Here is a 56,901-nt window from a genome sequence, read left to right as displayed (position 1 = left end):
ACCTTGCCCTGTTTCTTGTCACGCACCATCGACAGATGCGGCTCCCATGTCACGGCGGCCGGCACCCGACCGGCAATGAACGCGGTAGCAGCGTCGTCGGCTGTCATGTTCTGCACGGTGATGTCGCTCATGGTCATGCCGTGTTTCTTCAGCAAATACGACAGCCAGAACTGCGAGGTCGACCCTTCGTTCACCGCCACCGCTTTGCCTTTGAGCTCCTGCAGACTCTTGACGTCCTTGCCCACCAGCACGCCGTCGCCACCATGGCTGTCATCCAGCGCGGCCACAGCCTTGAAGCAGAATTGCGGACGGTATTTCAGCACTTCGTCGATGGTCGACGCCGAGCCCGACAACTCGCCCGAGGCCTGCGCGGCCATGTACATCGAAGCCTCTTCGACGACGGGCAACTCGACGGTCAAGCCGTTTTCCTTGAAGTAGCCCAGGTCCTGAGCCAGGTAGAGGGTGCCGTAGCCGACCCAGGTGGTGTGACCGATAGAGAGGGTGCCGGCCTGGGCGCTGGTGGCGACCGTGGCGGCGATGGCGGTGATCGCCAATGGATGAGCGATGCGGGTTAGCAAGGACTTGATCATGGAGCACTCCCAAAGCTGTTGATTTAGTTTTGATGGGCAGTACGGCCAGCGGCCCTGGACATCAGCTGTCACCTCAGGTCTCTGATGGACCTTGCGGCGCGCAGCATCGGGCTGACTGGCGAAGTCGATGTTGGCCCAGTGCGGGGAGAAGGAAAATTAGGAAATATGTCGAGGCGAATGATGAAAAAGCTGTGTAGCGCGCACTGGAAAAGGGCGGTGTGGGCAGGGGCGCCCGAGGCGGGTGCAAATGCTCAGAGGTGTCTTGGATGTGCCATGGCAAATCGCGAGCAGGCTCACTCCTACAGGGGATCTGTGTCGATCACAAATCCAGTGTAGGGGCGAGCCTGCTCGCGATAAGGTCCGAAGGACCTTCCAGCTAAATCAGAGCCGGCCGTATTCCTGAGCGGTACGATCCACCGCTTTCAAGGTCTTGCCCACCAGCTCATCAATCTCCTCACGACTGGCAATCAACGCTGGCGCCATGATCATCCGCCCCAGCGTCGAACGAATAATCACCCCTTCTTCAAAGCCAATCGTGCGGCAACGCCATGCGATGTCGTTCTCGTTGGCAAAGCGCTTGCGGCTGGTTTTGTCCTCGGCCAATTGCAGCGCCGCGACCATGCCGACGCCCTGAATATCCCCCACCAACGGGTGATTGCCGAACACCTCGCGCAAGCACTGTTGCAGGTACGGGCCGATGTCATCCTTGACCCGCGTCACCACCCCTTCATCACGCAACGCCTTGAGGTTGGCAATCGCCACCGCCGCCGCTACAGGGTGCCCGGAATACGTCAGGCCGTGGGCAAACACCCCGCCCTGTTCCACCAGCACCGTGGCCATTTTCTTCGACAGGATCAGCCCGCCCATCGGGATGTAACCGGAGGTCAAACCCTTGGCAATCGACAGCGTGTCAGGCTCAAAACCGAAGTACTCGTGGGCGAACCATTCGCCGGTGCGACCGAAGCCGCCGATCACTTCATCAGCGCACAGCAGCACGTCGTACTTGCGACAAATCCGCTGAATCTCAGGCCAGTAGCTCTCTGGCGGAAAGATCATCCCGCCCGCGCCCTGGAACGGTTCGGCAATGAAGCCGGCGACCTTGTCCGCACCCAGTTCGAGAATCTTCGCTTCCAGTTGCTGCGCCGCCCGCAGGCCAAATTCCGCCGGGGTCAGGTTGCCTTCGTGGGCGAAAAAGTACGGCTCGTCGATGTGCTCGATGTCCGGAATCATGCCGCCCATTTCGTGCATGAACTTCATGCCGCCGAGCGCCGTCGCGGCCAGGGTCGAGCCGTGGTAGCCGTTCCAGCGGCCGATCATGATTTTCTTCTCGGGCTTGCCGAGGATCGTCCAGTAACGCCGCACGGTGCGGATCAGCACCTCGTTGGCTTCAGAGCCGGAGTTGGTGTAGATCGCGTGGCTGTAGTGGCCAGGCAGCAGGCTGAACAGCAACTCCGACAGCTCGATCACCTGCGGGTGAGTGGTGTGGAAAAACATGTTGTAGTACGGCAGCTGCTCCAGTTGCCAAGTCGCTGCCGCCGCCAGATCCTTGCGACCGTAACCGAGGTTGGTGCACCACAGCCCGGACATGCCATCGAGGTAGCGCCGACCGTCGTTGTCCCACAGGTGCAGGCGTTCGCCACGAACCATCACCCGGGGGCCTTCGTCATTGAGTGCCTTTTGATCGACGAATGCATGGATGTGGTGCGCAGCGTCGGCGGCCTGGTAGTCGCGGGTTTCACGTGGTGTGGTCATCGCCAGTTCTCCGTTTTGTTATTAGCGCAGCTGAAACCAGGTGGTTTTCAACTGGGTGTATTTATCGAATGAATGCAGCGACAAGTCACGACCGAAACCGGACTGTTTGCCGCCGCCGAAGGGCACGGTCACGTCGAGTGCATCGACGCTGTTGACCGAGACCGTGCCCGCTCGCAATTGCCGCGCCACACGATGGGCGCGATTGAGGTCATCGGTCCACAGCGAAGCCGCCAGACCGTAGACGCTGTCGTTGGCCAGTTGCAAGGCATGGGCCTCGTCATCGAATGCGGTAACCGCCAGCACCGGGCCGAATACTTCGTCGCGAAACAGCGGCATGTCCGGGGTCACGCCGGTGAAAATCGTCGGTTGGATAAAGTTGTCAGAGCCGTTGAAGATCGACTGCCGGCCACCGCACACTTTTGTCGCGCCCTGACGTTCGGCTTGCTGGATGAACTTCATGATGCGCGCGGTCTGGCGGCTGTCGACAATCGCCCCGGCGGCGCTCGACGGGTCCAGTGGATCGCCCGGCAGCCAGCGTTCCGCGTGCGCCATGAGGCGTTCGACGAACTCGTCATGAATCGAGCGTTGCACCAGCAATCGCGAGTTGGCCGAGCAGACTTCGCCCTGATTGAAGAAGATTCCGAATGCGGCTTTTTCAGCGGCCAGATCGAGGTCCTGACAATCGGCGAACACCAGGTTCGCGCTCTTGCCGCCGCACTCCAGCCACACCTGCTTGAGGTTCGACTGCGCAGAATATTGCATGAAGTATTTGCCGACTTCGGTAGAGCCGGTGAGCACCAGACAATCGACATCCGGGTGCAAACCGAGGGCTTTGCCGGTCTGCTCGCCGAGGCCCGGCAACACGTTCAATACACCTGCCGGCAAACCCGCTTCCAGCGCCAGTTCAGCCAGACGCAGGGCGGAAAACGGTGATTGTTCGGCGGGTTTCAGAATCACCGAGTTGCCGGCAGCCAGGGCCGGTGCGAGTTTCCACGCAGCCATGTCCAGCGGGAAGTTCCATGGCACCACGGCCGCGACCACGCCGAGGGCTTCACGGGTGATGGTCGCCAGTACGTTTTGCGCGCTGGGGGCGATCTGGTCGTAGAGTTTGTCGAGGCTTTCGGCGTACCAGCGGAACACCCCGGCGGCGCCCGGCACGTCGATGTTGTAGGCGTCCATCACCGGTTTGCCCATGTTCAGCGAATCAAGCAGAGCCAGTTCTTCGCGATTGGCCATGATCAGGTCAGCCAGGCGCAGCAGCACCTGTTTGCGCTCACCGGGCGAACGCGCCGACCAGGTGCCGGCTTCAAATACCTGCCGCGCATTGCTGACGGCAGTGTTGACCTCTTCATCGCCACACGCGGTCACGTTGGCCAGGCATTGCCCGGTGGCCGGGTTGATCGCGGCGAATGTCTGGCCGGACTGCGCCGAACGGCGTTTACCGTCGATCACGGCCTGGTCGGGAAACTGCAGCGCTGCGGCTTTGTTTTGCCAATATGCAAGCTCGAACACGTTCAGATGCTCCAAGGGCTTTTCTTGTGATTGGATGGTGGCCCAGCCCCGTGTCCACGAAAAATAGTAAAAATGTTTTCGCAGACCATGAAAAAACTGGGCAGCCAACCTCCCCCGTGGCGCGGTATGTGGTTATTGTTCAAGCACAACAACACCGTCGTCAGAACGGACGCAGTCGGCGCGAATATTGCCTGGATGTCTGGATCATCCACCCCGAGGTTTGCCGTGGCTGCCTACAACTTGCGTCAACTGAAATACTTCATCACCACCGTCGAATGCGGCAGCGTCGCCGAGGCCTCGCGCAAGCTGTACATCGCCCAGCCGGCGATTTCCACGGCGATCAAAGGCCTGGAAGACAGCTTCGGCGTGCAACTGCTGATCCGTCATCACGCCCAAGGCGTGTCCTTGACGCCGAGCGGCGCGCGCTTCTACCGCAAGGCCCAGGAGCTGTTGCGCATGGCCAAGGAGTTCGAACAGAACGCCCTGGCCGACAATGACGTGGTAGCCGGGCAAATCGATATCGGCTGTTTTGAAACGGTGGCGCCGCTGTACCTGCCGCAACTGATTGCCGGATTCTCGGCGCTGTATCCGGGGGTGAAAATCCGCATTCGCGACGGCGAGCAACAAGAGCTGGTGCAAGGCCTGACGTCGGGCACCTTCGACCTGGCGATCCTGTACGAACACGACCTCGACGCCACCATCCAGACCGAACCGTTGATGCCGGCGCAGCGACCCTATGCGTTGCTGCCCGCGGACCATCGCTTTGCCCAACTCAAGCAGGTATCGCTGCGCGACCTGTGCCTGGAGCCGATGATTCTGCTGGACGTGCAACCGAGCCGGACGTACTTCGTCAGCCTGTTCGAGGAATTGAACCTGTCGCCGAACATTGCCTTCAGCTCACCCTCGATCGAGATGGTCCGGGGCATGGTCGGGCAAGGGTTCGGCTTTTCGATCCTGGTCACGCGACCGCACTCGGAATGCACCTACGACGGGCAGAAAGTGGTGTGCGTGGACATCGTCGAAGACGTCACCGGTTCAGGGTTGGTGGCGGCGTGGTTGAAGCGCGGGCAACTGACCAAGCCGGCGCAGTTGTTTGCGGATTATTGTAGGGAGCAGCTCACAGCGAAGGCAGGGGCCAAACATTGATATAGAGTGAGTTCTGCCAATCACAGCAGACCCCACAGGGTCCTTCGTTGTTTTTGGAAGATCATTTGCGGGGTTTGATCCGCGCCGTCGCTTCGGCCACCAACGGATCATCCGGCCAGTAATGCTTCGGGTAGCGCCCTTTCAAATCCTTCTTCACCTCGGCATAGGTGCTGCGCCAAAAATTGGCCAGATCCTGCGTCACCTGCACCGGCCGTCGTGCCGGGGACAGCAGATGCAGCTTGACCACTTGCCGGCCACCGGCAATGCGCGGTGTCTCAGCGAGGCCGAACAGTTCCTGCAATCGCACCGCCAGAATCGGCGGCTGCTCGCTGTAATCCAGACGGATCGACGACCCCGACGGCACGCTCAGATGATGCGGCGCCAGCTCATCGAGCCGTTGCGGCAGCGGCCACGGCAGCAGGTTATGGACGATGCTCGACAGGTCCAGGTTGGCAAAGTGGCTGAGCCGCGAGACTTTGCCCAGATACGGCATCAGCCAATGTTCAAGGCTTTTCAGCAGCGTGGCATCGCTGACGTCCGGCCACTCACTCTCGCCCTTCCCGGCCATATCCAACTGACGCAACAAGGCCACTCGCGCCTGCCACTGACGCAGCTCCGGAGTCCACGGCAACAACTCCAGACCTTTACGCCGAACCAGATTGACCAAGGCCTGACTGCGCGCAGTTTCATCGAGACCGGTCAACGGTTCGCGGCTCAGGATCAGTTCGCCGACCTTGCGCTGGCGCTCGGCGCGCAGCACACCTTCGCGCTCATCCCAATCCAGTTGATCGACGACACGTACTTGCTCGGCGAGCACCGAATCGAACAGCGTCGGATCGAATTCCGCCGCCAGATAAATCCGTTCCTCCCGCTGCCCCTGACGACTGCCGAGATCGGCAATCACCAGCCATGCCTGTTTCATCAGGCTGTCAGCCTCGGCGAACAACGCGGCGCGGCCGTTGGCCAAGCGGTATTCCGCGCCCCCGGCACGGCGCTGCTGGGCGACGCGGTCGGGATAGGCCAGCGCCAGCAGTGCGCCGAGCCAGCGCGGATGATCCGGATCACTGACCGGCTCCGAGGCTTTACCGCGCAGATAACCACGATACTGCCGCGCCAGTTGCCGCGCCCGTTGAACGCCACCCTGAGCACCGCGCGCGGCACGTTCTTCGCCGGACAACATCGCCAAGCGACTGTGCAGATCGGCACCCGCGCCACGCAAGATATCGCGCTCACCGAGTAAAGCCGCGACATCGCAGGCCATGTCAGCCAAACCGAGCGCCTGACCGCGCAACAACAAATGCGCGATACGCGGATGCGCCGGCAGTTCGGCCATGGCCTGTCCATGACGGGTCAGCGCTTCACCGTCCAATGCGCCCAGTCGATCCAGCAAGTCCTGAGCCTGGACATAAGCGGCGGCCGGTGGGACATCCAGCCAAACCAGATGGCCCGGCGTCACGCCCCAGCGACCGAGTTGCAACGCCAGGCCGGCGAGGTCGGCCGAAAGAATTTCCGCGCTGGCATAAGCCGCCAGATGTTCGTGCTGATCCTGTGACCACAAGCGATAACACACGCCCGGTTCCAAACGCCCTGCCCGGCCCGCGCGCTGCGTGGCGCTGGCCTTGGAGATGCGTTGGGTGTCGAGGCGGGTCATGCCGCTGCCGGGGTCGAAACGCGGCACCCGCGCCAACCCCGCGTCGATCACCACGCGCACGCCGTCGATGGTCAGGCTGGTCTCGGCGATGTTGGTCGCCAGCACCACTTTGCGCTTGCCCGCCGGTGCCGAATCGATCGCCGCGCGTTGCGCCGCAAGGTCCAGCTCACCGTGCAACGGGCAGAGCAACACCTGTGTGCTCTCGCCCAGCGCATCAGCCAATTGCTGATGCACACGACGGATTTCCGCCTGCCCCGGCAGGAACACCAGAAGGCTGCCGGTTTCATCGTTCAAGGCTTCAAGGATGGTCTGCACCACTCGCGGCTCGATGAATTCACCGGGCTGGAACGGCCGCCCCCAGCGCATCGCCACCGGGTACATTCGGCCTTCACTGCGCAGGATCGGCGCATCATCGAGCAACCCGGCCAGGCGTTCGCCCTCCAGGGTTGCCGACATCAGCAGGATTTTCAGCGGCTGATCGTCGCGAAACAGCTCCCGGCCATTCAGGCTCAGGGCCAACGCCAGGTCGGCGTCGAGGCTGCGCTCGTGGAATTCATCGAAGATCAGCAGGCCAACGCCTTCCAGCGCCGGATCGTCCTGCAAACGCCGCGTCAGGATGCCTTCGGTGACCACTTCAATACGGGTCTTGGGCCCGACTTTACTGTCGAGACGAATGCGATAGCCGACCGTTTCGCCAACCTTCTCACCCAATTCACTGGCCAGCCGCTCCGCCGCCGCCCGCGCTGCCAACCGGCGCGGTTCAAGCATCAGAATGGTCTGCCCGGCCAGCCAGGCCTCGTTGAGCAGGGCCAATGGGACACGGGTGGTCTTACCGGCGCCGGGCGGTGCTTCGAGCACGGCTTCGTGGCGTGTCGCCAAGGCTTCACGCAGCGCGGGTAAAACTTCATCAATCGGCAAAGAAATCATGCTGGCTCCAAAACAGAGCGGCGAGTATAACGGCGAACTGCCCGGCGTTTATCAGGGTCCTAATTCATACCGACGCCTTTTCGTTTTGAAATTATCCAGGAGATTTCATATGCGCGTTCCCTTTCGCCTGATTGGCGGTGTGTTGGTTGCAACCCTGCTGACCCAAGTGACGGCTTGCGGCTCGATTTTTTACCCCGACCGCCGCGGGCAAATCGACGGCAAGATCGACCCGGCCATCGCCGCGCTGGATGCCGTGGGCCTGTTGTTCTACATCATCCCCGGCCTGATCGCGTTTGCGGTCGACTTCGCCACCGGGGCGATTTATTTCGAGCCAGGCAAGACCGCTCAGGTAGATCCGGAGAAGCTCAAGGAAGCGATCGGAGCGGACGGCAAGGTCGATAACCACAAGTTACAGACTATTCTCGAAACTGAACTGGGCCGCAGCTTCCCCCTCGACGACCCGCGCCTGATCCAGCACAAAGGCAGCACTCAACAACTGGCCCTGCTCGGCCTGCAACCCGCCGCGTAATCGGTGCACCAAAAGGAAAAGCTGCCCCTATGATTTCCAGCTCCGAACACGCCCGCCTGCTGCGGCTGGCGACCCGTGCCTCGGTGGCGGTGGCGTGTACGCTGATCGTCGCCAAGGCTATCGCCTGGTGGTTGAGCGGCTCGGTGAGCATGCTCGCCGGGTTGACCGACTCGACGCTCGACGGCGTCACATCGCTGCTCAACCTGCTGGCAGTGCATTACGCCTTGCGCCCGGCCGATGACGACCATCGTTACGGGCATGGCAAGGCCGAGTCGCTGGCAGGCATGGCTCAGGCGTTGTTCATTGGCGGCAGTGCGGTGTTGGTTGCAATGCAGGCGATTGACCGGCTGCAACACCCGGAGCCGGTCGGCGCGCCGTGGATCAGCATCGGGGTGATCCTGTTTTCCCTGGTGCTGACGGTGGCGTTGCTGATGTTGCAGCATCGCGTGGTCAAGGCCACCGGCTCTAACGCGGTGCGTGCGGACTCGCTGCATTACCGCTCGGACCTGCTGCTCAACGGCAGCATTCTGGTGGCGCTGGTGCTGGCCGGGGTTGGCTGGCATCAGGTCGACCCGTGGTTCGGTCTGGGAATTGCCGCGTACATTCTCTGGAGCGCGATTCAGATCGCCCGGGAAAGCTTCACGGTATTGATGGATGAAGAACTGCCACCGGATGTCAGTCAGCACATGCTGGAACTGGCGTGCAGCGTGCCGGGCGTTCTGGGGGCGCATGATTTGCGCACGCGGATTTCCGGCAACCAGTGGTTCGTGCAACTGCACCTGGAATTGCCGGGGGATTTGACACTGTCAGTCGCCCACGGCATCAGCGATCAAGCTGCCGATGCCATCCACGCCGCCTACCCGCGAGCCGAAGTGCTGGTGCACGCCGACCCGCAGGAAGTGGTGAAAGCCGCCAGGGCTCAGAACTTGACCTGATAACCGCGACTGCCCAGGCAATTGCCCTGGGCCTGACGGTAGGCTTGCACCACCGAAGGGTCAGGTTGGTAAGTGTCGGCGCGTGGGTCAAAACCGCTCTGCTGAACCGCGTATTGATAGCACTCGTAACCGTCCTGACTGACCTGTTCCGGCGACTGCCCGTTCGCCGGGTACGCTTCGACGTCATAGCCATTGCTGGACGATTGCGGCAGCGGTTGTCCCGGCGGTTCGACCACGACGTAATCCTGAGTGTTCTCTTGATAGGCGTAATACGAACCGGCGGCGAGGAACAGCAATGCCCCGCCAATCCACACTTCACGGGCGTAATCGGGCAGGTAGCTGACACGAATCCCGCGCGGCGGCTGCACCACCACGTAACGCGGGCCTTGCGGGCGATACCAGTAGCCGCCGGAATAGAAGTAATCCCGACCGCCGTAAGGCACGCGGTAATCGCGATCCGGGAAACGATCGATCACCTGACCAGGCCGATACTGCGGACCGGGGCCCCAGCCGTTGCCGTGACCATTCGGGCGGCCTGCCCAGTAATGATCATTGGGGTGTGCGCCCATACCGCCGGTTTGCCACTGCTGGTTGTATCCGTTGTTGCGCGGATTGTCCTGATAGTAACCACGCTGCGGCTGCTGGGTCTGGCGCACGGTATCGGGCCGCCCCTGAATCGGCAGGTCATTGGCGGGTAATTGCGGCGGCGGTGGCGGCGAGCGAACCGGGTTGTTGTAGTCGTGCTGCGGTCGTGGCTGGTTCTGGTTCTGCCATTGACCGTTGTTTTGGTTTTGGCCGTCTTGTTCAAACTGGCGGCTGTTTTCGCCACGAATGATCTCGTTATTCTGCGGGCGTTGCTGATTGTTGCCATGCCCCTGACCGTTGCCCTGATGGCCGTCCGGCCCATGCTGCCCGCCATCGTTTCCACGGTTTTGCTGATCATCGGCCAGCGATTGTGCAGCGACACCAACACACAGCAAACCAACACCGGCCATACGCCAGATGCGCGACTTCATGCTTTTCCTCACTGCGGGTTAGGGCCTGTACGTAAGACTGGAAAAGCACAGGCCGGTTCTGCAACAGGTTATCAGTCGCGAAACTTATTTATTGAGGGCAGAACAGAAATCGCGGGCAAAAGAAAAGGGAGACCCGTCGGCCTCCCTTTGAGAACTTCGTCCGTGCTCGACGCTTATGACGCCGGCTCACCTCACGCCGTCTTCTGGACAGTGTGCAGCTCGGGGGCCGGCACATCCCCGGTGGGGGTGGCGGCCGCGACTGGCCTGATTGGGCGAGTCGCTGTGGACTGTTTGTCCGAGCAGTGATTCTGGTGATAAGAATAGGCCTGAAGCGCCGGCAGAGGATTGCGAAGATTGCTCAAATAAACATCACTTGCGCAATTTTTAACCCTGGATAGATAATCTGCCGCAATAGTTACGACAAAGGCCTGATTGATGAGCAAACTCGACCGATACGACTTGAGCATTTTGGCGGAATTGCAGCGTGACGCGCGCATCTCCAACCAGGAACTGGCCGAACGCATTGGCCTGTCGCCTTCGCCATGCTCGCGCCGGGTCAAGCAACTGGAAGACGACGGCTACATCACCCGTCAGGTCGCCCTGCTGGACCGCAAAATGCTCGGCTTGAGCCTGACGGCCTACGTGCTGATCGGCATGGATCGACACACACCCGAGCGGTTCGAGAACTTTGAAGCGGCGATTCGTACCTTGCCGCAGGTGCTGGAATGCAGCCTGGTGACGGGGATGGATGCGGATTATCAATTGAAGGTGGTGGTGCCCGATATGGATCACTATCAGAAACTGCTGCTGGGGCACCTGACCCGGATTGAAGGGGTGACGAGTGTGCGGTCGAGTTTTGTGTTGAATCAGGTGCTCAATAGCACTGAATTACCGCTGACTCATCTGCGCAGCTGAGGACGCCATCGCGAGCAAGCTCGCGATAGGGCCGGCACAAGCGACGAATGACTGCGACACACCGACGCAGGTCAATACTTCGCCAATCCCCCGTGGCGTATACTCGCCGCGCCCTTTTAGCCGCGCCTGCGCTGGAGATGTTCGATGGATCCTGCAGTATTTGAAGAGTGGATGATGACTGGCCTTGTCAGCATCCTGATCATTTTCATGGGTTTCATCGTCTGGGATCTGGCGAAGAAGTCCAAGGCCGGGCGCTTTGGCTCGATGATTCTGTTCTTTGTGCTGGGTCTGGGCGTGGCCGCGTTCGTGATCAAAAGCGTGGTGATCGGCCTGATCGAATCCGGCACGTTATAAACGCGCCGGCACTTCCTTCCACTGGCCCTGATCGAGCCCTTCGATCGTCCAGTCGCCAATCCTGACCCGCACCAGCCGCAATGTCGGCAAGCCGACCGCCGCCGTCATGCGCCGCACCTGACGGTTTCGCCCCTCGCGAATCACCAACTCCAGCCAACTCGTGGGTACGCTTTTGCGAAAACGCACCGGCGGGTTGCGTGGCCACAGCTCCGGTTCTTCAAGCTGCCGCGCCTCGGCCGGCAGCGTCATGCCGTCATTCAGTTCAACGCCATCACGCAAACGCTGCAATTGCTCGGCACTCGGCTCGCCTTCCACCTGCACCCAATAGGTCTTGGCCAGTTTGTGCTTCGGGTCGGCGATCCGCGCCTGGAGCTGGCCATCGTTGGTCAGCAGCAGCAAGCCCTCGCTGTCGCGATCCAGCCGTCCTGCCGGGTAGATTCCGGGAATCTCGATGTAATCCTTGAGCGTCGCCCGCCCTTCGCCGTCGCTGAATTGGGTCAGCACGTCGAACGGTTTGTTGAACAGGATCAGCTTCGGCTCGGCCGGCGGCGCCTTGGCGACACGGCGCGGGGCTGAGGATGGAGTATTCGCGCCAGGACGGCGAGGAGCGGGACGTGGTGGACGGGGCATGGGGAAAGAAACATCTAACGGTCAGGGCTGCTAATGCTAGTGCTCTGACCGTTAAATGACCATGACTGTTAGCGGAACGGTGGCTCGTCGAAGCTGCGCAGTTTGCGCGAGTGCAGCGAGTTGAGTTCGGTACGCAACAGGTCCACCGCTTCGATGCCGATCTTCAAGTGCTGGCTGACCGCGCGTTCATAGAAGGCGTTGGCCGAGCCCGGCAGCTTGATTTCGCTGTGCAACGGTTTGTCCGAGACACACAGCAACGTGCCGTAAGGCACCCGCAAACGATAGCCTTGGGCGGCGATGGTGCCGCTTTCCATGTCCACTGCCACAGCGCGAGACAGGTTGATCAACGGACGTTCCTGCGCCCAGCGCAGTTCCCAGTTACGGTCGTCGTACGTCAGTACCGTGCCGGTGCGCAGGCGTTTCTTCAGCTCGTCGCCTTTTTCGCCGGTGATATTGGCCGCTGCTTGCTGCAACGCCATCTGCACTTCAGCCAGGGCCGGAATCGGAATATTCGGCGGCACGACCCGGTCGAGAATCCCGTCGCGGCGCATATAAGCGTGCGCCAGCACGTAGTCGCCAATGGTCTGCGACTGACGCAAGCCACCGCAGTGGCCGATCATCAGCCAGCAATGCGGACGCAACACCGCCAGGTGGTCGGTGATGTTCTTGGCGTTGGACGGGCCGACGCCGATGTTCACCAGCGTCACGCCGTGGCCATCGCTGGCGATCAGGTGATAGGCCGGCATCTGGTAACGATGCCAGACCACACCCGCGGCAATCGCCGAGGCTTCGCCGTGGTCCATGCTTTTTTCGATGATGACGTTGCCGGGCAAGACCATGCGTACAAAACGCGGGTCGCTGCGCAATTGCTCCAGGCCATGGACGATGAACTGGTCAACGTAGCGGTGGTAGTTGGTCAGCAGGATCCACGGCTGCACATGACGCCAGTCACTGCCGGTGTAATGCACCAGTCGACGCAGGGAAAAGTCCACCCGCGCGGCGTCGAACAGCGCCAGCGGCAGCGGGTCGGTGTTTTCCCAATCGTACAGGCCATCGGCGATGCCATCGGTGGCGGCAGACAAATCGGTGCTCGGGAACACCCGCGCCAGCACGGCAGCGGTCACGCCGGAGCCGGCCAGTTCATCGCCCTGCTCGACCACGTACGGATAAGGAATGTTCTGCTGGCTGACGCCGACTTCGACGGTCACGGTGAAGTCGTGCATCAACGGCACGAGTTGTTCCAGCAGGTATTTACGGAAAGCGGCGGGATGGGTGACGGTGACGCTGTAGGTCCCCGGCAGTTGAACCTTGGCGTAGGCGCGCGTGGTCTGCGGGACTTCGCCCTGGCAGTGATAGGTCAGACGCAGTTCGGGATAACGAAACATCGCACGCTGTTCGGCGTCCGGCTCGACACGATCCTTGAGGTAACGCTTGAGCGCCTGGTTCAGCGCGGTGGTTGCACGATTGTGCAAGAGCGCAAGCCGGTCCACGGCTTGCTCGGCGGTTTGAACGACAATAAAAGCTTCGGTCACGATCAGCATCCTGTGTTCTGACTTGCAGACCTTCATCTTGCCTGCATCGTCGCTTCACGGGAACAGTGGTGGCTACACAAATGCCAAGTCCAGCGCAGATCCAATGTGGGAGCGGCGGTGTTCATGAAACCGTGGTCAGAAACCTTGCGGAGTCGACCGCGCGACAATCGCCTCTACATCCAGCCCACGCGGTAGCGCGCCATACACCCGCCCCGCCGATCCCAGGCGACTGGCAATAAACGCATCGCTGACCGCCGCATTCCCCGCCTCCAGCAACAACTTGGCCTGAAGCCCCAGCGCGATGTCTTCGGTCAATTGCCGCGCGCGGTATTGGATGTCGCTGGTGTCCTTGAACGCCACCTGCAACTGGCTGATGTGCGCGGCCAGGCGTTTGTCGCCATGACCATCACCCAGTTCGCTGAACAACACATCCAGCACACCCGGCTCCTTCGACAAGGCGCGCAACACGTCCAGGCACTGCACATTGCCGGAGCCTTCCCACGTCGAATTGACCGGCGCCTCCCGATACAGGCGCGGCAGGATGCTTTCCTCGACGTAACCGGCGCCGCCCATGCATTCGGCGGCTTCATTGATCATCGCGGGCGCGCGTTTGCAGATCCAGTATTTGCCCACTGCCGTTACCAGCCGGGCGAATTTCGCTTCATGGCTGTCGTCCAGATGATCCAGCGCCTTGCCCATGCGCAGGCTCAACGCGAGGGCGGCTTCGCTTTCCAGCGCCAGATCGGCGAGCACGTTTTGCATCAACGGTTGTTCGCTGAGCAGCTTACCGCCAACGCTGCGGTGCGCGCAGTGATGGCTGGCCTGGGTCAGGGCCTGACGCATGAGCGCGCTGGAACCGACCATGCAATCGAAGCGGGTCATGGCAACCATCTCAATGATGGTCGGCACGCCACGTCCTTCTTCGCCGATCATCCACGCCAGTGCCCCACGGAATTCCACTTCGCTGGAGGCGTTCGAGCAATTGCCCAATTTGTTTTTCAGGCGCTGGATGTAGAACTGATTGCGCGTGTCGTCGGGGCGATGGCGCGGCAGCAGGAAACAGGTCAAACCCTTATCGGTCTGCGCCAGGGTCAGGAAGGCATCGCACATCGGCGCCGAGCAGAACCACTTGTGCCCGACCAGTTCGTAAGCCTGGCCCGGGCCGCTGGCGCCGACCGGATAAGCCTTGGTGGTGTTGGCGCGCACATCGGTGCCGCCCTGCTTCTCAGTCATGGCCATGCCGATGGTCACACCGGCCTTGTGCGCCATGCCGACATTGCGCGGGTCGTATTCGGTCGAGAGGATTTTCGGCAGCCACTGCTCGGCCAGATCCGGTTGCAGGCGCATCGCCGGGACGCTGGCGAAGGTCATGGTCAACGGGCAACCGCTGCCGGCCTCGGCCTGGCTGTGCAAGTAACTCATGGACGCGCGGGCCACATGCGCACCGGCCTGCGGATGTGCCCAGGGCAACGACGTCAGTCCGTGCTCGACGGCGGTGCGCATCAATTGGTGATAGGCCGGGTGGAATTCCACCAGATCGATACGATGACCATAACGGTCATGGCTGACGAATACCGGTTTGTTTTGATTGGCGAGGAACCCGGCCTCCATCAGCGGTCCGCCGGCCAGTGCGCCATAGGCGTCGATCCGCGACTCGGCCCAACCGGCCCCGAACCGTCGCGACCACTCCTGCAGCGGCAGGTCGACGCGGTAGAGGTTAGTGCCGTCCAGCGACGGTGGCTGGTTGGTGACTTCGTGGGTTTCGGCGAACTGATGCAGGTTCATGACGGGGCTCCTTTGGGTCAGCCAAGGGATTCAGTTAAGCACTGCCCCGGGGCTGAACAAAGTGGCATATCCGCCTAACTGTCGGCGCTTTCGCCCTGTCTTGGGCACAACACCCGGCGATAGAGCGCGGCCTGCAAATCTTCGAATTTCACCGGTTTGTTCAGGTAATCGATCATGTCGCCGGTCGGGCAGCGTTCGCGATCGACGCTGAGTGCGATCACGAACACTGGCAACTCGGCGCAACCCGGCAGGTCGCGGATCTGGCAGCACAAAGAGCGGCCATCCAGAGACGGCAGCTGGCAGTCGAGCAGCACCGCGTCAAAGGTTTCACGCTGCAACTGATCGAGCGCGGCCGCGCCGTTGTCCGCGGAACGCACCCGAAACCCGAGTTTGAGCAACATCCCGCGCATCACCAACTGGTTGACGCTGTTGTCGTCGACCAGCAGCACGCTGCAATCCTGAGGCAAGCGCAAACGCGCAGGATCACCACTCATCAATGGCACGGGCGGGCGCTCTACCACCGGCACTTCAAAGTCGACATCCAGCTGGAACCGGCTGCCACTGCCCGGCTCCGAACGGTGTGTCAGGCGCCCACCGAGCAATTCGACCAGTTGCCGGCAAATCGCCAGGCCTACGCCCAGGCCGCCGTATTCGCGAGTCATCGAACCATCAAGCTGGAAGAAACGCTGGTACATCGTTGCCTCCCCCAGGTCGGTGAAACCGATGCCGGTGTCGATCACCGCAAACGACAACGACAGCCGCCCGTTTACCACCGGTTTGCCGGTCACCCGCAGCGCAAGCCCACCGACCCGGGTGAACTTGATCGCGTTGTCCAGCAGGCATTCCAGGCACTGCGCCAGCTTGGTGCTGTCGCCGTGCAAGCGGTCCGGCAGCCCCGACGTGACGTCGACTTTGAAGTCCAGCGACTTGCTCGAGGCATTGCCCTCGAACTGCGCCCGCAAGGCATCGACCACACCGCGCAAGCTGAACGTTGCCGGCATGGCCTTGAGCTTGCCGGCCTGCAACTCGGTCAGGGTCAGGATGCCGTTGACCATGCGCATCATGTCCCGCGCGGAGCCGGCGGCAGTCTGCTGGTATTGCTCCAGTTCCGGGTCCATCTCGACGGTCTGCATCAACTCCAAAGAACCGATCACACCGTTCATTGGGGTGCGCAATTCGTGGGTGAGGGTGGCGAGAAATTCGTCCTTGAGCTTGTTACTGTGGGCCAGTTGCTGGTTCAGCACTTCGAGCTTTTGGCCGGCATCAAACAACGTTTGCGCCTGCTGCTCGCGCATGGCGTTGATGCGATCGGCCAGGGCCAGCGATAGCAAGGCGACTTCGATCGCCGAGCCGATCTGGCTCGAATACATGGTCAGGAACACGTTGGGCAGGTAACCCAGCACCATCAGCGTGTTGACGATGCCGCCGAGCAAAAACGCCGACCAGGCAATGATGAAGTAGCGGGCTACCCGCAGGCCGCGAAGCCAGGCGCACAACCCGGCGGCGAAAATCACCACGGTGAAGGTCAAGGCCAACGCTGTGGCCAGGCGTAGAGACAGGGCGTAACTGGCCATCAATGACAGCCCGATCACCACCGCGCCGAATGCAATCAATGCCAGCAACAAGCGGTCGAGCCAGCGACCGTAGGACCCGGTCTGCAGGAAGCTGCGGGCGAACTGGCTGCCGAACAGCCCGGCACAGCCGATGAAAAACGGCGTGGCCGCGTTGGCCCACCAGGGATTGTTCGGCCAGAAATACTCCACGGCCGCGCCGTTGACTGACAGCTGATACAGGCCAAACGAGGCGATGTAGAAGATGTAATAGAGGTAACTGGTGTCTCGCACGCTGAGGTAGATGAACAGGTTGTACACCAACATCCCCAACAAGACGCCGTAGATCAGCCCCAAGACGTAGAGGCGCACCGGTTGTTCTTCAAGAAACGCGGTGCTCGACCACAAGGTCACCGGCGCCTGAATCGAGCCTTCACTTTGCAGGCGCAAGTAGACGGTTTGCGCCTGGTCTGGGGTGAAATTCAAATCGAACAGGTAGTTGTTCTGGCGGATCTCGCGAGTGGCAAACGGCAAGGCATCACCGGTCTGCCGCACCAATTGATAGCTGCCGGTTGCATCGGGCAAGTACAGATCAAGGTGATCGAGGGGCGGATAGGCCAGTTCGAGCAACCAGGTGCGCTGCGCCGCGGGGTTGGTCGGGCGGTAATGCAAATCGATTTTTAGCCAGAACACCGAACGCGAGTACCCGGCGTTGAGCGTGGCTTTGTCGTGGGGTTGGAAGTTTCCGGCCGCAGCCTGCGCACGAACATCAGCGATGGTCGCCTGACCACCCGCGTCTTCGTACACCTGCATGACTCGGCCCAGGGGAAGGCTCTGGGTGAATTCGTCGAACTCGACGGCGCTCGCCATGAGGGGCAAGCAAAGCAGCAACATCAGCAAATAGCGCATTTAAGCCCCAGCGTGGCCTGTCCGGTTATCTCAGGAAGCCCCTCATTCCCTTTGAGTAGACGTAAAACCGGCATTACCTGTTATTGGTTTGGATCCACTCTAGCATAGCCGTTGATGGCCATTGAACACCATTGAAAATTTTACTGTAGAGGCTCTATTACGGGCATTCCAGCGACAAATTTTGCGCAAAATCAGCTGGGTTGGTCAGGTTGTACCGATGCATCGGCCGTTTTACACATTCCTGTATCCGCCGGCCGCAGGCTTCGCCAGCGGCTTCAGGGTCCGTCTCATGACTCGCTGGTCGACTGGTGGTAAGCTCGCGCACCATGAATATCTACAGCTCTCGCCCCGTTGTCCTCTGTCTCTCCGGCCACGACCCAAGTGGTGGCGCCGGCTTGCAGGCAGATATCGAAGCCCTGCTCGCCCAGGGTTGCCATGCGGCTCCGGCCGTCACCGCCCTGACCGTGCAAGACACGGTCAACGTCACTGACTTTCGCGTCCTCGACCGTGAGTGGGTGTTGGCCCAGGCCAATGCCGTGCTCAACGATTCCGAAGTCGCCGCGGTCAAACTGGGCATGCTCGGTTCCCTGGAGATGGTCGACACCGTTGTCGAACTGCTCTCGGCGCACCCGCATTTGCCGGTGGTCTGCGACCCGGTGCTGCGCGCCGGCGGTGGCGGACGACTGGGCAAGGACGAAGTCGGCTACGCCATGCGCGAACGCCTGCTGCCCCTGTCCATCATCGCCACCCCTAACCTTCCCGAAGCGCGCATCCTCGCCGAACTGCCAGAAGGCACGGCCGACGAATGCGCCGAAAAACTGTTGCCGTTCGTCAAACACCTGCTGATCACTGGCGGCCATGGCGACGAACACGAAATCCACAACCGCCTCTACTGCCGCGACGGTCGCCGCGAAACCTTTACCTGCCAGCGCTTGCCCGGCAGCTATCACGGTTCCGGTTGCACGCTGGCCAGCGCCCTGGCCGGTCGTCTGGCCCAGGGTGAAAACCTCGCCAGTGCGGTACAGACCGCGCTTAACTACACATGGCGAACCCTGCGCGATGCGGAGCAATTGGGCAAAGGCCAGTTCGTGCCGCGCCGTCTGCCCCTGGATTTCTGCTCGTAACTATTGATGCGTAAAGCGCCGAGGCTTGTCCGATGAAACTACGTGGCCTGTACGCCATTACCGATAGCCAGTTGCTGGCCGGTAAATTTCTTTCGTACGTGGAGGCGGCGCTGGAAGGCGGCGTCACCCTGCTGCAATACCGCGACAAGAGCAGCGACGAGGCACGGCGTCTGCGTGAGGCTGAAGCGCTGCGTGTTTTATGCGAACGCTACAAGACTCACCTGATCATCAACGACGATGCCGAGCTCGCTGCACGCCTGAACGTCGGCGTGCACCTGGGCCAGACCGATGGCCCACTGACCCCGGCCCGTGCCCTGCTCGGTCGCCAAGCCATCATCGGTTCGACTTGCCACGCGCAGCTCGAACTTGCCGAACAGGCTGCAAAAGAAGGCGCCAGTTACGTCGCCTTCGGCCGTTTCTTCAACTCCAACACCAAACCCGGCGCACCGACCTGCAGCCTCGACTTGCTCGATCAGGCCCGCAGCACACTGCACCTGCCAATCTGCGCGATTGGGGGCATTACCCTGGAAAATGCCGCGCCACTGGTAGCCCACGGGGTTGATCTGCTGGCGGTTGTCCACGGTCTGTTTGGCGCCGAGAGCGCTGCCGAAGTGACCCGCCGCGCCCGCGCTTTTAACGAATTACTTAAAGTCTGATTTGAGAGCCCGACCATGTCTCGTTCCGAAACCCTGTTTGCCAATGCCCAGAAACACATTCCCGGTGGCGTGAACTCGCCTGTGCGCGCATTCAAAAGCGTGGGCGGCACTCCGCTGTTTTTCAAACACGCTGAAGGCGCCTACGTCACCGACGAAGACGACAAGCGTTATGTGGATTACGTCGGTTCCTGGGGCCCGATGATCCTCGGCCACAGCCATCCGGACGTGCTGGACGCGGTGCGTAAACAGCTGGAACACGGCTTGTCCTACGGCGCCCCGACCGCGATGGAAACCGAAATGGCGGATCTGGTCTGCTCGATCGTACCGTCGATGGAAATGGTGCGCATGGTCAGCTCCGGCACCGAAGCGACCATGAGCGCGATTCGTCTGGCCCGTGGTTTCACCGGCCGCGACAGCATCATCAAGTTCGAAGGCTGCTACCACGGTCACTCCGACAGCCTGCTGGTCAAGGCCGGCTCCGGCGCGCTGACGCAGGGCGTACCGAGTTCGGCCGGCGTGCCGGCGGACTTCGCCAAACACACCCTGACCCTGCCATTCAATGACATCGACGCGGTCCAAACCATGCTCGCCGAAGTCGGCCAGGACGTGGCGTGCATCATCGTCGAGCCCGTGGCGGGCAACATGAACTGCGTACCGCCGGCGCCAGGTTTCCTCGAAGGCCTGCGGACCCTGTGCGACAAGCACGGTGTAGTGCTGATTTTCGACGAAGTGATGACCGGTTTCCGCGTCGCCCTCGGCGGCGCACAAGCGCATTTCGGCGTAACGCCGGACCTGAGCACCTTCGGCAAGATTATCGGCGGTGGCATGCCGGTCGGCTGCTTCGGCGGTAAACGCGAAATCATGTCGCACATCGCGCCACTGGGTCCGGTGTACCAGGCGGGCACGTTGTCCGGTAACCCGCTGGCCATGGCCGCCGGCCTGACCACCCTGCGCCTGATCAGCCGTCCGGGCTTCCATGCCGAGCTGAGCGACTACACCAGTCGCCTGCTCGATGGCCTGCAACAACGCGCCGATGCGGCGGGTATTCCATTCGTGACCACGCAGGCGGGCGGCATGTTCGGCCTGTATTTCAGTGGCGCCGACGACATCGTGACCTTCGATGACGTAATGGCCAGCGATGCGGCGCTGTTCGGTCGCTTCTTCCATCTGATGCTTGAAGGTGGCGTGTACCTGGCGCCGAGTGCTTTCGAAGCCGGCTTTACCTCGATCGCTCATGGCGAAGCCGAGTTGAAACTGACGCTGGATGCCGCTGAGCGTGCATTCGCCGCATTGAAATAATCGCTGCGCCGCTGACGCTGGCGACTGCCAGCGTCAGTTTTTACCTACATTCACACCGTTATTCCTACGCTTCTGCCAATAATCTCCCGCAAATTGGGCGATATATTCCCCGCGCAGCAGAAAAACGAGTAAAGACTTTGTAAGGTTGGCCCTGCTTATTTCATAATGCGCGCTTATTGGATCCCTCGATGGGTCCGCGCGCCCTTCAGAGGTAAGTCGATTCTCATGAACCGCACCGGCCGCGCCCTTGCACTGGGCTGCCTGTTGCTCCTTCAGCCCCTGCTCGCGCACGCACAAGCAGGCGGCAACTCGTTGTTAATCCCAGCGATGGGTCGCTGCACCCTCAATACTCAGCCGCAAGACCTGACGCAAGCGCTCGCCGCCTGCCAGAAAGCGTCGGATGAAGGGGATGCACAAGCGCAATACGAGTTGGGTGAGTTCTACTACGAAGGCAAAAACGCGCCACGCGACCTCAATCAGGCCCTCAGCTATTTCGAAAAAGCCTCTCTGCAAGGCCACGCCCAGGCGCAATTCAAACTGGGCACCATGTTCTTCCATGGCGAAGGTGTTCAGGCCAATAACGTTCAGGCTTACATTCTGCTGAAAATGGCTGCGGTCAACGGTGCTGAAGATGCGCTGGACACCGCCGACGAAGTCACCGAGAAAATGCCGCGCGAAGAGCTGGAAGTGGCAACCCAGGTGCTGGGGCAAATCTTTCGTAAATACCTGATGGAATTGCAGAATGCGGATGGGCGAACGCCTTTTTCACCTTTACCCTGAATCCAGCTCGGGCCCCTGTGACGAGGGGGCTTACTTCTCAGGCATCGGCATCGGAAACGGCATGACATTGCCGACCGCGCCACGCGCTTCGCTGATTTTCGGCGTGCCCAGGCGCTCGACCTCGTCGATGCGCACAATAGAATGCATCGGCACAAAACTGCGTACCACGCCTTCGAACTGAGCCTTGAGCTTCTCTTCGCTCGGATCGACGACCACTTGCGTGCGCTCGCCAAAGACGAACTCTTCCACTTCCAGAAAGCCCCACAGATCACTTTGATAGATCTGCTTGGCATACATTTCGTACACCTGGCCCTGGTTGAGGAAAATCACCTTGTAGATTGGAGCTTCACGTTTGGTCATGGTGGGCGAGCAACACATTTGGGATAAAAATGAGGGCGCGAACTATAGCATAGCCACCGGACGCACAGCGGTAGGAACCTTGGGACATGTTCCCTATAATGCGCGGTTCTTTGAATCACGTGATGACTCTGTCCATGGCCAAGAAGCTTTACATCGAAACCCACGGTTGTCAGATGAACGAGTACGACAGCTCGCGCATGGTCGACTTGCTGGGCGAACACCAGGCCCTGGAAGTCACCGCCCGCGCTGAAGACGCCGACGTGATCCTGCTCAACACCTGCTCCATTCGCGAGCGCGCCCAGGACCGGGTGTATTCCCAGCTAGGCCGCTGGCGTGAACTGAAACTCGCCAACCCGGACATGGTGATCGCCGTCGGCGGTTGCGTGGCCAGTCAGGAAGGCGCAGCCATTCGTGATCGCGCGCCGTATGTCGACGTGGTCTTCGGCCCGCAAACCTTGCACCGCCTGCCGGAAATGATCGACGCCGCTCGCGCCACCAAGCTGCCGCAAGTTGACGTCTCGTTCCCGGAAATCGAAAAGTTCGACCATTTGCCCGAGCCACGCATCGATGGCCCAAGCGCTTATGTGTCGGTGATGGAAGGCTGCAGCAAGTACTGCACCTTCTGTGTGGTGCCGTACACCCGTGGCGAAGAAGTCAGCCGGCCGTTCGACGATGTGATTGCCGAAATCATCCACCTGGCTGAAAACGGCGTGCGTGAAGTGACGCTGCTGGGTCAGAACGTCAACGGTTATCGCGGCACCACGCATGAGGGTCGCCTCGCCGATCTGGCCGAGCTGATTCGTGTCGTGGCCGCCGTCGATGGCATCGACCGGATTCGCTACACCACGTCGCACCCGCTGGAGTTCTCCGACAGCCTGATCCAGGCCCACGCCGATGTGCCGGAACTGGTCAAACACCTGCATTTGCCGGTGCAGTCAGGTTCGGACCGAATTCTCTCGGCGATGAAGCGCAACCACACCGCGCTGGAATACAAATCCAAACTGCGCAAGCTGCGGGCCGCAGTGCCGGGCATTTGCATCAGTTCGGACTTCATCGTCGGCTTCCCGGGCGAGACCGAAAAAGACTTCGAACAGACCATGAAGCTGATCGAAGACGTCGGTTTCGACTTCTCCTACTCGTTCGTCTACAGCCAGCGCCCGGGCACCCCGGCGGCCGACCTGATCGACGAGACGCCGGAAGCGTTGAAGAAAGAGCGTCTGAACGCCCTGCAACATCGCCTGAACCAGCAAGGTTTCGAAATCAGCCGACAAATGGTCGGTTCGATCCAGCGAATCCTCGTCACCGATTACTCGAAAAAAGACCCCGGCGAACTGCAAGGCCGGACCGAGAACAACCGTATCGTCAACTTCCGCTGCGATACTCCAACCCTGATTGGCCAATTCGCCGATGTGCACATCGATGCCGCACAACCGCACTCGCTGCGGGGCTCGCTGATCCAGTAACACACTTTCCCTGTGCAGGAGCCGAGCTTGCTCGCGATGGCGCCAGGTCAGACGACAATTATGTTGAATGCCAGGTCGCCATCGCGAGCAAGCTCGGCTCCTACAGGGACGGTGTTTGAGGCTGGGATATTTAAGAGCTTTCGCACCCAGCCCACTGGCGTTATCCTTGATTTCATCTTAATTGCCCCAGGGCGGCTAAATACGACCTTGAACGCACCCATAGAACCGCATCGTTTCATCCTCGAGCCCTTTGAGGCTCGCCGCTTCGCCAATCTGTGCGGGCAATTCGACGAGCATTTACGCTTGATCGAACAGCGCCTGACGATCGAGATCCGCAACCGCGGAAACCAGTTCGAATTGATCGGCGAACCTAAACACACCACCTCAGCGGAAAACCTCCTGCGCCGTCTGTACCGGGAAACCAAGGGTACCGAGCTGTCGCCGGACATGGTTCACCTGTTCCTGCAGGAATCGGCCGTCGAGGAACTGGACAACGTCTCCCCCTCCGAACCTTCCGTCGCATTGCGCACCAAGAAAGGCATGATTCGCCCTCGAGGCTTGAATCAGCTGCGCTACGTGAAAGAAATTCTCGGTAATGACATCAACTTCGGCATCGGCCCTGCTGGTACCGGCAAGACATATCTGGCCGTGGCCTGCGCCGTAGACGCGCTGGAACGCGAGCAGATTCGTCGCATCCTGCTGGTTCGACCGGCGGTTGAAGCTGGCGAGAAGCTTGGCTTCCTGCCCGGCGATTTGTCGCAGAAGATCGACCCCTACCTGCGCCCGCTCTATGACGCGCTCTACGAAATGCTCGGCTTCGAACACGTCGCCAAGCTGATCGAGCGTCAGGTCATCGAAGTCGCACCGCTGGCTTACATGCGTGGTCGCACGCTGAACAACAGTTTCATTATTCTCGACGAGAGCCAGAACACCACCGTCGAGCAAATGAAGATGTTCCTGACCCGTATCGGCTTTGGCTCCACCGCGGTCATCACCGGTGACATTACCCAGGTCGACCTGCCGAAAGGCACCAAGTCCGGGCTGCACCATGTGATCGAGGTGCTCAAGGACGTGCCGGGCATCAGCTTCACCCACTTCATGCCCAAGGACGTTGTGCGCCATCCACTGGTGCAGCGCATTGTCGAAGCCTACGAGCGCTTCGAAAATCGCGTGACCGAAGAAGCACCCAAGGACAACCGCCGCGATGCTTGAGCTTGATCTGCAACTGGCTACAAAAGCGTCCGCCCCCAGCGAAGCCGAGTTCCGCCAATGGTGCGAACTCGCCCTGCGCCAGCGCACTGCCGACTCCGAAATGACCATCCGCCTGGTCGACGAAGCAGAAGGCCGCGAGCTGAATCACACCTGGCGGCAAAAGGATTACGCCACTAACGTTCTGTCGTTCCCCGCCGACGTGCCCGACGAGTTCCTTGATATCCCGCTGCTGGGCGATCTGGTGATCTGCGTGGCCGTGGTCGAGCGTGAAGCCGCCGAACAAGGCAAGAAATTGAAGGCCCACTGGGCTCATCTGGTCATTCACGGCTGCTTGCATCTGTTGGGTTACGACCATATAGATGACGACGAAGCCGAAGAAATGGAAGCACTGGAACGAACGTTGCTTGCAGAGTTGGGTTATCCCGACCCATATGCGGACGACGAAACCGAAACATCCCCTATCGTTACAACAAAGGATTCAGAGTAATCGCTATGAGCGAAGATCGATCGAGCAACGGGCAGAAGTCTTGGCTGGGTAAGCTCACCCAGGCTTTTGCCCACGAGCCGAAAAACCGTCAGGAGCTGCTGGAGCTCCTGCGCGATGCACATCAGAACAAACTGTTGGACAGCGAAGCGCTGGCCATCGTCGAAGGCGCCATCCAGGTTGCAGACCTGCAAGTACGGGACATCATGGTCCCGCGCTCGCAAATGGTCAGCATCAAGGCGACCCAGACCCCTCGCGAGTTCCTGCCCGCCGTGGTTGACTCTGCCCACTCCCGCTACCCGGTGATCGGCGAAAGCCACGATGACGTGATGGGCGTATTGCTGGCCAAGGACTTGCTGCCGCTGATCCTCAAGGAGAACGGCGACAGCTTCAACATCAAGGACCTGCTGCGCCCGGCGACGTTCGTGCCCGAGTCCAAGCGCCTGAATGTGCTGCTGCGCGAATTTCGCGCCAACCACAACCACATGGCTATCGTCATTGACGAATACGGCGGCGTGGCTGGCCTGGTGACCATCGAAGACGTGCTGGAACAAATCGTCGGCGACATCGAAGACGAGCACGACGTAGAGGAAGACAGCTACATCAAGCCGTTGCCCAGCGGTGATTTCCTGATCAAGGCCCTGACACCGATCGAAAACTTCAATGAGTTTTTCGACAGCGAATTCTCCGACGATGAGTTCGATACCGTCGGCGGCCTGGTGATGAGCGCGTTCGGGCACTTGCCCAAACGCAACGAAATCACTGAAATCGGCCCTTATCGCTTCCGCATCCTGAACGCCGACAGCCGTCGGATTCATCTGCTGCGCCTGACTCCAATTGCTCGTTAAGGACTGACATGCACCGTCTCACCCGTCCCGGCTGGCCCGGTAATCTGCTGGCCGTGGTGGCCGGTGCACTCACCACCCTGGCGCTGGCGCCGTTCGATATCTGGCCGCTGGCATTGCTGGCGGTCGGCTTCTTTTACGCCGGTTTGCGCGAACTGAGCCCACGTCAGGCCTTGGGCCGTGGCTGGTGTTTCGGTTTTGGACTGTTCGGCGCCGGCACGAGCTGGATCTACTACAGCATTCACAACTTCGGTGGCGCCTCGGTGTTGCTGGCGGGCTTGCTGATGCTGGCGTTCACCGCAGCGATTGCCTGGTTCTTTGCCCTGCCGGCCTGGATTTGGGCGCGCTGGCTACGTCGCAACGAAGCGCCGCTGGCAGATGCCTTGGCGTTTGCAGCGTTGTGGGTCGGCCAGGAAGCATTTCGCGGCTGGTTCCTCACCGGTTTCCCGTGGCTCTATTCCGGCTACAGTCAGCTCAACGGTCCATTGGCCGGGCTCGCGCCGTTAGGCGGCATGTGGTTGATCTCCTTCACTCTCGCCCTGACAGCCGCACTGATCTGCAACGCGTTGCGACTGGTGCGCACCGGGCGTAAAGGGTTTGTTGCAGCGGGCGCGTTGTTGCTGGTCGGCCCGTGGGTGGCCGGCCTGGCCCTGAAAGAACATGCCTGGACCAGCCCGGCGGGCCCAGCGCTCAGCGTCGCGGCGATTCAAGGCAACATCGAACAAAGCATGAAGTGGGACCCGGCGCAGCTCAACGCGCAATTGGAGCTGTACCGCGACATGAGCTTCAGCTCCAAACGCGTCGACCTGCTGATCTGGCCCGAAACCGCCGTACCGGTGCTCAAGTCGTCCGCCGAGGGCTACCTGACCATGATGGGCAACTTCGCCGCCGAGCGTAATTCGGCGTTGATTACCGGCGTGCCGATCCGTCAGGAAGTGCGTCACGAGAAACGCTTCTTCAACGGCATTACAGTCGTCGGCGAAGGCGATGGCACTTACCTCAAGCAAAAACTGGTGCCGTTCGGCGAATACGTGCCGTTGCAGGATGTACTGCGCGGACTGATCGCGTTCTTCGACCTGCCGATGTCCGATTTCGCCCGTGGACCGGCCGACCAGCCGATGTTGCAGGCCAAGGGGTATCAGGTTGCGCCGTTCATCTGCTACGAAGTGGTCTACCCGGAATTCGCCGCCAGCCTTGCGGCGCGCAGTGATTTGCTGCTGACCATCAGTAACGACACCTGGTTCGGCACCTCCATCGGCCCGCTGCAACATTTGCAGATGGCGCAGATGCGCGCACTGGAAGCGGGCCGCTGGATGATCCGCGCCACCAACAATGGCGTATCCGGGCTGATTAACCCGTTTGGCCAGATTACCGCGCAGATCCCGCAATTCGAACGCGGCATCCTCTACGGCGAAGTAGTGCCGATGCACAACCTGACGCCGTACCTGCAATGGCGCTCGTGGCCGTTGATCATCGTTTGCGTGTTGTTGTTTGGTTGGGCGTTGATTGCTAGCCGGATGGCAAAAACCGTCTGACCCCATCTGATCGTTCTCACGCCCGGCGTGGGAACGATCATCAGCGATAGAAAAGCGAATACCCGATCTGTCCCACCGCCTCGTTCATCAATTGTCCGGATTGCCAGATCGACTTGAATTCCGGCATCCAGCCGCCCAGCGGTCGGGCATTGTCGACGCCTAAAAAGCCCACCGGCGCAGGCACAACGTCAAACCCTGCCTTCTGGAAACTCCAGACAGACCGCGGCATGTGCCAGGCATGGGTCACGACCACTACCCGCTTGATACCCTGAGGCAACAACACCTCGGCACTGAACTTCGCGTTCTCCCACGTCGTGAGGCTACGCCCTTCCTGCCAGCGTACCGTCACGCCAAAATCATCGAGCAGCGAGTCCGCCATCAACTTCGCTTCGGTGGGTGGCGTACCGTAATGCAGACCACCGCTGGTCAGCACAGGCAAACCGGAAGCTTTGGCCAGACGCGCCGCATACCGCTCACGCTCCAACCCTATGCCAGTCGGCTGGTCGGTGCCCCAGGCAATGTCGCCGCGCTCACGCCCGGAACCCAACACCACGATGGCGTCCGCGCGCTGGCCAAGGGCCGCCCATTCGTCGCGTGACAGCGGCGGATCACGCTCAAGCGCTTTGGCACTCCACTGCACCACCACCGGCAAGCTCATCAGCCAAAAACCACCGACACCCAGAACAAAGCACGCACCCGCAAGCCTTGGCCTTGAGCGGCGCAACCACCACGCAAGGACCAAAAGCAGCAAAAGAATACCGGGAGGTAACAGCAGTTGTTTTATAAAATATCGAAAAGGCATCGAGCATCTCCAGAGATGCCCGAAGCCTAAGTGGGTTGACGCAATGCGACAACAGATATGGAAGGACTATGCTTCAAAAGAGTTAAAAAGAAGCCGGGCCATGACCTCAAGTGCCCTTACTTGAATTGCAGAGACCGGACCTTTACCGTGTCCCTGCCGGGTACTTTGTCCTTGAGCCAGATGATTTTGGCCGAACGTGGTGCATCGAGTTGCTTCACTGCTGCTGACAAGCATCCGTGTGTTTCACGTTCACTGCGATCCAGATAGGCTTTGACCAATTCAAACTCTGCGGGGCTAAGGCCGCGCAGTTCCAACTCAAGGGGACGCTCATCGCGCAGCCGGCCAGCGGTTTTTGCAGCGTCCAGGGCCATTCCCAGGCGATCGATCAGTCTTTCGTACAGCTCCGGTTTTGTGGCTTTTTGCTGTGACTCAACCATCCCTCACCTCATTGAAGATAAGACTCGCTCCCCATTTAGAGCTTAGCTTCCATGAACAAACCGGCTGAACACTGCGACCAACGGCCCTCGCAGCCGTTTTTGCAAGACGCGCGAGCGTAATCAGGGTTTCCCTCGGTAGAGTGCGGTCATGTATGCTACGGCGCTTCCTGTAACTCCACTTCCAGCTCGTCTGGGCACCGAAACGCCGATTTGGCGTGCTCACCGTCCAGCGTCGCATTGAAGAGGATTAGGCCACCCCTATTCAGTTCAAAAGTAGCCATGCACGAACAATATCAGCCCCGTGAAATCGAAGCCGCCGCCCAGTCGTTCTGGGACGAGCAAAAGTCCTTTGAAGTCAGTGAACAGCCAGGCAAGGAGACGTTCTACTGCCTGTCGATGTTCCCTTACCCCAGCGGCAAGCTACACATGGGGCACGTGCGCAACTACACCATCGGCGACGTGATCTCCCGCTACCAGCGCATGCAAGGCAAGAACGTTCTGCAACCCATGGGTTGGGACGCCTTCGGCATGCCGGCGGAAAACGCCGCGATGAAAAACAACGTAGCGCCCGCCAAGTGGACCTACGAAAACATCGCCTACATGAAAACCCAGCTGCGCAGCCTGGGCCTGGCGGTGGACTGGTCTCGCGAAGTGACCACCTGCAAGCCGGATTACTACCGCTGGGAACAATGGCTGTTCACTCGCCTGTTCGAAAAAGGTGTGATCTACAAAAAAAGCGGCACCGTGAACTGGGACCCGGTCGACCAGACTGTCCTGGCCAACGAACAGGTGATCGACGGTCGCGGCTGGCGCTCCGGCGCGCTGATCGAAAAACGCGAAATCCCGATGTACTACTTCAAGATCACCGCGTACGCGGATGAGCTGCTGGAAAGCCTCGACGAACTGACTGGCTGGCCTGAACAGGTCAAGACCATGCAGCGCAACTGGATCGGCAAGTCCCGCGGCATGGAAGTGCAGTTCCCGTACAACGTCGATTCCATCGGCGAAGCCGGCGCGCTGAAGGTATTCACCACCCGTCCGGACACTTTAATGGGAGCGACTTACGTCGCCGTGGCCGCTGAACACCCCTTGGCCACCCTGGCCGCGCAGAACAATCCTGAGCTGCAAGCGTTCATCGCTGAATGCAAGGGCGGCAGCGTCGCAGAAGCCGACGTCGCCACCCAGGAGAAGAAAGGCCTGCCGACCTCGCTGTTCGTCGAGCACCCGCTGACCGGCGAGAAACTGCCGGTGTGGGTCGCCAACTATGTGCTGATGCATTACGGCGATGGCGCGGTCATGGCTGTCCCGGCGCACGATGAACGTGATTTCGAGTTCGCCACCAAGTACAACCTGCCGATCAAGTCCGTGGTGCGCACCAGCTCGGGTGACACCAACCCGGCTCCGTGGCAGGACGCGTATGGCGAGCACGGCACGCTGATCAATTCCGGCGAGTTCGACGGCCTCGATTTCGCCGGCGCGTTTGACGCCATTGAAGTCGCGCTGATCAAGAAAAACCTTGGTGCCTCGCGCACCCAGTTCCGTCTGCGCGACTGGGGTATCAGCCGCCAGCGCTATTGGGGTTGCCCGATCCCGATCATCCACTGCACTAGCTGCGGTGACGTGCCGGTGCCGGAAGACCAGTTGCCGGTTGTGCTGCCGGAAGACGTCGTGCCCGACGGCGCCGGTTCGCCACTGGCTCGCATGCCCGAGTTCTACGAGTGCAGCTGCCCTAAATGTGGCCAGCCTGCCAAGCGTGAAACCGACACCATGGACACCTTCGTCGAGTCCTCGTGGTACTACGCCCGCTACGCCTCGCCCCACTATGAAGGCGGCCTGGTGGAAAAATCCGCGGCCGACCATTGGTTGCCGGTGGATCAGTACATCGGCGGTATCGAGCACGCCATTCTTCACCTGCTGTACGCGCGTTTCTTCCACAAGCTGATGCGTGACGAAGGACTGGTGAGCTCCAACGAGCCGTTCAAGAACCTGCTGACCCAAGGCATGGTGATCGCCGAGACGTACTATCGCCGTGAAGCCAATGGCGCCTACACCTGGTTCAATCCGGCGGACGTGGAACTCGAGCGTGACAGCAAGGCCAAGGTCATCAGCGCCAAGCTGATCGCGGACGGCCTGCCGGTGGAAATCGGCGGCACCGAGAAGATGGCCAAGTCGAAGAACAACGGCGTTGACCCACAGTCGATGATTGACCAGTTCGGCGCCGACACCTGCCGCCTGTTCATGATGTTCGCCTCGCCACCCGACATGAGCGCGGAATGGTCCGACTCCGGCGTGGAAGGTTCGCACCGCTTCCTCAAGCGCGTCTGGCGCCTGGCTCAAGCCCACGTCACTCTGGGCCTGCCGGGCAAACTGGACGTCGCCGGCCTGAACGACGAACAGAAAGTCATTCGCCGCTCGATCCACCAGGCCATCAAGCAAGCCAGCCACGACGTTGGCCAGAACCACAAATTCAACACGGCCATCGCCCAGGTGATGACGCTGATGAACGTGCTGGAAAAAGCCCCGCAAGGCACCGAACAGGATCGCGCACTGGTTCAGGAAGGTCTGGAAACCGTGACGCTGCTACTGGCGCCAATCACCCCGCACATCAGCCACGAGCTGTGGAATCGGCTGGGTCACGCTGACCCGGTGATCGACGCCGCCTGGCCGGTACTGGACGAGAACGCATTGGTGCAGGACAGCCTGACGCTGGTCATCCAGGTCAACGGCAAGCTGCGCGGCCAGATCGAAATGCCGGCCAGCGCAACGCGCGAAGAAGTCGAAGCCGCGGCCCGTATCAACGAGAACGTGCTGCGCTTTGTCGACGGCCTGACTATTCGCAAAGTGATCGTCGTGCCCGGGAAACTGGTCAACATCGTCGCCAGCTAATTGGATCAGGTGCCGGGCCATGCCCGGCGCCGAGTAAAACCTTTCGGGCCGCAAGATCGGCCCACATGGTTTCAAGGGGAGCAACAAAATGATCAAACGCAATCTGCTGGTGATGGGCCTTGCGGTCCTGTTGAGCGCCTGCGGTTTCCAGCTGCGCGGCACCGGCACCACTGAACTGGCGATCAAGGAGCTCGACCTGAGCGCCCGTAACGCCTATGGCGAGACCGTGAAGCAAATGCGTCAGGTGCTGGAAGGCAGTGGCGTCAAGGTCTACACCGGCGCACCTTACAAGCTGGTGCTGACCAATGAGCAGGAAAGCCAGCGCATCATCAGCTACGCAGGCGGCGGCCATACTGGTGAGTACCAGATCACCACTGTTCTGAACTACGACATTCGTGGCGCACATGATCTGCAGCTGATAAGCGACAAGCTCGAAGTGCAAAAGATCTTCATGCATGACGGCAACAACCTGGCAGGGTCCGACCAGGACGCCGACACTGCCCGTGCAGAAACCCGTCGCGAGCTGATTCAGCGCATGATGCTGCGTCTGCAACAGATTACCCCGACCCAATTGGATCAGCTGCAGCAGACCGCCGAAGCCAAGGCCAAGGCTGAAGCCCAGGCGCTGGAAGCTGCACAGAAGGCTGAAGCGAATACTCCGCGCCAGTCGCCTGTCCAGATCCCGCAACAGTAAGACTTTCGGGGCGCTCCGGCGCCCCGATGGCCCTTTCTTATGAAACTCGCCCCCGCCCAACTCGGTAAACACCTGCAAGGTGCCCTCGCGCCGGTCTACATCATCAGCGGCGATGACCCGTTGCTGTGTCAGGAAGCGGCCGACGCCATTCGTGCCGCCGCCCGCCAGCAAGGTTTCGATGAACGTCAGGTTTTCGCCGCCGACGCCAGCTTCGACTGGGGCACGTTGTTGCAGGCGGGTGCGAGCATGTCGTTGTTCGCCGAAAAGCGCCTGCTGGAACTGCGCCTGCCCTCCGGCAAACCCGGCGACAAGGGCGCTGCCGCCTTCATCGAATACTGTTCGCGCCCGGCCGAAGACACGATATTGCTGATCAGCTTGCCCAAGCTCGATGGCAGTGCGCAGAAGACCAAGTGGGGCAAGGCGCTGGTCGAGGGTCAGCACACGCAGTTCGTGCAAATCTGGCCGGTGGATGCCAACCAGCTGCCAAGCTGGATTCGCCAGCGCCTGTCTCAAGCCGGGTTGTCGGCCAGCCAGGACGCAGTCGAACTGATTGCCGCGCGCGTCGAGGGCAACCTGCTCGCCGCCGCGCAGGAAATCGAAAAGCTCAAATTGATGGCCGAAGGTGGGCAGATCACCGTCGAAACCGTACAGGCCGCTGTGGCCGACAGTGCACGTTACGATGTATTCGGCCTGACCGACGCGATCCTGAATGGCGAGGCGGCCCACGCGCTGCGCATGCTTGAAGGGCTGCGCGGTGAAGGTGTCGAACCTCCGGTCATTCTCTGGGCGCTGGCCCGGGAACTGCGTCTGCTGGCCAACCTGTCATTGCAATACAGCCAGGGCGTGCCACTGGACAAAGCCTTCAGCTCAGCCCGCCCACCGGTTTGGGACAAGCGAAAACCCCTGATGAGCAAAGCCCTGCAACGCTACTCGGCGCAACGCTGGGCGCAGTTGTTGCTGGAAGCGCAGCGCATTGACGCGCAGATCAAGGGTCAGGCGGCGGGCTCTCCGTGGATGAGCCTCAGTCGATTGTCGTTGTTGATGGCCGGTCAACGCCTGACATTGCCCGCCGAATAAACACACCCTTGTAGCAGCTGGCGAAAGGTCCTACAACCTGTGGGGACTAGACAGAACCCCAACTTCAGCCGATGATTTGCCCTGCAAAAACCACTCACTCGCGAGAATCATCATGAGCAAAAAGCCATCAACCCATGGCCCGAACAAGGCCAAATCCATTATCGCCCAGCCACTGTTCCGCAGCCGTCAAGAGCGAGCCGGCAAGGGCAAAGGCAGCTACCGCCGCGAAGCCTTCCAGTCTAATAGCTGGGAGGCTTCTTACTTTCTGGCTGCGTAAAGCAGAACACCCCTTCTACATGTTAAGGTCTGTACCTGATTCGTATCCTCTGGACCTGTGCATGCCCCTTAGTCTTTCCCGTCGTTGGCCCGTTCGCCAACTGATCGCTGCCTCCAGCCTCATTTTGCTTGTCGCCTGCGCGGAAAAACCAACCGCCGCCGACGCCCAGCCACTACAGACCCTTCCCGTCGCGACAGCCCCTGCGGTCATTCCGCCCGTGGTGCCGGCCGGGGAAAACCTCGACATCCAGCCCACCCAGACGTTCGCCGAATGGCAAGCAGGTTTCCGCAAAGACGCACTGACCGCCGGTATCCGCGCCGATCTGTTCGACCGCGCCTTTGCCGATGTCAGCTTCGACCCAAGTGTAATCCGGGCCGACCGCAGTCAACCGGAGTTTTCCCGCCCGGTGTGGGAATACCTCGACGGTGCCTTGTCGCCGTTGCGGGTACGTAAGGGCCAGGCGCTGCTCAGCGAAAACGCGGCCATCCTGCAAAGCATCGAACAGCGTTATGGCGTCGACCGCCAGGCGCTGGTGTCGGTGTGGGGCATGGAGAGTAACTTCGGTCAGTTCCAGGGCAGCAAGTCAGTCATCAACTCGCTGGCGACCCTGGCGTACGAAGGCCGACGCCCCGGCTTTGCCCACGATCAACTGATCGCCGCTCTGCAAATCCTGCAACAGGGCGACATCACCCCCGAGAAAATGCTCGGTTCCTGGGCTGGCGCCATGGGCCAGACCCAATTCATCCCGACGACTTACAACACCCACGCTGTCGACTTCGATGGTGACGGTCGCCGTGACATCTGGAACAGCTCCGCCGACGCCCTGGCCTCGACCGCGCACTACCTGCAAAGCTCCGGGTGGCAGAGAGGCCAGCCGTGGGGCTTTGAAGTGCAACTGCCGGGCAGTTTCAACTACGTGCTGGCCGATGGCACAATTCGCAAAAGTGTCGCCGAGTGGTTGCAACTGGGAGTTTCGCTGCCTGCTGGCGCTCGGGTTCCGCCAGGCTCGGAACACCTCTCTGCGGCCCTGCTGCTGCCGGCTGGCTATCGTGGCCCGGCATTCCTGGTGCTCGACAACTTCCGCGCGATCCTCAAGTACAACAACTCGTCGTCCTATGCGTTGGCGGTGAGTTTGTTGTCCGAACGCTTCAGTGGTGGAGGGCTGATCAGCGGCACCTGGCCGAAAGATGATTTGCCGTTGAGCCGTACCGAGCGCATGGAATTGCAAAGCCTGTTGAGTGCCCAGAACTACGACGCGGGCACCCCGGATGGCATTATCGGCGCCAATACGCGCAAAGCGATCCGCAGTGCACAGCAGTCGTTTGGCTGGCCGGCGGACGGGTATCCGACGCACAAGTTGCTGGAAGGTCTGCGTAATCGCTAAAAGCATCGCGGGCAAGCCACGCTCCCACAGGTTTTGTGTCGTTCACAGAACCAATCCAGGAGTGAGCCTGCTCGCGATGGCTGACATTCAGGCGAGGAAAACTCTAGCGCATGACCACCACATCCTGCTCCAACACCAACTCCTTCTTCCCCGCATCCAATCGAACCAAAGCCCCCATCGGCAACGTCAGGTTCGGATCACAATGCCCACTGCGCCACCCGGCCAGCACCGGAATCCGCAACGGCCCGAAGGTCTGCTTGAGCAACCGTTCCAGCGCGACCGCATCAACCCCCGCCACATCCCCTACCAAAACCCCGCGCAGCTTGCCCAGCGCACCCGCCAGACGCAGATGGGTCAGCAGCCGGTCTATGCGATACAGCGGCTCGTTGACGTCCTCGATCAACAGGATCACGCCCTCGGCTTCCAATTCGTAGGGTGTGCCCATGGTTGCGGCAATCATCGACAGGTTACCGCCGAGCAAACGCCCGTGAGCGATGCCTGGCTCGATCGTGGTCAACGGCCAGGCCACCGGGTGCGAAATCACGCTACCGGCCTTTACCTGGCCTCTGAGCATGTTGAAAAATGATGACTCGGTAGGTTTCTGCTTGTCACCCAGCAAATCGGCATTGAGCAGCGGACCATGAAAGGTCACGAAACCGGCATAACGGCTGATCGCCAAATGCAGCGCCGTGATGTCGCTGTAGCCGATGAACGGTTTGGCGTTGTTTTGCAGCAGCTCGAAATCAAGGCGGTCGAGCAAGCGTGGTGTGCCATAACCACCGCGCAGGCAGATGATGGCATCCACCTCGGGATCCGCGAACGCCGCGTGCAGATCATTGAGCCGCACCTCGTCACTGCCGGCCAAATAACCCTCGTTCTCGTACACCCCGGGAAACACCCGCAGCGCATAGCCGCGAGCGCGCATCCAGGCGATGGCCTTGTCAGTGTCCAGCCCGGCAGGGCCGGCGGGTGCAATCACGCCGATCAACCCTTGCGAAGGCAAGGCTGGAACAGGTGTATGCGGATACAGCGTGTGGGTCGGTCGAACGGTCATCCATGAATCTCCCTGCGCGAAAATCTTCAGCACACAGTAGTCAGGAACGGGGACAAACAGAAGAGGCTCAGTCGCCCGCCGGTTGCAGGACAAAACACTGGCTGGCGCAGGCCAGGCAAAAAAACGCCCGCAAAGCCTGAAAAGCCATGCGGGCGCCTTTTATGTCATCGCCACATTACAAGGACGATATCAACTCGGCTTTAACCAGCTTCGCTTGCTCGTCGGCGTGGTACGAGGAACGTACCAGCGGGCCGGAAGCAACGTTCTTGAAGCCCATCTTGTAACCTTCCTCGGCGAACCAGGCGAAGGTGTCCGGGTGCACGAAACGCTGCACCGGCAAGTGGCTGCGGGACGGTTGCAGGTACTGACCCAGGGTCAGCATGTCGATGTCGTGTTCGCGCATACGCTTCATGACTTCGATCACTTCTTCGTCGGTTTCGCCCAGACCCAGCATCAAACCGGACTTGGTTGGAATGTGCGGCATCATCTGCTTGAAGCGTTGCAACAGGGTCAGCGACCACTGGTAATCCGAACCCGGACGCGCAGCCTTGTACAGGCGCGGCACGGTTTCCAGGTTGTGGTTGAACACATCTGGCGGCTCGGCGGCGGTAATTTCCAGCGCCACGTCCATACGGCCACGGTAATCCGGGACCAGGGTTTCGAGCTGCACGTTAGGCGACAGCTTGCGGATCTCGCGGATGCAGTCGGCAAAGTGCTGGGCACCGCCGTCACGCAGGTCATCGCGGTCAACCGAAGTGATCACCACGTACTTGAGTTTCAGGTCGGCGATGGCGATGGCCAGGCTTTCCGGCTCGTTGACGTCCAGTGGTTTCGGACGGCCGTGGCCGACGTCGCAGAACGGGCAGCGACGGGTGCAGATGTCGCCCATGATCATGAACGTCGCGGTGCCGCCGGAGAAGCACTCGCCCAGGTTCGGGCAGGACGCTTCTTCGCACACGCTGTGCAGCTTGTGTTTGCGCAGCAGGGCCTTGATGCGGTCGACTTCCGGGGAAACCGGGATGCGCACGCGAATCCAGTCGGGTTTCTTCGGCAGTTCGGTGGTCGGAATGATCTTCACCGGGATACGTGCAACCTTCTCGGCGCCGCGCAGCTTGACGCCGGCTTCAACCTTGGCACGCGGGGCCGGACGCTCGGTGACATCGAGCGTCGGGATCATGGTTTGCACTGCATCAGTAGTCATATCAGTCGATTCCGCCCGTTAGGGTCGTCTGCTCAGCATAGTCGAGGTGTTTGACGAGCTGCGCGCGCAGCCGGGCACTTACCTCGGCAAATTCAATCGGCCCTGCGTGATCGCTCAGCTGGGTCATCGCCAGCCCGGCGTAGCCGCAGGGATTAATTCGTCGAAACGGTTCCAGGTTCATGTCCACGTTCAGGGCAAGGCCATGAAAGGAACAACCGTGGCGGATCCGCAGCCCCAGGGACGCGATTTTCGCCCCGTCGACATAGACACCCGGTGCGTCCGGCTTGGCGGCGGCAGTAACGCCGTAACTCGCCAGCAGTTCGATCAGACACAGTTCCATGCGGGTGACCAGGTCACGCACACCAAACCCGAGTTTGCGTACGTCCAGCAGCAGATAAGCCACCAGTTGGCCGGGCCCGTGATAAGTCACCTGCCCGCCCCGGTCGACCTGCACCACCGGAATATCTCCGGGCAACAACAAGTGCTCGGCCTTGCCGGCTTGCCCCTGGGTGAACACCGGCGGGTGCTCGACCAGCCAGATTTCGTCGGCAGCCTCGGTGCCGCGTTCGTTGGTGAAGCGTTGCATGGCATGCCAGACCGGCTCGTAAGCCATCTGGCCGAGCTCACGAAAGCCCAGCGTGCCAGACATCACAACACCATGTGCACGAAGCCGGTAGCCCGCAGTTCGCTGTTGATGTCGTACAGCTGTTCTTGGCCGGTGGCAACGATGTGCAACTGAATGGTGGTGTATTTGCCGTTGCTGCTTTGGCGTTCGTCTACACGCTCATCATTGATTGTTGCGTGTTTCCTGACGATGTCGATGATCTTGTCCTTATTCCCCACGCCGGTGTCGCTGATCACCTTAACCGGGTAATCATTGGCAGGGAATTCGATCTTTGGCGCCTTTACTTCGGTATCGGTCATGGCGTAACGGCCTCGTAAGCGTAAGCCGTGGCGACGGGCATGACCCCGCGCCGGATCAGCGCGGAGTCATGCAGGTGCACACTGTATTCAGTTGAAGATGCTGTAGAAGAATAGACGGATGCTATCCCACATGCGGCGGAAGATACCACCTTCCTCGACAGCGTCCAGAGCGATCAGGTCGGCGCTGTGCACCACTTTGTCGTCCAGTTTCACTTCCACTTTACCGATCACGTCGCCCTTCGCGATTGGCGCAACCAGTTGCGGGTTCATGGTCATGCTGGCGGCGAGCTTTTTCAGCTGGCCTTTTGGCAGGGTCATGGTCAGGTCTTCAGCCAGGCCGGCCTTGACTTGATTGGTCGCGCCTTTCCAGACAGGGGCCTGAGCCAGCTCGGCGCCTTTCTGATAGAAGGTCTGGGTTTCGAAGAAGCGGAAACCATAAGTCAGCAGTTTCTGGGTTTCGGCGGCACGAGCCACTTCGCTGTTGGTGCCAAATACCACGGCGATCAGGCGCATGCCATCACGAACGGCCGAAGACACCATGCAGTAGCCAGCTTCGTCGGTGTGACCGGTTTTCAGACCGTCGACCGTCTTGTCGCGCCACAGCAGCAGGTTGCGGTTAGGCTGCTTGATGCCGTTCCAGAAGAACTCTTTTTGCGAGTAGATCGCGTAGTGAGCAGGGTCTTCGTGGATGATCGCGCGAGCCAGCACGGCCATGTCATGAGCCGACGAGTAGTGCTCAGGGTTTGGCAGACCGGTCGGGTTCATGAAGTGGGTGTTGGTCATGCCCAGGTCGGCCACGGTTTTGTTCATCACGTCGGCGAAAGCGTCTTCGCTGCCGGCGATGTGCTCGGAGAGCGCAACACTGGCGTCGTTACCCGACTGGATGATGATGCCGTGCAGCAGGTCGCTGACAGTGACCTGCGAGCCCACCTTGATGAACATCCGCGAACCGCCGGTACGCCAGGCGTTTTCGCTGACGGTCACCGGGTCGTTTTCGCCGATCTGGCCACGACGGATTTCCAGGGTCGCGATGTACGCGGTCATCAGCTTGGTCAGGCTGGCCGGCGGCAGACGCTGATCACCATTGTTCTCGACCAGCACGTTGCCGCTGCTGGCATCCATGAGCACATAGGCCTTGGCGGCCAGTTGCGGGGGTGAAGGCATCACCTCGACCGCAAACGCGGCGGGCGAGAGGAGCAGCGGGACTAACAGGAACAGGCGTTTGGCAAAGGTGGTGATGTTCATCCGTCTCTCGAAATCGCTAATGGAAACTGCCCAGGGGCAAAACTATTCAGACAACCTTCAGGCTTTGTCCCAAACTGCCTGAGCGATGATCATGCGGCGTTAAAAACAGCCTCGGATGCTCATGTAGGTCCCCTACACTCCGCGTCCTCACCTGCTTTTGCCTTGCCTGATCGCCGCTCGGCGAGTTTTCGGCCAAACCCCACGGGTCATCGCGTGTTCAGTTGTTCACTCAGAACCCTTGCCGGGCTTTTGTTCTTTAACGAGCCAACAACCAGGTCCGCCCCCCAAACCGCAAGCGAACCGTGAATCAAGTACTACGTATTACTCGGCGGTAACCAGACTCGGCGAACCGAGATTGGCCATGCGCACGCTGTTCTGCACTTGCTGGATTTCACCCTGAGAACCGATCGGCCCCAGGCGCACCCGATGCAGTGTCTGTTGGTTGCGTACTATCGAGCTGATGAACACCGGAGCGCTCACCATCCCGCTGAGCTTCGATCTCAGGAGTTCTGCAGCGTCCGGGTTGGCGAACGCGCCCACCTGCAGATACTGGCCAGAGGCTGGTACAGAAGCGTTTTTTTTTGCATCAAGCTGAACAGGCACGACGGCCGCGGCGTGTTGCTGCGGCGGCGGTGTCCATTGCTCGACGGTGCCGGCCGAGGCCGTAATCACCGGGGCGCTATTTTGCGCGACTTGTGGCTCGTTGAGCATCAAAGGCGCCGGACGGCCTTTTTGAGCCCACCACTGTTGCGGGTCGATCCCCTCGACCTTGACCCGCGCCGTACCGATTTCGGCATAACCGAGCTTTTTGGCGGCGGCATAGGACAAGTCGATGATGCGGTCCGAATAGAACGGCCCACGGTCGTTGACCCGCAGGATCACGCTCTTGTTGTTGTCCAGGTTGGTCACCCGAACGTAACTTGGCAGTGGCAATGTCTTGTGCGCGGCACTCATGCCGTACAGGTCGTACACTTCGCCATTGGCGGTATTCTGGCCGTGAAACTTGGTGCCATACCAGGACGCCGTGCCCGAGGCGACGTAGGTCTTGGATTCTTGCAGCGGGAAATAGGTCTTGCCCAGCACCGTGTACGGGTTGGCCTTGTAAGGACCGCTGTGCAGGGTCGGCGTGGCATCCGGGATGCGCGATACGTCGACGTCCCACCACGGCGCGCCATCTTTGTGGGCGCGGTTGATGTCCAGCCCCGGCGCCGAGCGCACGGCAGTGGACGAGGTTTTCTGAGTCGGCGCGCGACTGGTCGAGCAACTGGCAAGCAGCACCGCCAACGCGGTGTAAGCCATGAGCTTCAGGGGTTTATTCATAGGCAATGCCCGCATTACTTGACGCCCCGTGCTTGGACCAGCTGTTCAGACAGTTGATGTACGGCCATGGCGTACATCACGCTGCGGTTATAACGCGTGATCGCGTAGAAATTCTTCAGGCCCATCCAATACTCGGGGCCATTGTCACCTTCCAGGCGGAAAGCCGTGACCGGCATATCATCGCGCAGCGCATCATGACTTGACCACCCCAGCGCCCGCAACTCCCCTACGGTTTTTACCGGCTCGATCCCCGTGGTCAAACCTTCATCCACCTGCTCGCCTCGCACATCGGCGCGGTTGACCACCGGTTCGCCGGCCACCCAGCCGTGACGCTTGAAGTAACTGGCAACGCTGCCAATGGCATCGTCCGGATTGGTCCAGATATTAATGTGACCGTCACCGTCAAAATCCACCGCATATGCGCGAAAACTGCTCGGCATGAACTGTGGCAAGCCCATGGCGCCGGCATAGGAACCCTTGAGGGTCAACGGATCGACCTGCTCTTCCCGGGCCAGCAGCAAGAACTCACGCAATTCCTTGCGGAAGAATTCGGCACGGGGAGGATAGTCGAAACCCAGGGTCGACAACGCGTCGATCACCCGGTAATTGCCGGTATTGCGTCCGAAAAAGGTTTCAACGCCGATGATTGAGACAATGACCTGCGCCGGCACACCGTATTCCTGCTCGGCACGCGCCAGCACTGCTTCGTGCTGACGCCAGAAGTCCACACCACGGGCGATACGCGCGTCGGTGATGAACATCGGCCGGTATTCGTTCCACTGCTTGACCCGTTCGGCGGGTTTCGAGATCGCGTCCAGAATCGACTGCTTGCGCTCGGCTTCGCGGAACACGCCCATCAGCTGCTCACCGGCGAAACCGTAGTCGCGGGTCATTTCACCGACGAATTCGGCCACCTGGGGTGAGCCTTCGTAATCGCCGGCCAACGCGTCCTGCGCTGTGCCAAGGATGCTTACCAGGCCGACCCACGGCGCGTATCGAGTCGCCCAGCCACGCATTACTTGCATTGAAATCTTCACCTTATTCAAACTTGTGCGATCCACTTACGATGGGTATGGATCGACATCAAAACCCCAAACGCTGACAGCAGCGTTACCAGCGAAGTTCCTCCGTAGCTAATGAACGGCAACGGCACCCCCACAACCGGCAACAGGCCACTGACCATACCGATGTTGACGAAAACGTAAACAAAAAACGTCATGGTCAGGCTGCCCGCGAGCAATTTGCCGAACAATGTCTGCGCCTGGGCGGTAATCACCAGACCCCGTCCGATCAGCAGCAGGTAGATCAGCAGCAACGCGCAAATACCCACCAGGCCGAACTCTTCGCCCAACACCGCAATAATGAAGTCGGTGTGGCTTTCCGGCAGGAAGTCCAGGTGCGACTGGGTGCCCAGCAGCCAACCCTTGCCGAACACACCGCCGGAACCGATGGCGGCTTTCGACTGAATGATGTTCCAGCCAGTCCCCAGCGGATCACTCTCCGGGTCGAGGAAGGTCAGGATTCGCTGTTTCTGGTAGTCGTGCATGATGAAGAACCACATCGCCACGGCCACCGGCACGGCGGCGGCGATCACGCTGATGATCCAGCGCCACTTCAAGCCCCCCATAAACAGCACAAACGCACCGCCTGCCAGGATCAGCAGCGATGTACCCAGGTCCGGCTGACGCACGATCAGGATGAACGGCAAACCAATCAGGAACAGACTGACCGCAACGTGCTTGAGTTGCGGCGGCAAGGTGCGCTTGGACAGGTACCAGGCGATGGTCGCCGGCATCAGAATTTTCATGAACTCCGAGGGCTGGAAGCGAATCACGCCGGGGATGTTGATCCAGCGCGTGGCGCCCATGGCGTTGTGGCCCATGACGTCCACGACGACCAGCAAGAGCACACCGAGCACGTAACCGACCGGCACCCAACGCGCCATGAAACGCGGCTCGAACTGTGCGATGACGATCATCGACACCAGGCCAATGCCGAATGACGTGGCTTGCTTGGCCAGCAGGTCCCAGCTTTTTCCGCTGGCCGAATAAAGCACGAACAGGCTGCCGGCCGCGAGAGTCAGCAGCAGAATCAACAACGGGCCATCGATATGCAGGCGCTGCAACAACGTGGCACGACGACGCATCACATCCTCACTGGAGAGCATGCGATCAAAATTATTCATCACGGGCTGTAGCCTCTGCACTGATAGGGCTGGCGTACTCGGCTTTAAGGCGGCCATCCTGGTCCAGGAGCCAGGCGTCCATGACTTGACGCACCACTGGCGCGGCGACCCCGGAACCGGACTCGCCGTTCTCGACCATCACCGACACCACGATTTGCGGGTTGTCGGCCGGCGCGAAGCCGACAAACAAGGCGTGGTCGCGGTGACGTTCCTGAACCTTGGAGCGGTCGTACTTCTCGCCCTGCTTGATCGCGACCACCTGGGCCGTACCACTTTTACCGGCAATCCGGTATTGCGCGCCAATCGATGCCTTGCGTGCGGTACCACGAGCGCCGTGCATCACCTGCTGCATCCCGTGGTTGACCTTGGTCCAGTCCGACGGATCGCGCAGGACAATGTCCGGCATCGGGTTTTCATCTTTCGGCTTCTCGCCTTCGACGGTCTTGGCCAGGTGCGGACGGTTCCACACACCTTTGTTGGCCACCAGCGCCGTGGCCTGGGCCAGTTGCAGCGGCGTGGACTGCATGTAGCCCTGGCCGATTCCGAGAATCAGGGTTTCACCCGGGAACCAAGCCTGGCGACGGGTCGCACGCTTCCATTCGCGGGACGGCATCAGGCCCGGTGATTCTTCGAACATGTCCAGCGAGACCTTCTGGCCAATGCCGAATTTGCCCAGATACGCCGACAAGCGATCGATTCCCAGCTTATGGGCCAGATCATAGAAGTAGGTGTCGTTGGACCGCATGATCGCCGTGTCCAGATCCACGTAGCCGTCGCCGGTACGGTTCCAGTTACGGTATTTGTGATCGTAGTTGGGCAGTTGGTAATAACCGGGATCGAACACGCGGGTCGATGCGGTGACCACCCCCGAATCCAGACCGGCAATCGCCACTGCCGGCTTGATGGTCGAGCCCGGCGGGTACAGACCGCGCAGCACGCGGTTGAACAATGGCCGGTCGATCGAGTCGCGCAGTTCGGAATAGGCCTTGAAGCTGATGCCGGTCACGAACAGGTTCGGGTCGAAACTCGGCTGACTGACCATCGCCAGCACTTCGCCGGTTTTCGGGTCCAGCGCAACGACGGCACCACGGCGACCGCCAAGTGCGGCTTCGGCGGCTTCCTGCAATTTGATGTCCAGGCTCAGGACGATGTCCTTGCCGGGAATCGGATCGGTACGCTTGAGCACACGCAAAACGCGGCCCCGTGCGTTGGTTTCGACTTCCTCGTAACCCACCTGACCGTGCAGCTCAGGCTCGTAAAAGCGCTCGATGCCGGTCTTGCCGATGTGGTGGGTGCCGCTGTAATTGACCGGGTCGAGGGATTTCAGCTCTTTCTCGTTGATCCGCCCCATGTACCCGACCGAGTGCGCAAAATGCGCGCCCTGCGGGTAGTGACGCACCAACTGCGCAACCACTTCCACGCCAGGCAGACGGAACTGGTTCACCGCGATCCGGGCGATCTGCTCTTCGGTCAGCTCGAACAGGATCGGCACCGGCTCGAACGGCCGGCGCCCCTGACGCATGCGTTTCTCGAAGATCACCCGGTCCTCGGGTGTCAGCTCCAGCACTTCGACGATCACGTCGAGCACTTGCTGCCAGTCGCCGGAGCGCTCGCGGGTCATGCTCAGGCTGAAGCTGGGCCGGTTATCGGCCACCACCACGCCATTGCGGTCGAAGATCAGTCCGCGCGTCGGCGGAATCGGCTGCACATGGACGCGGTTGTTTTCCGACAGGGTCGAGTGGTACTCGTACTGGATGACTTGAAGGAAATACAGCCGCGCGATCAGCACACAAATAAGCGTCACGACCGCAATGGCACCGAACACGACACGGCCACGCACCAGACGGGCGTCTTTTTCGTGGTCCTTGATACGGATCGGCTGAGACATGAGGGCAGAACTACTTGTGGTAAGGGTGACCGGACAAGACTGTCCAGGCACGATACAGCTGTTCGCCGATCAGAATACGCACCAGCGGGTGCGGCAACGTCAACGGCGACAATGACCAGCGCTGATCGGCTCGGGCACAGACTTCCGGCGCCAGTCCTTCAGGACCGCCGACCATGAAATTCACCGTGCGCGAGTCCAGGCGCCAGCGATCGAGCTCGACCGCCAGCTGCTCGGTGCTCCAGGGCTTGCCGTGGACTTCGAGGGTGACAACGCGCTCATTCGGCCCGACCTTGGCCAGCATGGCTTCGCCTTCCTGACGGATGAAGCGCGCCACGTCGGCGTTCTTGCCACGGGTGTTGAGCGGTATTTCCACCAGTTCCAGCGCCAGCTCGGACGGAAGACGCTTGGCATATTCATGCCAGCCTTCTTCCACCCACTTGGGCATCCGTGAACCGACGGCGATCAGTCGCAGTCGCACAGCGGGCCCTTATTGCTGGTCTTTGTTGAGCTTGATGAAATGCTCGTGGGTGTTTTCCGGGCTGTGGTGAGCCGCGTTCAACGCACGGCTCTGTTCAGCGCCGGACCACAGACGTTCCAGGTCGTAGAACTGGCGAGCGGAGGCAGTCATCATGTGAACGATGACGTCGTCCATGTCCAGCAACACCCAGTCGCTGTCGCCCTTGCCTTCTTCACCCAATGGCTTGACGCCCTGGGCTTTGACGGCTTCGCGAACCTTGTCCAGCATCGCGCCGATCTGGCGGTTGGAAGTACCGGTAGCGATGATCATGAAGTCAGTGATGCTCTGCTTTTCGCGAACGTCGATGACCTGGATGTCCTGGGCCTTGACGTCTTCCAGGGCGGCTACGGCAACCTTGACCAGTTCTTCGCCGCGCAGCTCCGGCCCGGTTGGCGCCTCTACTGGCAGTGGAGCGCTTTTGAATGTGCCTTTGCGCTTTACTTTAGCTACGTCTTTGTCAGTCATATAAAACTCGTTTTGCTCGTATGTTCGGGGGCTTCGATACACGTGATCACGTGCTTGAAGCGCGCCTCTTTTCAGTTCGACGCACGGTAAAGTCCGTGCGCATCGATGTAGGCCAGGACCGCGTCGGGCACCAGGAAACGTACCGACTTACCGCTGGCCAGCAGTTGACGGATCTGGGTGGCGGATACCGCGAGCGGTGTCTGCCAGACGAATGCAATCTGTCCGCTCGGCCCTTTGAGGGCCAGCGGGTCGCTCACCGAGCGCGCTGCCAGCAGGTTGCGCAAGGCATCCGGCGGTTCGCTGTCGGCATCCGGGCGTTGCAGCACCAGGATGTGGCAATGCTGGAGCAACTCCTCCCAGCGGTGCCAAGTGGGCAGGCCGCAAAATGCGTCCCAGCCCAAAAGTAGAAAAACCTGGGTCGGGGCGGCCAGTTCGGCGCGCATCAGTTCCAGGGTATCGATAGTGTAGGACGGTTTGTCCCGCTGCAATTCGCGGGCATCCACCACTAACGGTGCCACACCGGCCACCGCGCACTCGACCATCGCCAGACGGTCTTTTGCCGACACCTGCGGCGTACCGCGATGCGGCGGCCTGGCACTGGGTGTCAGACGCAATTCATCGAGTGCCAACGACTCGGCGACTTCCAGCGCACCGCGCAGATGGCCGATGTGCACCGGGTCGAACGTGCCGCCCAGCATGCCAATGCGCCGAGGTTGAGGCTCGTTTGCGGTGGCTGGGGCTGTCGGGTCGAGGTCGCCCAAGTCAGACCGACGCCTGGCCGCGCAACTGGCCATCACCGACCACGATGTACTTCTCGCAGGTCAGACCTTCGAGGCCCACCGGGCCGCGGGCGTGCAGCTTATCAGTAGAAATGCCAATCTCGGCACCCAATCCGTATTCAAAGCCATCGGCGAAGCACGTCGGGGTGTTGATCATGACCGACGATGAATCGACTTGCGCGACGAAACGCCGCGTATCGGCGAGATTTTCGCTGACAATCGAGTCGGTGTGATGGGAGCCGTACTTATTAATATGCTCGATGGCCTGGCCCAGCCCGTCGACCACACGGATCGACAGAATCGGCGCCAGGTATTCGGTGGTCCAGTCTTCTTCAGTAGCCGTGACCGCATCGATGATTGCCCGCGTGCGTTCGCAGCCACGCAGTTCAACGCCTTTTTCGCGGAACTGGGCAGCCATCGACGGCAGGAAATCCTTGGCAACGGTTTGGTCCACCAGCAGCGTTTCCATCGCGCCACAGATGCCATAACGGTATGTCTTGGCGTTGAACGCGATGCGCTGGGCTTTCGCCAGGTCGGCGTGCTCACTCACGTAGACGTGGCAGATTCCGTCCAGGTGCTTGATCACCGGCACGCGAGCGTCACGACTGACACGTTCGATCAGGCCACGGCCACCACGGGGCACGATGACGTCGACGTATTCCGGCATGCTGATCAGCGCGCCAACGGCGGCACGATCGGTGGTTTCAACCACTTGCACCACGGCGGCCGGCAGTTCGGCTTCGGCCAGTCCGCGCTGGATGCAGGCGGCGATGGCGCGGTTGGAATGAATGGCTTCGGAACCGCCACGCAGGATCGTCGCGTTACCGGACTTCAGGCACAGGCTGGCGGCGTCGATGGTCACGTTCGGCCGGGATTCGTAGATGATCCCGATCACGCCCAACGGCACACGCATCTTGCCAACCTGAATACCCGACGGGCGAAAGCTCATGTCACGAATCGCGCCGACCGGGTCCGGCAGTGCGGCCACCTGGCGCAAGCCGACGATCATGCCGTCGATGCGTTCCGGGGTCAGCGCCAGACGCTCCAGCAAGGCAGGTTCAAGACCATTGGCGCGACCCGCGGCCAAATCCAGTTCGTTGGCAGTCGTCAACTCGACGCGTGCAGCGTCCAGCGCATTGGCAGCGGCCTGCAAGGCGCGGTTTTTCTGCGCGGTGCTGGCGCAGCCGATGACGCGAGAAGCCTCGCGGGCAGCGCGACCCAGGCGGGTCATGTAGTCAAGAACGGACTCAGTCATGGTCTGTGGTGATCTTTGCTAAGGTCTTGGTAAAGAGTAAAGCGGCAGATTATAGCTGTCGCGTCCCGGGACTAACAGCGGTGACGGGCGGATGGTCGAAATCGAGGGCAATTTGCCGACGTTCAGCCGGGATTAAGCTGCAAATTGTTATCATCACCACTCAATCAGCCCTGATAAACGCCGTTCATCATGTCCAACCTGACTGTTCGAGCGTCCGCTGCGAGCCTGCCCACGGGGCTCCCGGATGCGTTTTTCGACCGCGACGCACAAACACTGGCCCGGGATTTACTCGGCAAAGTCATCCGTCACCGGGTCGGCGACCTGTGGCTCAGCGCCCGGATTATCGAAACCGAAGCCTATTACTTCGAAGAAAAAGGCAGCCACGCCTCCCTCGGCTACACAGAAAAGCGTAAGGCTTTGTTTCTGGATGGCGGTCACATCTATATGTATTACGCCCGTGGCGGCGACTCCTTGAACTTCAGCGCTCAGGGCCCGGGCAACGCGGTACTGATCAAATCCGCCTATCCGTGGGTCGACGAATTGAGCGGGCCGGCGAGCCTGGCGCAGATGCTGTTGAACAACCCCGACACCCAAGGCCGCCCTCGCCCGACGCAAAAGCTGTGCGCCGGACAGACATTGCTGTGCAAGGCGCTGGCTTTGAAGGTGCCGGTCTGGGATGCCAAGCGTTTCGACCATGAGGTGTTGCTGGTTGAGGACGTCGGTCCGGCGCCAGCCCACGTCATTCAAACCACGCGCCTGGGCATCCCCCGTGGGCGCGATGAGCACTTGATGTACCGCTTCGTCGATGCTGCTTATGCGCCGTATTGCACGCGAAACCCGCTTCGACGGGGGCAGGTCGAAGGTCGCGATTATTTTTTGCTGCCTCGATGATGGATATTCCCCCTGCAGGCTTACGCCTACAAGGGATCTGAAGTGTCTGGAAGATAGCGTTCGTCCCCCATGGGACCAATGAACATTTGATGGAGTTGTTTTTATGGGCCCATGGCTCGATAGCGTGACCGGTTGGTTGACGGTCAACCCTCAATGGCTGGCGGCGGCGGTGTTCATCGTGGCCTTTGTCGAATGCCTGGCGATTGCCGGACTGATCGTACCCGGTACGGTTATGTTGTTTGCCGTGGCGGTACTGGCTGGCAGCGGCGCGCTGTCGCTAAGTGAAACGTTGCTGTTGGGGTTCTTCGCCGGCGTACTGGGCGATGTCGTGTCCTACTTCATCGGTCGACATTTCCATCAAAACATTCGGCGCCTGCCGGGTTTGCGCCATCATCCGGAATGGATTGCCGGGGCCGAGGCGTATTTCCAGCGCTATGGTATTGCCAGCCTGTTGGTCGGGCGCTTCATCGGCCCCCTGCGTCCGATGCTGCCGATGGTCGCCGGCATGTTCGACATGCCCTTCCCGCGATTTTTCGCTGTCAGTCTGTTGGCTGCCGCTGGCTGGAGTGTGGCGTACCTGCTGCCCGGCTGGGCCACGGGCGCGGCGATTCGTTTACCGTTGCCGGAAGGCTTCTGGCCGGAGGCGGGCGTCGTCGCTGGCGCCATTGCGGCCATGGTCGGCCTGAGCATCACCAGCAGCATGCGCCGCCATCGCAAGGCGACGATGTTGATCGCCGGGATGAGCTTTCTGATTCTGCTGGGACTGTTTATTGGCTATCCGCGCCTGACCGCGCTCGATCAGGGCGTCATGACCCTGGTACAGGAACACCGCAGCCCGATGCTCGATGAAGTGGCCGTGCTCTTCACGCTGATTGGTGAGTTCCGCAACATGCTGGTGTTCAGTGGCTTGCTGGTCGCGCTTCTGCTGATCGCTCGGCAATGGCGACAGGCGATTTTCGCTGGCAGCACCCTGCTCGTCACCGCCCTTGGCAACACATTCACCAAGCAATTTTTCGCCCGCGTGCGCCCCGAAGTGTTGAGTGATCCGTTGACCAGCTACAGCATGCCAAGCGGTCATGCCTCCGGCGCCTTCGCATTATTCCTGACCCTCGCCGTGCTGGCCGGTCGCGGACAACCACCGCGGATGCGCCTGACCTGGTTGCTGCTGGGATGTTTGCCCGCGCTGGCGATTGCCCTGTCGCGGGTGTATCTGGGCGCGCATTGGCCGACGGATGTACTGGCCGGCGCGATGCTGGCGGCGTGCGTGTGTGCAGCGAGCTTGTGGTTGAGCCAGCGTCAGGCGCCGCTAAACGCCATGCCGCCTAAAGTCTGGTGGCTGGTGCTGCCGGCGCTGATGGTTTTGTTTGCGTTCTTCGCATTGCGGCATTTGCCGCACGCGATGTTGCGGTATGCGTACTGAAGTAGCAGTTGTCGAGCCTGCTACAGGTGCGATTCAAGCAAACAGCTCCCCTTGCAACTCATCCAACAGCGCCTGGATCGCATCCAGTCGCTGCTGCGGGTCATCGAGTTGCAGCAAATCAATCTTGTCCAGCTCGGCAAACGGCAGTAGATAAGCGAGCTGATTGGCCAGCGACTGTTGCCCGGTCGCTTCGGTGCCCATGTTCAACGCTTCGACCATCGGGTGTTCGGCCAACGCCTTGAGCAGCGCCACCAGATCCGCGTCTTCATCCTGCAGCGGTTGCTCAGGTTCATCCTCCAGCCACTCGACATCAGCGACGGTCAACTGATCACGCTGCACCTCGGTGCGCAAGACATGGAACCGCCGTCCACCCTGCACCCGAATCCCCAGCAAGCCGTTGTCCTGCTGTTTGAAATCGGTGATCAGCGCTTCACAGCCCACCAGCGCATAACCTGCCGGTGCAATGCCGACTTCTTCGCCATCAAGGATGCACACCACGCCAAAGCCGCTGCCCTGTTTCATGCAGCGGCTGATCATGTCCAGGTAGCGCGCCTCGAAGATCTGCAAGTCGAGGATGCAGCCAGGAAACAGCACTGTATTCAGCGGAAAAAGCGGCAAACTCATAGACATTTCCTTACACCATCATCGACACCACCAACGGCAGGAACACCGCCGTGGCCACGCCCATCAGACTCATCGCCAGCGCCGCAAAGGCGCCGCACTCCTCACTTTCCTGCAAGGCCACCGAAGTGCCGACCGCATGGGCGGTCATGCCCAGTGCCATGCCGCGCGCCTCGGGGCTGTGGACACCCAGCCGGGTCAACAGGCTCGGGCCGAAGATCGCACCGATCACGCCGGTGATCAACACGAACACCGCGGCCAGCGCTGCGACACCGCCGATCTGCTCGGCCACCAGCATGGCAATCGGAGACGTCACCGACTTGGGTGCCATGGTCATCAGGATCATGTGTTCGGCACCGAACCACCAGCCCAGCAACACGCCCATGCCCGTGGCGACCACGCCACCTATCACCAGCGTAGTAAATATCGGCCAGAACAACTGCCGAATCCGTCGCAGATTAAGGTACAGCGGCACCGCCAGCGCCACCGTCGCAGGCCCGAGCAAGATGCTGAGGATCTCGGTGCTCTTGCGGTACTCGGCGTAGGTCAGGCCGCAGGTCACCAGAACACCGATCACCACCAGCATCGAGACCAGCACTGGTTGCAGGAAGATCCAGCGGGTTTTCTCGAAAGCGGCCAACACCAACTGATAAGCGCCCAACGTGATGCCGATGCCGAACAACGGATGATGAATCACCGAGTCGAGCGCGCCGTGCCAATCCAGGATCATTGGTCATCTCCGCGAGGGACGTGGCGCTTGACCATGCGTTGCATCAACACTCCGGCAAACGCCATGGACAGCACCAGCGACAACACCAATGCACCGACGATGGCCCAGAAGTCCGCGGCAATGTCCTTGAAGTACACCATCACGCCCACGGCCGGCGGCACCAGCAGCAACGGCAAGTAACGCAGCAGACTGCTGGCCGCCAGGCTCAGCGGCTCGCCGACTTGTCCGCGTGAAATCAGGTACACCAGCAACAACAGCAAACCGATAATCGGCCCCGGCAGCACCGGTAAAAACAGGTGGTTGATGGCTGTGCCCAGCAATTGGAACAGCACCAGCCAGGTCAGGCCACGTAACAACATCCGGCATCTCCCGCACTCGCCCCACCAAGCAGGGGCCGAGCATTATAAGCACGTCAGCGCTATGGATCGGCATTCGCCAAAAGCATGGACAGTTGACCGGAGCCATTTGCCATGTTGATCTAAAGTGGTTCACAGGGAGGTCAAATCCCCCCACTCGAAAAACTATAAATCCGATGAAACCCAAGGAGAGTCTCAATGCCCCATGTTCCCGTTGCAGAGCTCAAAGATTATGTCGGCAAGGAACTCGGACGTTCCGAATGGCTCACCATCGATCAGGAGCGCATCAACCTGTTCGCAGAAGCCACAGGTGATTATCAGTTTATTCATGTCGACCCGGTCAAAGCCGCGCAAACGCCATTTGGCAGCACCATCGCACATGGATTCCTGTCGCTGTCACTGATCCCGAAACTGATGGAAGACATCCTCATCCTCCCCCAAGGCGCGAAGATGGTGGTCAACTACGGTCTCGACAGCGTGCGTTTCATTCAACCGGTCAAGGTCGATTCAAAAGTGCGTCTCAAGGTCGAACTCAGCGACGCCACTGAGAAAAAACCCGGCCAATGGCTGCTCAAGGCCGTCTGCACCCTTGAGATAGAAGGCTCGGACAAACCGGCCTATATCGCTGAATCGCTGTCCCTCTGCTTCGTGTAAACCTCCCGGATGCGAAGCAGCTCACGCTGTTTCGCGACCCTCTCTATATATACGACACATAGCTGCGGCATACTCGGTCGCCTAATTGCCCGGATCCCGCTATGCGCTCACTTGCACTCCTTGCCTTGACCCTGTTACTCACCGCTTGCGGCGATGGTGAATCGCTGCTGCCTCCCGATGCCCGGCTGCCGGACGGTGGGCGTTATCGCGGCGACCTAGTCAACGGCTTGCTGCAAGGTCAGGGTCGCATCGACTACCCGAACGGCAGCTGGTACGCCGGCGAGTTCGACAAGGGTCAATGGCATGGCCAGGGCGAATGGCATGGCAGCAACGGCGAGGTCTATCGCGGGAATTTCAACCAGGGCCTGTTCGACGGCCAAGGCACGCTGACCACACCGGGCAGCAGCTACACCGGCGGTTTCAAACTCGGTCGGCGCGAGGGCGAAGGCACGCTCAAAGAAAACGGCATGACCTATCGCGGTGAATTCAAGGCCGATCAATATTCAGGGCTCGGTCATCTCGAACTCGATGACGGCAGCTCGTACCAGGGCCAGTTCGCCCATGGCAAACCCAACGGTGAAGGCCAGCGCGGCGACGCCAGCGGCAATCAGTTCACCGGGCATTTCGTCGATGGGCAACTGGAAGGCAACGGGACCTTCAACAGCGCTGACGGCGACATCTACGCGGGCGGTTTCAAGAACAATCAATTGCACGGCAAGGGTCGCTACGAGAATGCCGACGGCGATGTCTGGCTCGGTCAGTTCAAGGAAGGCTCACTGAACGGCAAGGGCGAGTTGATCGGTGCGGATGGCAGCCACTACATCGGCCAGTTCAGCGACTGGCGCTTCACCGGCCAGGGCCGCTTGAATCTGCCCGATGGCAGCTTTTATACCGGCCAGTTCGACGGCGACAGCTATTCAGGTCGAGGCACCCTGGTGCTGACTGACGGCACCGTGCAAAGCGGCACGTGGAACAATGGCCAGCGTGTGCGTGACGCCGATGGCAAGTTGCTGCCCGACAGCCTGGAGCTTGGCTTGCTGGCTCAGGGTCGCTTGCTCGACGACGCCCTGTTCAACGTGCCGACCTCGACGCCGGCCGTCGAACTGTACACCCTGACCGTTGGCGGTGACGGCAAACAAAGCGTGTTCCTGCGCGAATCCGATTACGTCAGCAACATGCTCAGCAGCCGCTTCGGTGCATTTGGGCAAATCCGGCTGGTGAATCATCGCGACCACCTCGTCGACCGGCCGATGGCCACCCGGGAAAACCTGCGCCGTGCGGCATTAACCCTGGCCGAGCGCAGCGGCCCGGAAGACCTGATCTTCATTTACCTGACCAGCCACGGCACCGCCGAACACGAACTGGTGCTCGACCAGCCACGCATGGAGCTGTCCGACCTGGCGGCCGATGAACTCGCCGCGGTGCTGGCGCCGCTGAAGAATCGCGACAAGGTCATCGTGATTTCCTCCTGCTATTCCGGTGGATTCATTCCGGCATTGAAAGACGAACGAACACTCATCATGACGGCCTCGCGGGCAGACCGCGTGTCCTTTGGCTGCTCCGAGGAAGCCAACTTCACCTACTTCGGCGACGCGCTGTTTGCCCAGGCGCTGAACCAGACCGACGATCTGGAGCAAGCCTTCAAACTGGCCAAGGCCACCATCGCAGAGCGCGAACTGGCGGACAGCTTCGAAGCCTCTGAACCGCAGCTCTGGGCGCCAAAAACGGTCATCTCTCACTGGCAGTTGCTACGCAAGCAGCAGGCACGAAAAGCGCTACAAAGTGTCTCTATCGACAGCAAGGATGCAAAGAGCAACTAAGCTGAACAGTATCAAGGGGGAAACACTATGTACTTGACGCCTCAGCATGTATTGCTTGCCGGAGCTACCGGGTTGACCGGTGAACATCTGCTTGATCGCCTGCTCAACGAGCCTACGATTTCAAGGGTATTGGCCCCCTCACGCCGTCCACTCGCCAAACACCCACACCTGGAAAATCCGGTTGGCGACCCGGCGGTGTTTCTGCCGCAGCTGAACGGGCGTGTCGATATTGCCTATTGCTGCCTGGGCACCACAATCAAACAGGCCGGTTCCGAAGAAGCGTTTCGTGCAGTGGACCTGGACATGGTCGTGGCGTTTGCCAAACGTGCGCGGGAAATGGGCGCACGCCACCTGATCGTGATCAGTGCCCTGGGCGCTGATCGCAGATCCTCGATTTTCTACAACCGGGTCAAAGGCGAGATGGAACACGCATTGCGCGCGCAGGACTGGCCGCAACTGACCATTTGCCGCCCGTCACTGCTACTGGGTGATCGCATCGAGCCACGCATGGGCGAGAAAGTCGCCGGCCCGCTGTCACGCCTGATCCCAGGCAAGTACCACGGCATCGAAGCCTGCCAACTGGCCAGGGCGATGTGGCGGTTGGCGCTGGAAGAGCAGGATGGGGTTCGGATTGTTGAGTCGGATGAGTTGCGTAAACTAGGCAAGTAACCTGTGGCGAGGGGGCTTGCCCCCTCACCACAACGCTCTCCTACAACCCACCCGTCGCCTGAAAACTCACCCCGATCACCGTCAGCAATGACAACGGCAACAGCAGCGTGTCAAGCAGCGCGCTGGCTGGCAGGTCCACGCCTGGGTAACTCGGCGCCTCGGCACCAAAGTGGTCCTTGGCGCAGCACCCGCCGTTCATGGCATACAAATCCAGACGCGTCCCCGCATACACCAGCGGCGCCCCGGGCTTGGCAGCATCAAGGGTGCGCGCCGTGGCGCAGCCCGTCAGTTGCAAGGCCAACAGAAGGATCAGTAGCTTATTCATCGCTGCTCAAATGGTGTTCACCCCAGCGCGGCAGCATGTCTTGCGGGATGTTCAACAGATTGAGAATCCGCGCCACGACAAAATCGATCAGGTCATCGATGGTTTGCGGCTGATGATAGAAACCCGGCGAAGCCGGCAAGATCGTCACGCCCATGTTCGACAGCTTGAGCATGTGCTCCAGATGGATACTCGAATACGGCGCCTCACGCGGCACCAGAATCAACTGGCGACGCTCCTTCAAGGTCACATCGGCCGCACGTTCGATCAGGTTGTTGCAGGCGCCGGTCGCGATGGCCGACAGCGTCCCCGTCGAACACGGCACCACCACCATCGCCCCGGGCGCACCGGAGCCAGAAGCCACCGGCGACATCCAGTCTTCCTTGCCATACACCTTGATTTGCCCGGCCGCAGCACCGGTGTATTCCGTGAGGAAGGCCTGCATCATCTGCGGTTTTGGCGGCAGCGTGACGTCAGTCTCGGTGGCCATCACCAGTTGTGCCGCCTTGGAAATCAGGAAGTGCACTTCGCGGTCTTCACGCACCAGGCAATCGAGCAAACGCAAACCGTACTGAGCGCCGGAAGCGCCGGTCATGGCCAGCGTGATGCGATCCGGACCGTTGCTCATTGCAGCGCCTCGGCGAGTTTGCCGTGCAGGCCACCGAAGCCGCCGTTACTCATGATCACCACGTGGGTACCGGGCTGGGCCTGGCACTTCACGCGCTCGATAATGCCCTCCAGCGAATCGCTGACAATCGACGGCACGGTACACAGCGCGGCGGTCCCGGCCAGGTCCCAACCGAGGTTGGCGGGTGCGTACCAGATCACCTGATCGGCATCGACCACGCTTTCCGGCAAGCCGCCGCGGTGCGCGCCGAGCTTCATGGAGTTGGAGCGCGGCTCGATGATCGCGATCAACGGCGCATCGCCGATGTGTTTGCGCAGACCGTCGAGGGTCGTCGCAATGGCAGTCGGGTGGTGCGCGAAGTCGTCATAAATGGTGATGCCACGCACTTCGGCGACTTTTTCCATCCGGCGCTTCACGCTTTTGAACGCGCTCAACGCGGCGATGCCCATGGAAGGCACCACGCCGACATGGCGCGCGGCCGCCAATGTCGCCAAGGCATTGGCCACGTTGTGCTGACCGGTCATGTCCCACTCGACCACGCCCTGAGCGACACCTTCAAACATCACTTCAAACGTCGAACCGTCTTCGCTCAACAGTTTGACCTGCCACTGCCCGCCCGCTCCGGTGGTCTGCACCGGGGTCCAGCAGCCCATTTCGATAACGCGCTGCAACGCCGGCTCAGTGGTCGGGTGGATCACCAGGCCTTCGCTTGGAATAGTCCGCACCAAATGGTGGAACTGCCGCTCGATGGCTGGCAGATCGGGGAAGATGTCGGCGTGATCGTATTCCAGGTTGTTCAGGATCGCCGTGCGCGGGCGGTAGTGAACGAACTTGGAGCGCTTGTCGAAGAACGCGCTGTCGTACTCGTCGGCTTCGATCACGAAGAACGGTGTGTCACCCAAGCGGGCG

At 60.5% G+C, this 56,901-nt stretch carries 55 protein-coding genes (2 of these 55 only partly in view); 24 read left to right on the top strand and 31 right to left on the bottom strand.

Annotated elements, in window-relative coordinates; genetic code table 11:
- The 3 genes from J2X66_RS26485 to J2X66_RS26475 form a co-directional block, all read right to left on the bottom strand.
- Window positions 1-590, bottom strand: the 5' portion of a protein-coding gene (locus J2X66_RS26485) for an ABC transporter substrate-binding protein (RefSeq protein ID WP_310270547.1). 397 nt of this gene lie to the left of the window's left edge; the window shows 590 of its 987 coding nt (coding positions 1-590); it begins with the start codon at window positions 588-590; its stop codon lies beyond the left edge, outside the window.
- Between the two features lie 381 nt (window positions 591-971).
- Window positions 972-2,342 (bottom strand): aspartate aminotransferase family protein, encoded by a 1,371-nt coding sequence (locus tag J2X66_RS26480; protein WP_310270545.1) that lies wholly within the window; start codon window positions 2,340-2,342, stop codon window positions 972-974.
- Between the two features lie 21 nt (window positions 2,343-2,363).
- On the bottom strand, window positions 2,364-3,854 hold the full coding sequence (locus tag J2X66_RS26475) for an aldehyde dehydrogenase (protein WP_310270542.1): 1,491 nt from the start codon (window positions 3,852-3,854) through the stop codon (window positions 2,364-2,366).
- Between the two features lie 225 nt (window positions 3,855-4,079).
- Here J2X66_RS26475 and J2X66_RS26470 point away from each other — a divergent pair, with 225 nt between their 5' ends.
- Window positions 4,080-5,000 (top strand): LysR substrate-binding domain-containing protein, encoded by a 921-nt coding sequence (locus J2X66_RS26470; RefSeq protein WP_310270539.1) that lies wholly within the window; start codon window positions 4,080-4,082, stop codon window positions 4,998-5,000.
- A 61-nt stretch (window positions 5,001-5,061) separates the two neighbouring features.
- Here the strand turns inward: J2X66_RS26470 and hrpB are convergent, their stop codons facing one another.
- Window positions 5,062-7,578, bottom strand: a complete 2,517-nt coding sequence (gene hrpB / locus J2X66_RS26465; protein WP_310270537.1) for an ATP-dependent helicase HrpB — start codon at window positions 7,576-7,578, stop codon at window positions 5,062-5,064.
- Window positions 7,579-7,687: 109 nt separating this feature from the next.
- Here hrpB and J2X66_RS26460 point away from each other — a divergent pair, with 109 nt between their 5' ends.
- Both J2X66_RS26460 and J2X66_RS26455 read left to right on the top strand, forming a co-directional pair.
- Complete coding sequence (locus tag J2X66_RS26460) at window positions 7,688-8,107, top strand: hypothetical protein (protein WP_027924268.1); 420 nt, start codon at window positions 7,688-7,690, stop codon at window positions 8,105-8,107.
- 29 nt (window positions 8,108-8,136) lie between these two features.
- Entirely contained in the window at window positions 8,137-9,042 is a 906-nt protein-coding gene (locus J2X66_RS26455) for a cation diffusion facilitator family transporter (protein ID WP_310270534.1), read from the top strand.
- On the opposite strand, the gene J2X66_RS26450 is transcribed toward J2X66_RS26455, so the two are convergent.
- Window positions 9,027-10,058, bottom strand: coding sequence for a DUF6515 family protein (locus tag J2X66_RS26450; RefSeq protein WP_310270531.1), 1,032 nt, complete (start codon window positions 10,056-10,058; stop codon window positions 9,027-9,029). The genes J2X66_RS26455 and J2X66_RS26450 overlap by 16 nt on opposite strands.
- Before the next feature lie 435 nt (window positions 10,059-10,493).
- Between J2X66_RS26450 and J2X66_RS26445 the strand changes: the two genes are divergently transcribed.
- Window positions 10,494-10,973, top strand: a complete 480-nt coding sequence (locus J2X66_RS26445) for an Lrp/AsnC family transcriptional regulator (RefSeq protein WP_007894448.1) — start codon at window positions 10,494-10,496, stop codon at window positions 10,971-10,973.
- A 144-nt stretch (window positions 10,974-11,117) separates the two neighbouring features.
- Window positions 11,118-11,327, top strand: a complete 210-nt coding sequence (locus J2X66_RS26440; RefSeq protein ID WP_027924271.1) for a DUF2788 domain-containing protein — start codon at window positions 11,118-11,120, stop codon at window positions 11,325-11,327.
- Here J2X66_RS26440 and J2X66_RS26435 read toward each other — a convergent pair.
- The 4 genes from J2X66_RS26435 to J2X66_RS26420 all read right to left on the bottom strand — a co-directional run bounded on the left by J2X66_RS26435 (window position 11,322) and on the right by J2X66_RS26420 (window position 17,733).
- Complete coding sequence (locus J2X66_RS26435; protein WP_027924272.1) at window positions 11,322-11,957, bottom strand: pseudouridine synthase; 636 nt, start codon at window positions 11,955-11,957, stop codon at window positions 11,322-11,324. The two genes, J2X66_RS26440 and J2X66_RS26435, sit on opposite strands and share 6 nt — an antisense overlap.
- Window positions 11,958-12,025: 68 nt before the next feature.
- Window positions 12,026-13,525, bottom strand: coding sequence for an AMP nucleosidase (amn, locus tag J2X66_RS26430; RefSeq protein WP_185045067.1), 1,500 nt, complete (start codon window positions 13,523-13,525; stop codon window positions 12,026-12,028).
- A gap of 99 nt (window positions 13,526-13,624) precedes the next feature.
- Complete coding sequence (locus J2X66_RS26425; protein WP_310270523.1) at window positions 13,625-15,274, bottom strand: acyl-CoA dehydrogenase family protein; 1,650 nt, start codon at window positions 15,272-15,274, stop codon at window positions 13,625-13,627.
- Window positions 15,275-15,348: 74 nt separating this feature from the next.
- The gene (locus tag J2X66_RS26420) at window positions 15,349-17,733 is read right to left on the bottom strand and encodes a 7TM diverse intracellular signaling domain-containing protein (protein WP_310270520.1); all 2,385 of its coding nucleotides are present in this window, start codon (window positions 17,731-17,733) and stop codon (window positions 15,349-15,351) included.
- A 326-nt stretch (window positions 17,734-18,059) separates the two neighbouring features.
- Between J2X66_RS26420 and J2X66_RS26415 the strand changes: the two genes are divergently transcribed.
- From J2X66_RS26415 to J2X66_RS26400, 4 genes are all read left to right on the top strand, one after another.
- On the top strand, window positions 18,060-18,857 hold the full coding sequence (locus J2X66_RS26415; protein WP_310270517.1) for a hydroxymethylpyrimidine/phosphomethylpyrimidine kinase: 798 nt from the start codon (window positions 18,060-18,062) through the stop codon (window positions 18,855-18,857).
- Window positions 18,858-18,889: 32 nt separating this feature from the next.
- Entirely contained in the window at window positions 18,890-19,513 is a 624-nt protein-coding gene (gene thiE, locus J2X66_RS26410; protein WP_310270514.1) for a thiamine phosphate synthase, read from the top strand.
- A gap of 15 nt (window positions 19,514-19,528) precedes the next feature.
- Complete coding sequence (hemL, locus tag J2X66_RS26405) at window positions 19,529-20,812, top strand: glutamate-1-semialdehyde 2,1-aminomutase (RefSeq protein WP_310270511.1); 1,284 nt, start codon at window positions 19,529-19,531, stop codon at window positions 20,810-20,812.
- Between the two features lie 225 nt (window positions 20,813-21,037).
- Entirely contained in the window at window positions 21,038-21,592 is a 555-nt protein-coding gene (locus J2X66_RS26400) for a tetratricopeptide repeat protein (RefSeq protein ID WP_310270508.1), read from the top strand.
- Between the two features lie 30 nt (window positions 21,593-21,622).
- Here the strand turns inward: J2X66_RS26400 and J2X66_RS26395 are convergent, their stop codons facing one another.
- Complete coding sequence (locus J2X66_RS26395; protein WP_007894425.1) at window positions 21,623-21,952, bottom strand: DUF1820 family protein; 330 nt, start codon at window positions 21,950-21,952, stop codon at window positions 21,623-21,625.
- Between the two features lie 134 nt (window positions 21,953-22,086).
- On the opposite strand from J2X66_RS26395, the gene miaB reads away from it, so the two are divergent.
- The 5 genes from miaB (at window position 22,087) to lnt (ending at window position 27,491) form a co-directional block, all read left to right on the top strand.
- Window positions 22,087-23,415, top strand: coding sequence for a tRNA (N6-isopentenyl adenosine(37)-C2)-methylthiotransferase MiaB (gene miaB, locus J2X66_RS26390; RefSeq protein ID WP_310270504.1), 1,329 nt, complete (start codon window positions 22,087-22,089; stop codon window positions 23,413-23,415).
- Between the two features lie 207 nt (window positions 23,416-23,622).
- Window positions 23,623-24,627 carry a PhoH family protein gene (locus J2X66_RS26385; RefSeq protein ID WP_027924281.1) on the top strand — a complete coding sequence of 335 codons (1,005 nt, stop codon included), beginning with the start codon at window positions 23,623-23,625 and terminating at the stop codon, window positions 24,625-24,627.
- On the top strand, window positions 24,620-25,114 hold the full coding sequence (gene ybeY / locus J2X66_RS26380) for an rRNA maturation RNase YbeY (protein WP_310270500.1): 495 nt from the start codon (window positions 24,620-24,622) through the stop codon (window positions 25,112-25,114). The genes J2X66_RS26385 and ybeY overlap by 8 nt, the downstream gene beginning before the upstream one ends.
- Window positions 25,115-25,119: 5 nt before the next feature.
- A complete protein-coding gene (locus J2X66_RS26375; RefSeq protein WP_027924283.1) occupies window positions 25,120-25,959 on the top strand; it encodes an HlyC/CorC family transporter in 840 nt (279 codons plus the stop codon).
- Window positions 25,960-25,967: 8 nt separating this feature from the next.
- Window positions 25,968-27,491, top strand: a complete 1,524-nt coding sequence (lnt, locus tag J2X66_RS26370; RefSeq protein WP_310270496.1) for an apolipoprotein N-acyltransferase — start codon at window positions 25,968-25,970, stop codon at window positions 27,489-27,491.
- 40 nt (window positions 27,492-27,531) lie between these two features.
- Here the strand turns inward: lnt and J2X66_RS26365 are convergent, their stop codons facing one another.
- Both J2X66_RS26365 and J2X66_RS26360 read right to left on the bottom strand, forming a co-directional pair.
- A complete protein-coding gene (locus J2X66_RS26365; RefSeq protein WP_310270494.1) occupies window positions 27,532-28,293 on the bottom strand; it encodes a YdcF family protein in 762 nt (253 codons plus the stop codon).
- A 116-nt stretch (window positions 28,294-28,409) separates the two neighbouring features.
- Entirely contained in the window at window positions 28,410-28,730 is a 321-nt protein-coding gene (locus J2X66_RS26360) for a hypothetical protein (protein WP_310270491.1), read from the bottom strand.
- A 279-nt stretch (window positions 28,731-29,009) separates the two neighbouring features.
- Here J2X66_RS26360 and leuS point away from each other — a divergent pair, with 279 nt between their 5' ends.
- From leuS to J2X66_RS26335, 5 genes are all read left to right on the top strand, one after another.
- On the top strand, window positions 29,010-31,616 hold the full coding sequence (gene leuS, locus J2X66_RS26355; RefSeq protein WP_310270488.1) for a leucine--tRNA ligase: 2,607 nt from the start codon (window positions 29,010-29,012) through the stop codon (window positions 31,614-31,616).
- Window positions 31,617-31,704: 88 nt separating this feature from the next.
- Entirely contained in the window at window positions 31,705-32,310 is a 606-nt protein-coding gene (gene lptE / locus J2X66_RS26350; RefSeq protein ID WP_027924288.1) for an LPS assembly lipoprotein LptE, read from the top strand.
- 39 nt (window positions 32,311-32,349) lie between these two features.
- The gene (holA, locus tag J2X66_RS26345; RefSeq protein ID WP_310270484.1) at window positions 32,350-33,387 is read left to right on the top strand and encodes a DNA polymerase III subunit delta; all 1,038 of its coding nucleotides are present in this window, start codon (window positions 32,350-32,352) and stop codon (window positions 33,385-33,387) included.
- Between the two features lie 112 nt (window positions 33,388-33,499).
- Entirely contained in the window at window positions 33,500-33,664 is a 165-nt protein-coding gene (arfA, locus tag J2X66_RS26340; protein ID WP_007946659.1) for an alternative ribosome rescue factor ArfA, read from the top strand.
- 61 nt (window positions 33,665-33,725) lie between these two features.
- Window positions 33,726-35,048 carry a lytic murein transglycosylase gene (locus tag J2X66_RS26335; RefSeq protein ID WP_310270482.1) on the top strand — a complete coding sequence of 441 codons (1,323 nt, stop codon included), beginning with the start codon at window positions 33,726-33,728 and terminating at the stop codon, window positions 35,046-35,048.
- 103 nt (window positions 35,049-35,151) lie between these two features.
- Here the strand turns inward: J2X66_RS26335 and J2X66_RS26330 are convergent, their stop codons facing one another.
- The 13 genes from J2X66_RS26330 to J2X66_RS26270 form a co-directional block, all read right to left on the bottom strand.
- Entirely contained in the window at window positions 35,152-36,102 is a 951-nt protein-coding gene (locus J2X66_RS26330; protein ID WP_310270480.1) for an LD-carboxypeptidase, read from the bottom strand.
- Window positions 36,103-36,277: 175 nt separating this feature from the next.
- Entirely contained in the window at window positions 36,278-37,303 is a 1,026-nt protein-coding gene (lipA, locus tag J2X66_RS26325; RefSeq protein WP_008035102.1) for a lipoyl synthase, read from the bottom strand.
- Between the two features lies 1 nt (window position 37,304).
- Complete coding sequence (lipB, locus tag J2X66_RS26320; RefSeq protein WP_027924293.1) at window positions 37,305-37,952, bottom strand: lipoyl(octanoyl) transferase LipB; 648 nt, start codon at window positions 37,950-37,952, stop codon at window positions 37,305-37,307.
- A complete protein-coding gene (locus J2X66_RS26315; RefSeq protein ID WP_310270477.1) occupies window positions 37,952-38,227 on the bottom strand; it encodes a DUF493 domain-containing protein in 276 nt (91 codons plus the stop codon). Before J2X66_RS26315 ends, lipB begins: the two co-directional genes overlap by 1 nt.
- Before the next feature lie 87 nt (window positions 38,228-38,314).
- Window positions 38,315-39,472, bottom strand: coding sequence for a D-alanyl-D-alanine carboxypeptidase family protein (locus J2X66_RS26310; RefSeq protein WP_027924295.1), 1,158 nt, complete (start codon window positions 39,470-39,472; stop codon window positions 38,315-38,317).
- A gap of 321 nt (window positions 39,473-39,793) precedes the next feature.
- Complete coding sequence (locus tag J2X66_RS26305; protein WP_310270474.1) at window positions 39,794-40,807, bottom strand: septal ring lytic transglycosylase RlpA family protein; 1,014 nt, start codon at window positions 40,805-40,807, stop codon at window positions 39,794-39,796.
- Window positions 40,807-41,817, bottom strand: a complete 1,011-nt coding sequence (mltB, locus tag J2X66_RS26300; protein WP_310270472.1) for a lytic murein transglycosylase B — start codon at window positions 41,815-41,817, stop codon at window positions 40,807-40,809. Before mltB ends, J2X66_RS26305 begins: the two co-directional genes overlap by 1 nt.
- A 17-nt stretch (window positions 41,818-41,834) precedes the next feature.
- The gene (rodA, locus tag J2X66_RS26295; RefSeq protein WP_310270885.1) at window positions 41,835-42,938 is read right to left on the bottom strand and encodes a rod shape-determining protein RodA; all 1,104 of its coding nucleotides are present in this window, start codon (window positions 42,936-42,938) and stop codon (window positions 41,835-41,837) included.
- Window positions 42,939-42,969: 31 nt separating this feature from the next.
- Window positions 42,970-44,865, bottom strand: coding sequence for a penicillin-binding protein 2 (mrdA, locus tag J2X66_RS26290; protein WP_027924299.1), 1,896 nt, complete (start codon window positions 44,863-44,865; stop codon window positions 42,970-42,972).
- Between the two features lie 10 nt (window positions 44,866-44,875).
- The gene (rlmH, locus tag J2X66_RS26285; RefSeq protein WP_007937439.1) at window positions 44,876-45,343 is read right to left on the bottom strand and encodes a 23S rRNA (pseudouridine(1915)-N(3))-methyltransferase RlmH; all 468 of its coding nucleotides are present in this window, start codon (window positions 45,341-45,343) and stop codon (window positions 44,876-44,878) included.
- 9 nt (window positions 45,344-45,352) lie between these two features.
- Window positions 45,353-45,847 (bottom strand): ribosome silencing factor, encoded by a 495-nt coding sequence (gene rsfS / locus J2X66_RS26280; RefSeq protein WP_123433420.1) that lies wholly within the window; start codon window positions 45,845-45,847, stop codon window positions 45,353-45,355.
- Window positions 45,848-45,918: 71 nt separating this feature from the next.
- The gene (nadD, locus tag J2X66_RS26275; protein ID WP_310270469.1) at window positions 45,919-46,608 is read right to left on the bottom strand and encodes a nicotinate-nucleotide adenylyltransferase; all 690 of its coding nucleotides are present in this window, start codon (window positions 46,606-46,608) and stop codon (window positions 45,919-45,921) included.
- 1 nt (window position 46,609) lies between these two features.
- The gene (locus J2X66_RS26270) at window positions 46,610-47,881 is read right to left on the bottom strand and encodes a glutamate-5-semialdehyde dehydrogenase (protein WP_310270467.1); all 1,272 of its coding nucleotides are present in this window, start codon (window positions 47,879-47,881) and stop codon (window positions 46,610-46,612) included.
- A gap of 189 nt (window positions 47,882-48,070) precedes the next feature.
- On the opposite strand from J2X66_RS26270, the gene J2X66_RS26265 reads away from it, so the two are divergent.
- Both J2X66_RS26265 and J2X66_RS26260 read left to right on the top strand, forming a co-directional pair.
- Window positions 48,071-48,772 carry a DNA-3-methyladenine glycosylase gene (locus tag J2X66_RS26265; RefSeq protein WP_310270465.1) on the top strand — a complete coding sequence of 234 codons (702 nt, stop codon included), beginning with the start codon at window positions 48,071-48,073 and terminating at the stop codon, window positions 48,770-48,772.
- Between the two features lie 103 nt (window positions 48,773-48,875).
- Window positions 48,876-50,192: a bifunctional DedA family/phosphatase PAP2 family protein gene (locus J2X66_RS26260; protein WP_310270463.1), complete on the top strand. Its 1,317-nt coding sequence runs from the start codon at window positions 48,876-48,878 to the stop codon at window positions 50,190-50,192.
- Window positions 50,193-50,225: 33 nt separating this feature from the next.
- Here J2X66_RS26260 and J2X66_RS26255 read toward each other — a convergent pair whose 3' ends face one another.
- From J2X66_RS26255 to J2X66_RS26245, 3 genes are read right to left on the bottom strand one after another with little or no spacing between them, the layout of a single operon-like run.
- Window positions 50,226-50,816 (bottom strand): LON peptidase substrate-binding domain-containing protein, encoded by a 591-nt coding sequence (locus J2X66_RS26255; RefSeq protein WP_310270461.1) that lies wholly within the window; start codon window positions 50,814-50,816, stop codon window positions 50,226-50,228.
- A 10-nt stretch (window positions 50,817-50,826) separates the two neighbouring features.
- Complete coding sequence (locus tag J2X66_RS26250) at window positions 50,827-51,537, bottom strand: LrgB family protein (protein ID WP_172825967.1); 711 nt, start codon at window positions 51,535-51,537, stop codon at window positions 50,827-50,829.
- A gap of 2 nt (window positions 51,538-51,539) precedes the next feature.
- On the bottom strand, window positions 51,540-51,902 hold the full coding sequence (locus tag J2X66_RS26245; protein WP_310270459.1) for a CidA/LrgA family protein: 363 nt from the start codon (window positions 51,900-51,902) through the stop codon (window positions 51,540-51,542).
- Window positions 51,903-52,097: 195 nt separating this feature from the next.
- Here J2X66_RS26245 and J2X66_RS26240 point away from each other — a divergent pair, with 195 nt between their 5' ends.
- From J2X66_RS26240 to J2X66_RS26230, 3 genes are all read left to right on the top strand, one after another.
- Window positions 52,098-52,553 carry a MaoC family dehydratase gene (locus J2X66_RS26240; RefSeq protein ID WP_310270457.1) on the top strand — a complete coding sequence of 152 codons (456 nt, stop codon included), beginning with the start codon at window positions 52,098-52,100 and terminating at the stop codon, window positions 52,551-52,553.
- Between the two features lie 101 nt (window positions 52,554-52,654).
- Window positions 52,655-54,373: a C13 family peptidase gene (locus J2X66_RS26235; protein WP_310270455.1), complete on the top strand. Its 1,719-nt coding sequence runs from the start codon at window positions 52,655-52,657 to the stop codon at window positions 54,371-54,373.
- Between the two features lie 27 nt (window positions 54,374-54,400).
- Window positions 54,401-55,042: an oxidoreductase gene (locus J2X66_RS26230; protein WP_027924310.1), complete on the top strand. Its 642-nt coding sequence runs from the start codon at window positions 54,401-54,403 to the stop codon at window positions 55,040-55,042.
- A 40-nt stretch (window positions 55,043-55,082) separates the two neighbouring features.
- On the opposite strand, the gene J2X66_RS26225 is transcribed toward J2X66_RS26230, so the two are convergent.
- The 3 genes in view from J2X66_RS26225 to mpl are tightly spaced (each overlapping or abutting the next) and all read right to left on the bottom strand, a layout consistent with a single transcriptional unit that may run on beyond the window.
- Window positions 55,083-55,367, bottom strand: coding sequence for a YceK/YidQ family lipoprotein (locus J2X66_RS26225; RefSeq protein ID WP_310270453.1), 285 nt, complete (start codon window positions 55,365-55,367; stop codon window positions 55,083-55,085).
- Window positions 55,360-55,992, bottom strand: a complete 633-nt coding sequence (ubiX, locus tag J2X66_RS26220) for a flavin prenyltransferase UbiX (protein WP_310270452.1) — start codon at window positions 55,990-55,992, stop codon at window positions 55,360-55,362. Before ubiX ends, J2X66_RS26225 begins: the two co-directional genes overlap by 8 nt.
- Window positions 55,989-56,901 carry the 3' portion of a UDP-N-acetylmuramate:L-alanyl-gamma-D-glutamyl-meso-diaminopimelate ligase gene (mpl, locus tag J2X66_RS26215; RefSeq protein WP_310270450.1) on the bottom strand. 437 nt of this gene lie beyond the right edge of the window, so the window shows 913 of its 1,350 coding nt (coding positions 438-1,350); its start codon lies off the right edge, out of view — the gene reads right to left on this strand; the stop codon is at window positions 55,989-55,991. Before mpl ends, ubiX begins: the two co-directional genes overlap by 4 nt.

The sequence above is a fragment of the Pseudomonas sp. 3296 genome, assembly GCF_031456615.1.
GTDB classification, from domain to species: Bacteria; Pseudomonadota; Gammaproteobacteria; order Pseudomonadales; family Pseudomonadaceae; genus Aquipseudomonas; species Aquipseudomonas mucoides.
The sequence above is the reverse complement of the archived record's forward strand: the minus strand, read 5'-3'. Positions and strand labels throughout refer to the sequence as shown.

Bases quoted from the DNA above. Each gene is read 5' to 3' on its own strand.
- J2X66_RS26245 (WP_310270459.1), bottom strand. From the start codon at position 51,902: ATGTTGTTACGTGGCCTGACCTGGCTGGTGCTGTTCCAATTGCTGGGC.
- mrdA (WP_027924299.1), bottom strand. From the start codon at position 44,865: ATGTCTCAGCCGATCCGTATCAAGGACCACGAAAAAGACGCCCGTCTG.
- J2X66_RS26305 (WP_310270474.1), bottom strand. From the start codon at position 40,807: ATGCGGGCATTGCCTATGAATAAACCCCTGAAGCTCATGGCTTACACC.
- J2X66_RS26235 (WP_310270455.1), top strand. From the start codon at position 52,655: ATGCGCTCACTTGCACTCCTTGCCTTGACCCTGTTACTCACCGCTTGC.
- J2X66_RS26230 (WP_027924310.1), top strand. From the start codon at position 54,401: ATGTACTTGACGCCTCAGCATGTATTGCTTGCCGGAGCTACCGGGTTG.
- J2X66_RS26420 (WP_310270520.1), bottom strand. From the start codon at position 17,733: ATGCGCTATTTGCTGATGTTGCTGCTTTGCTTGCCCCTCATGGCGAGC.
- arfA (WP_007946659.1), top strand. From the start codon at position 33,500: ATGAGCAAAAAGCCATCAACCCATGGCCCGAACAAGGCCAAATCCATT.
- mltB (WP_310270472.1), bottom strand. From the start codon at position 41,817: ATGCAAGTAATGCGTGGCTGGGCGACTCGATACGCGCCGTGGGTCGGC.
- J2X66_RS26435 (WP_027924272.1), bottom strand. From the start codon at position 11,957: ATGCCCCGTCCACCACGTCCCGCTCCTCGCCGTCCTGGCGCGAATACT.
- J2X66_RS26240 (WP_310270457.1), top strand. From the start codon at position 52,098: ATGCCCCATGTTCCCGTTGCAGAGCTCAAAGATTATGTCGGCAAGGAA.
- J2X66_RS26480 (WP_310270545.1), bottom strand. From the start codon at position 2,342: ATGACCACACCACGTGAAACCCGCGACTACCAGGCCGCCGACGCTGCG.
- leuS (WP_310270488.1), top strand. From the start codon at position 29,010: ATGCACGAACAATATCAGCCCCGTGAAATCGAAGCCGCCGCCCAGTCG.
- hrpB (WP_310270537.1), bottom strand. From the start codon at position 7,578: ATGATTTCTTTGCCGATTGATGAAGTTTTACCCGCGCTGCGTGAAGCC.
- ubiX (WP_310270452.1), bottom strand. From the start codon at position 55,992: ATGAGCAACGGTCCGGATCGCATCACGCTGGCCATGACCGGCGCTTCC.
- amn (WP_185045067.1), bottom strand. From the start codon at position 13,525: ATGAAGGTCTGCAAGTCAGAACACAGGATGCTGATCGTGACCGAAGCT.
- J2X66_RS26425 (WP_310270523.1), bottom strand. From the start codon at position 15,274: ATGAACCTGCATCAGTTCGCCGAAACCCACGAAGTCACCAACCAGCCA.
- ybeY (WP_310270500.1), top strand. From the start codon at position 24,620: ATGCTTGAGCTTGATCTGCAACTGGCTACAAAAGCGTCCGCCCCCAGC.
- J2X66_RS26440 (WP_027924271.1), top strand. From the start codon at position 11,118: ATGGATCCTGCAGTATTTGAAGAGTGGATGATGACTGGCCTTGTCAGC.
- J2X66_RS26260 (WP_310270463.1), top strand. From the start codon at position 48,876: ATGGGCCCATGGCTCGATAGCGTGACCGGTTGGTTGACGGTCAACCCT.
- lipA (WP_008035102.1), bottom strand. From the start codon at position 37,303: ATGACTACTGATGCAGTGCAAACCATGATCCCGACGCTCGATGTCACC.
- lnt (WP_310270496.1), top strand. From the start codon at position 25,968: ATGCACCGTCTCACCCGTCCCGGCTGGCCCGGTAATCTGCTGGCCGTG.
- J2X66_RS26445 (WP_007894448.1), top strand. From the start codon at position 10,494: ATGAGCAAACTCGACCGATACGACTTGAGCATTTTGGCGGAATTGCAG.
- J2X66_RS26375 (WP_027924283.1), top strand. From the start codon at position 25,120: ATGAGCGAAGATCGATCGAGCAACGGGCAGAAGTCTTGGCTGGGTAAG.
- J2X66_RS26415 (WP_310270517.1), top strand. From the start codon at position 18,060: ATGAATATCTACAGCTCTCGCCCCGTTGTCCTCTGTCTCTCCGGCCAC.
- miaB (WP_310270504.1), top strand. From the start codon at position 22,087: ATGGCCAAGAAGCTTTACATCGAAACCCACGGTTGTCAGATGAACGAG.
- hemL (WP_310270511.1), top strand. From the start codon at position 19,529: ATGTCTCGTTCCGAAACCCTGTTTGCCAATGCCCAGAAACACATTCCC.
- J2X66_RS26315 (WP_310270477.1), bottom strand. From the start codon at position 38,227: ATGACCGATACCGAAGTAAAGGCGCCAAAGATCGAATTCCCTGCCAAT.
- J2X66_RS26450 (WP_310270531.1), bottom strand. From the start codon at position 10,058: ATGAAGTCGCGCATCTGGCGTATGGCCGGTGTTGGTTTGCTGTGTGTT.
- lipB (WP_027924293.1), bottom strand. From the start codon at position 37,952: ATGTCTGGCACGCTGGGCTTTCGTGAGCTCGGCCAGATGGCTTACGAG.
- J2X66_RS26335 (WP_310270482.1), top strand. From the start codon at position 33,726: ATGCCCCTTAGTCTTTCCCGTCGTTGGCCCGTTCGCCAACTGATCGCT.
- J2X66_RS26255 (WP_310270461.1), bottom strand. From the start codon at position 50,816: ATGAGTTTGCCGCTTTTTCCGCTGAATACAGTGCTGTTTCCTGGCTGC.
- lptE (WP_027924288.1), top strand. From the start codon at position 31,705: ATGATCAAACGCAATCTGCTGGTGATGGGCCTTGCGGTCCTGTTGAGC.
- rodA (WP_310270885.1), bottom strand. From the start codon at position 42,938: ATGCGTCGTCGTGCCACGTTGTTGCAGCGCCTGCATATCGATGGCCCG.
- J2X66_RS26400 (WP_310270508.1), top strand. From the start codon at position 21,038: ATGAACCGCACCGGCCGCGCCCTTGCACTGGGCTGCCTGTTGCTCCTT.
- J2X66_RS26360 (WP_310270491.1), bottom strand. From the start codon at position 28,730: ATGGTTGAGTCACAGCAAAAAGCCACAAAACCGGAGCTGTACGAAAGA.
- J2X66_RS26365 (WP_310270494.1), bottom strand. From the start codon at position 28,293: ATGCCTTTTCGATATTTTATAAAACAACTGCTGTTACCTCCCGGTATT.
- J2X66_RS26395 (WP_007894425.1), bottom strand. From the start codon at position 21,952: ATGACCAAACGTGAAGCTCCAATCTACAAGGTGATTTTCCTCAACCAG.
- thiE (WP_310270514.1), top strand. From the start codon at position 18,890: ATGAAACTACGTGGCCTGTACGCCATTACCGATAGCCAGTTGCTGGCC.
- holA (WP_310270484.1), top strand. From the start codon at position 32,350: ATGAAACTCGCCCCCGCCCAACTCGGTAAACACCTGCAAGGTGCCCTC.
- J2X66_RS26330 (WP_310270480.1), bottom strand. From the start codon at position 36,102: ATGACCGTTCGACCGACCCACACGCTGTATCCGCATACACCTGTTCCA.
- J2X66_RS26225 (WP_310270453.1), bottom strand. From the start codon at position 55,367: ATGAATAAGCTACTGATCCTTCTGTTGGCCTTGCAACTGACGGGCTGC.
- J2X66_RS26265 (WP_310270465.1), top strand. From the start codon at position 48,071: ATGTCCAACCTGACTGTTCGAGCGTCCGCTGCGAGCCTGCCCACGGGG.
- J2X66_RS26310 (WP_027924295.1), bottom strand. From the start codon at position 39,472: ATGAACATCACCACCTTTGCCAAACGCCTGTTCCTGTTAGTCCCGCTG.
- J2X66_RS26460 (WP_027924268.1), top strand. From the start codon at position 7,688: ATGCGCGTTCCCTTTCGCCTGATTGGCGGTGTGTTGGTTGCAACCCTG.
- J2X66_RS26455 (WP_310270534.1), top strand. From the start codon at position 8,137: ATGATTTCCAGCTCCGAACACGCCCGCCTGCTGCGGCTGGCGACCCGT.
- J2X66_RS26270 (WP_310270467.1), bottom strand. From the start codon at position 47,881: ATGACTGAGTCCGTTCTTGACTACATGACCCGCCTGGGTCGCGCTGCC.
- rsfS (WP_123433420.1), bottom strand. From the start codon at position 45,847: ATGACTGACAAAGACGTAGCTAAAGTAAAGCGCAAAGGCACATTCAAA.